Here is a 57,671-nt window from a genome sequence, read left to right on the forward strand (position 1 = left end):
TTTTTAGTTCTTTTTTTAATCTATCGCTTTTCTATTGAGTCGCTGCTCTGCCATTTCGTTTAACTTCTCATCAGCACCATATTCTTCGTCTAGCGTTTCTTTAAGTTTGGATGCAATGTTCTTATGACCCAGTTCTTTGGCATATCTAATGGCGGTACCATAACCTGAAATTTCATAGTGTTCCACGCGTTGTGCCTCTGCTATCAAACCAGCATTAGTAACATCATCGCCTTTTTTTTCTTTTATAAAACCTTCAGCCTCTTTGATCAAACCTTCCATCGCTTTGCAGGTTTCGCCCTCCGGATCAATGCCTAGCTCATCGCACACCTCTTCCAGACGCTTTTTCTGTTTTTTCGTTTCCTCCAAATGCCCTTCAAAAGCTTTCTTCAACTTAGCATCTGTAGCATGTTCTGCCATTTTCGGTAAGGCTTTAATAAGTTGCTTTTCAGCACTATATAAATCCTTTAATTGGTGTTCAAATAAATCTTCTAATGTTTTCATTTTCTTTAAATTTTGAATTAAAATAAGAGTTCGAATTTGTGATGGTGTTAAATTAGAAGTTTGTTGCCATAAGGGTTATTCCTAAACGCTCTAAAATTGACTTAAAAAAAATATTTAAGGAAAGCTATAAAAATTAGGATCCTCTTTAGACATTGAGCATTGTTTTGAGGGGCAATTGTTAAGTGCCAAAACAACAATTTACCGCATTTAAGTCAAAATCTGTGCGTATCAAGATAAGTGTGCTCAAAATTTGTTGATACATTACAATAAGAAAATATTAAAACAACAGATCATGAGCGACAAACAAAAAGATCAGGAAACTGATAGGAAGGATTCAAGTACTAAACATGCTAGAGGCAGTAAAAAAGTACACAGTGAAAGAGACGATTCAACAGAAGACGGCTTCAAACCAAATAAAACTAAAAAATAAAAATTATGAGTTTAGATAAAGATAATAACAAACATCGTGGGTATACTGAAGATAGCAAACTTAATAGTGCCGATGACAGTTTAGAAGGTAAATGGAGCAATATTCAAGCAGATTATCGTAAAAAAAATCCCACCATCACTGATGAAGACATAGACTTTAAATCGGGAGATTTTAATCATATGATTGCAAGTATTGCGCGCAGAACCAATAGAAGTGCAGAAGATATAGAAAACGACATCAAAAATTGGAACATGTAATTGGCGTCTTCATAGCTAACGTTATTTAATTTTGATGATATTTAATTGTATAACCATGGACTCTATTTTGGAAGTCCATGGTTTTTTGACGTCATTTGAAGTTGGAAATTACCTTTGAAAGCCAGCCTCGTGAAGTGATACAGGGTATGTTTTTTTTGATCAGTGAAGACAGTAGTTATATTACAACGCAGTTCATCCATATTAATGGTGGCAAAATTATTGGATTGTAAGCCATGGTGTCGAAATGGCATTTTTCAAAGAAGACAGCATGAGTAAAATTCAATTATCAAACTTGAGAAAGGTATGCCCAAAAAAATTTTGTAAATTTCTAAATAGTACTAACTTGCCTCCATGGAAATAAAAGTGCAAAGAAAAAAATTGAAATTCACTCCTGATGCGAAACGGGTGGTCACACGTTTTTTTAACAACGGAGAAGAACGTACAAAACAGCTGATACTAAGAATATTGGAGTTTTCTGGAGAGAAAGTGGAAGAGGAATTAGCAAAAACGCTCCATGAATTTAAGGGAAGGCATCGTAACTTAAAAAAAATATTTAAGTTTCATTGTGGGCAATTTGAAGCCTTGATCAACCATATGGGCGTGGATTACGATCAGCTGTCCGAGAACCAAAAAATGCTGATAGGCTCTTACAGTACTATGGAATATTCTATAGAGTCAGCAGCACTCTTCAATCCATCAATGATAGAAGATTTAGATCAATCTTTTTTGAAAGAAGGAGAGAAACGTGTAATTATCTCTTTTAGGGCAACGGGCGAAGGACATTTGTCATCTATTGTTTTTAGAAGGGCCATCTTAGATAAAGATAACAACTTAAATGTTCTACAAGTTAAAAATCACATCGACCTTCCTGAGGTTGTCTATAAGGTCTCTTATGATAAGCAGCGTTTTGTGGAGAAAATGCAGGAAATAAAAATTCCTGACAATTATATTTCTGAAATTATGGATCCGCTGCCAGATCGTTTTGAATATTATGATCTCAAAAATGCTGTACATAAATTATTGGAAGCAAATAACGTAGACGAACCTAAAAAAATGGCATTACATGAAATGACATGGTTAGTTGACTCTTATTATGATTTGAAGTTCAATGAAGAAAGTGATATTTCTGAACGTGTTATTTTTCCTAATTCTCCTGCTGAAAGTAGAGGTATAGAAGATGCGCGCTTTGTCAGGTTTCAAGATGAGGACCGTGAGGAAACCATTTATGCCACATATACTGCCTTTAATGGTCACACCATTATTCCTAAATTGTTGAGCACACATGATTTTTTGAATTTCAGAATCATGCCCATTCATGGCAATGCCGCACAAAACAAGAATTTTGCCATGTTCCCTCGTAAAATAAATGGAAAATATGCCATGCTTGCTAGAGTGGACGGTTATAACAATTACATTATTTTTTCAGATCGGATTACTTTGTGGAATGACCCTATAAAAATACAAGAACCAAAATTTGCTTGGGATCTTACCCAAATAGGAAATTGTGGATCTCCCATATATACCAAAGATGGGTGGCTAATTTTAACTCATGGCGTGGGCCCGATGAGACGTTATTGTATTGGTGCTTCCTTGTTGGATTTGGAAGATCCTACAAAAGTTATTGGCCGACTAAAAGAACCGTTATTGTCACCAAGCAAAGAGGAACGTGAAGGCTATGTGCCTAACGTGGTCTATTCCTGTGGTGGACTTATCCATAATGATTATCTTATTTTACCTTACGCTGTGTCAGACTATTCATCATCTTACGCCACTATAAAACTGTCTGAACTTTTAAAAGCGCTTAAGGAATCTTTAAAACTTCAATTGACCTCCTAATTTATGGATATTCTTCAAATGCCAAACGGGCCAACAAATAGCTTATGGTAGATTCAGCACCCTGGTTTAAGTTGACATTATTGAGTTCCAATCCGTCATAACATCCGGTTGTGCAAGGGTTATAGATAATTTGGTTGAGATGATTATTGCCCATAAACCAGCTAAAGGCCAGTTCCATTTTGTCTTCATAACCTTTACTGGGGAACATCTCATTGAAATTTTTAAGGGCTAAAATGGTGTAAGCAACATCAATAGGCTGTTGCCCGCCAAGAGAACATTCTTTTAAAGAATCACCTCTCAAAAACCACGTCTGATTTGAAATGACCTTAAACTCGTGGTCCACAAATAGATGTTGAAGCAAAAAGTTAAAAGATTCAATTGCGGTGATTTTATAGTCTTCAATTTGTGTGATTTTATAAACCTCGAGCATAGCTTCTGGCAACACACTATTGCCATAGGTCAAATAAGACTCAAACCATTTCCAGTCTTTACGAGACTCATGCTTGTACATGTTGAGTAGTTTGCTACCTAATTTTAGAATGCTATTGTAATAATTTGAATCTGGTGTTGCAAGTCCTGAGGTCTTGATCCCTTTGATGATAAAGGCCATTGCTCTGGGCGAATTGAACCTGTCTCCATTGGGAAGAAAGTCTCCAAAACAATCTCTAGCTCTGTCAAAAATATAGTCATATGTTTCAGGAAAGAGCTCTTCAACTTCCAATAAATGGCCTACAGCCCAAATGGCGCGTCCATTCGAATCCTCAAGATTTACAAGCTCATTTTGAGATGTAAATTTTTTGTTTTTATCCACATAGTTTAAGAACAGACCATCATGTCGGTGACATTTCACAATAAAATTAAAGTATAATATCATCGATGGAATTAGCGCTTCGTCTCTTGTGAGCTTAAAGGCTTCACAAATCACAATCAAAGCCCTTGCGTTATCGTCCAACGTGTATCCTGATTGAATGTCTGGTTGATTCAATTTCGCAAACTGAATGAGTCCAACGGTTGTTGTCATCCTATAAAGATGTTGCAGCTTTATTTCAGGTTTATTAAAGACAAGTTTAATTTTAGGTGCAAATTTTTGGAACAAATTCCCGTGGGCCAGCGCTGAATTTTGCCATGAGGTGGAAGCCGAGGCATGAAGTCCGTTGAGACCCAAATTTTTCCTGTGCTGCTTGTCATTTAATAGGGTCCGTAAATGTTTGGTCAGCATTTTACTATTTTCAAAGTCAAACAACAGTCCTTTATTTTCAGATAAAACCTCTTTAGCATGAGGAATTGGTGTGGAAATGATAGGGCAGCCACAACTCATGGCATAAGCAAATGTACCACTTACGGCTTGATTGGGGTCTTTAGAGGTAAATAAATAAACGTCTGTCAGTTGAAGATATTCCAGCAAGGTTTCCAACGGAACAAATTCGTTCACAAATGTGACGTGACTGCCTATTTTCAAATCGTTGATTTTTTTAACAAGAAACTCACGGTAGATTTCCCCTTCATTTTTAACAAGGGTAGGATGTGTTTTTCCTAGAATCAAAAACATAACTTTCGGAAATTCCTTGATGATTTCTGGAAGCGCTTCTAAAGTAGTCTCAATACTTTTACCTGGTCCTAAAAGTCCGAAGGTTGATAGTACCGTCTTGTCTTTAAGACCATATTTAGACTTTAATTTTGATTTGTTTTTATGGCGTATCAAATGTGTACCATGATTGATCACCTCAATTTTTGAAGGTGCAATGCCATAGGTTGCTACTAAAATGCTTTTTGAGGTATTCGTCATCACCGTAAGACATTTTGCGCTAGCTGCAATAGCAGTAACATGATGTATAAAATCTTCATCAGGATTTGGAATAACCGTATGGAACGCCACAATTAAAGGTTTCTTTAACGATTTTAAAAACCCAATAAAGGCATCTGAACACCCATTGAACAGTCCAAATTCATGTTGAATCATCACAAGTTTGATGGTGTCATCAGCATTGATTTTAGCAGTTAAGGTCTGATAACTCTCACTGCTGTCTGTATTCAAACTGTATATAAAGTCAGCAGCACTCTCAAGCTGATGTTTGGTATTATAAAGTGCGCATATCTCAATCTTGCAAGAATCTCCAAACGCGTTCTCTACACTCTTTTTCAAATCTTGTGAATAGGTGGCAATACCACATTCGCGAGGCGGAAAGGTTGTTAACATCAAAATTGACGCAACCTCTTTTGGAGTTTCTGTTGACTTGGCAATCTGGTTTTTTAAACGCCGCTTCATTCTTTGACTATTGAAAGACTTTTTGAGGGATATATTTTGCATGATTTTAGTGGTATTATAAAATGAAAAGCGGAAGTTTAAATTTACCTTAGTCAAGTACCTTCAGGGTGCTTTATTGATATAGATTGTAACCTAAAAAATAAGCACTTTCTTTTTAGGGTCTTTTGCGTCAATCAATTTAGGTATAGAGCGCAATTATAGAGGTAGAAGTCATTTTTTTTATTTTGCCTCACTTCTCAAGATAAGAAATATAATTTTGTAATGTGGTATAAATCTACTGCTCATTTCAAAACAAAGCAGTTAAAGTAGTTTTGTCAGAAAGATTGAAGTTAAGTGCGCTTTTATATGCCTCAAATTGAGGAGAAGATTTGGAAACGTATGGTGTGTGATGGATTGATGGTAATAAGTTGGAATGGTAAAAAAAATGTTTTTTCCTTCTTTAAATCCTTTGTATTGCGTTAATTTTGGTAGCTTAAATTAATTATATTCCTTTTTTATTAGTCCCTTAAGTAAAAATTATATATAAAAATAATTCCATGAGCGCTATTGAATACATTGCCTTAATTCTCAATCTTCTAATTTGTTTGCCCAGTGTGGCTTCTATGACCAAATTTGATTATTGGTGGGTGAGGGTTTTTGATTTTCCGAGAATACAAATAGCGGTCCTTATAGTGCTCAATATAATTTTAGGCTTATACGCATATTCTTTTAGTCATTGGTCACAGTATGCAATTTTGATACTGCTCGGTATCGGTTTAGTTTATCAATGTTGGCTAATTCTGCCCTATACCATCTTATGGCCAAAACAGGTTATAAAATACGGAGGTACAGAGAATAAGAATATCATAAGTATTTTAGTAAGCAATGTTTTGACCACAAATAGTGAATACCATCGCTTAATAGATTTAATTAAATTGAAAGACCCTGATGTGTTTTTGACCTTGGAATCTGATCATAAGTGGGAAAAAGCGCTATCGGTTTTAGAGGAGTCGTATACCTATACTGTAAAAATTCCTTTGGATAATCTTTATGGGATGCATCTGTATTCTAAATTGCCATTAGAAGAAACAGAAGTAAAATATCTGATAAAAGATCACATTCCGTCCATCCACGGAAAGATTAAGTTGGCCAATGGAAAAAGTGCTAATTTTCATTGTCTGCATCCGCGACCACCAAGTCCCACAGAAAGTAAAACTTCTACCAATAGAGACGCTGAATTATTATTGGTAGGAAAAAATATTGAAGAAGATGCTAAGTTAGTGTTGGTGTTTGGTGATCTTAATGATGTGGCTTGGTCAAGAACCACCAAAATGTTCCAAAAGATAAGTGGACTGATGGATCCAAGAAGAGGGAGAGGCTTCTTCAACACCTTTACAACAAGAAATATATTGATGCGCTGGCCACTAGATCATGTTTTTCATAGCAATGACTTTACACTCATTGAAATGTCGCGAGAAAGGGATATTGGATCAGACCATTTCCCCATGTATATAAAATTGAATTATACGCCCGAGGCCGAATGGGAACAAGATGAGCTCAATGCCTCACAAAGTGATAGAGAGTGGGCAGATAAAAAGATTGAGAAAGGGGAGAAGAATGAAAAAAATGATTGAGTAATTAATGCTACTTCTAATCATATACATATACTATTAGTATGGACTTCTCTTTTTAATATACACCTATAATAGATCTCTGCCTCGACTCCCTTCAAACAAAACACTATCAGAAATTACAACTACCTTTTCAAAGCAAAATGGCCAACTTTTTCTATTCCTGTTTCTGTTCTAAATATAAACCAGTAATCAGAAGATGGTGGTCCTTCACGAGATTTAGATCGGTCTTTTAGGAAGAAATCTTCTGATCAGTCCTATTTGATTTTCTACAGTTCCTTCATCTTGAAATGTATAAGGTCTTGTAAAATAAGTTTTTACTCAGTGCTCATCAGCAATTTTCTTATGTCCGGCAAACTGTTTTCCGTTGCCAAAAATCATTTTTTTTTATCCAACGGCTCCCCATTCTTGATCCCCTTTGGCAAACTTCTCTTTTAAATTGATTTTTATAATTCACAAGTTATTTATTTGATTTATAATCCAATTACCAATCGTCTCCAAAGCAAGGGGGGCAAATGTTTGCTCAATTTGAGCGTACTCTGAAGTCAGTCCTGTTTTGCTTTCTTGAAATATGTGATTGAGCCCTACTAGTAAAACAACTTCTTGATGCTTTGATTTGCTTGCAGCCAGTGCGTCTTTCACTTGCTGTAAATGATATTTTGGTGGCACTTGGGTATCTTTGCTTCCATAAAGCGCCAAGGCTGGTATTCTGATTTTTTTGATTTCATCTACAGGGTTATAATTGTAAAAATATCTCATCCAAGGGCTTGTTCTTACAGAGACAAGGTTTTGAATAAATTCCTTCTTATTCACCTCAGCGGGGAGCAATGACTTTAACATTTCTGAATTTTGATAGAATATAATTAAGTCCTCTTTAACGCTTTCTGTTTCCTTTTCGGTGGAAGCGATGTCAATCGCCTCCTTTACATAAGCCTCAAATTGTTTTTGGTCAGCGACTGGAAAATTCCTGTTGTCAATTGATTGGGTATAAGAAACAAACTTTCCTGATGTTCCTGTACCTGCAAGCATTACTATAAACCCTACATCTTTTGACTGATTGGCTACCATGGGAGCAATTATTGCCCCTTCACTGTGGCCAATCAATCCAATTTTACTTTTATCGATTTTTGGGTGGCTTTTCAAAAAATCAATGGCACTGAGGACATCTGAGGCAAAATCAGCTGTAGTTCCTTCAGCAAAATTACCAGTCGATTCACCAAATCCTCTATCATCATAGCGCAAGACTGCAATGCCTCTTCTTGTTAAATAATCTGATAATACAAGAAATGGCTTATGTGTCATAAATGATTCATCCCTATCTTGAGGTCCACTACCTGAGATCAAAATGACGACAGGGGGTTTTTTTTGTGACGGATTTGGTAGCGTCAAGGTTCCAGCCAGTGTAACATTGTCTTTTTGGTTGGTGAAAGTAATATCTTCCACCTGATAAGGATATGGCTTTATCGGTTCCTGAGGTCTGTTTGGTTTGACTTCCACGATGGATTCTTTTGTCAGAACCAAAGGCACAATATTTACACCCTCTTGAAAGGAACCTTCTATTGTTCTTGAAGCCGTATTCCATTTTCCATTGAATTTGAATCCTAAGTTGGAAGCATCAACAATCAGAACCCCATCTGCAAAAGTTGTTAAATGTGATTGAAGTCCTTTTGCCCCCTGGCTTGGAATTGCTATTTCGGTAGTCAGTTTACTTTCATTTCCTGAGATTTGAAAAATAAACAACATTTTTCTTCCTGCCTGTACCTCAAGGTTTCCGTGCCAAGTGCCTGTAATATCCTGAGAAATACCTAGAAAGGGAAGTGTTAAAAAGGCTATGATAATAAGTAAATTTTTCATGATTATGTCTTTTTTTTAAGGTATAGTTATCCTATGACTGATAGATTCAGCCAATTAAAAGCTTGTATTAAGTAGATGGAAATTTAGTTGTTGATGTCGGTAAGCATTTTTTCTGTTGCGCTCAATACTTTGTTATAGGACTTTAAGACCCACCATGCAAACACAAGAAAGAATGAAACGAAGATTGGAAATATAAGCGTCCAGAAGTCAGGAATTTGATCTAGACTTTTCCCTTGAATAGCTGCCAGCACAGGAAGAACTATCAGCATAAAAAATAAACCTAGTGCGACATTGAGCTTTTGAAGTTTTTGAAACTTAATTTTTTGCCTTACAAAAAGATTGATGTTCTCCAAATAGGTGTTAGAGGTGATATCTATATTTCTTATTGAGCGCACAGATTTAAGAGAAATAACAGGTAGTGTAAATAGTAATAAAACAGAAAGCCCTGCCAATACCTGAATAAGTACCTCATCTATTTTTGAGAAGTTCATAAGGATATATGAAGCTCCTACATAACATATTATAGTTCCGACATATTCTGAATAATGGATCTTATTCATTTTTGAGTTATAATTTTGTTGGGTTATTTTTTCTATGAGTTGGGTAGTAAGTATTTCTTGTTTTTCTACTCGCTTGCTTAGTTTGCCCCAAGTATTTTTCATTTCTTCCAGTTCCATGATTAGCGTTTTTTAGTTATCTGTGATTTTATTTTTTCTCTGATTCTCGAAATTTTTGTTCCTACATTGCTAGTGGTTATACCGATTATTGAAGCAATTTCTACATGGCTTTTGCCTTCCAGATACAATAGGATAATTCCCTTTTCCAATAGATTTAGCCTTTGTACATGTTCATAAAGCAGTTTTATTCTCTCCTCCTCAGTCTTATCAAGTACGTCAGCAAATTGCATCGTTTCTAATTCGATAGCGGTAGTTTCAATTCTCTTTTTTGATTGCTTTAAATTATAGATAGCTGTGTTAAGGGCTACCCGGTACATCCAAGTGCTCAATTTTGACTGTTCATTGAATGAGTCAAAAGATTTCCAAAGCTGAAAGACAATTTCCTGAGACAGGTCTTCTCTGTCTTGAAGGCTATTGGTATAAAGTATCGCCACCTTAAAAATCAAGCCTTCGTTCTTTTTGATAACTTTAGTAAATAGTTCTTTTTTATCCATTGAAAATTAAACTTCTACTTAGTTAGTGTATGAAGTTCCAATAAAATCACAGGGGAGAGATATTTTTTTTGAAGAATTTGCCAGATGAATACAGAATAAGCCATAGCCTATATACGCCTTAAGTTTTTTTCATTATATGTCAGAGCACAACTCTAAACTTGTTTTTATGATTCCGAGTAAATTACAGCCAACTTGCAGCTACAAACACCAAAAATGCTCATTCTCAATCTTGTTCGGCAAATACCCACTACAAAACTTGATACTGCCGAACAGAAACCGTAGGTGTCAATTGGTATATAGAACAATCGGAAATATGGCTTGCGTAACGTCAACACGATATAACTTTTCTTGCAAATGGATTCGTCCATTAATTTTTAATTTTAATGGTTCCTCCATGCTTGCCATGCACCAGATGACCACAAAGCCCAGGCAATGAGTACAGGTTGAAAAAATAAACGTATCAGTCTAGCACCGTCAGAATCTAAAGCCCCAAATGCATCTCTGCCATCTAAATATTGGGCAACATTTCCGGGAAAAACTAAAACAAAAAACAAGGCCAGGGCCCAACCGAATCTCGTGCGTTCCTTTTTCCAAAAAGCTAAACCTAGCCCTAATAGTATTTCTATGATACCTGATACTATGACCACCAAATCTTTACTCAACGGCACCCAATCCGGCACTTGTGATTGGAATTCGATTCGATTGAACGTCAAGTGACTAAACCCAGCATAGAGCATGAATATGGCCAGTAGAATTCTGAAAATGTTTTGCGTTAATGTGGTTTTTGTTTGATACGTCATTTTTGTATTTTCTCGCTTGTGATGATCTTGTTTATGATATAAATATAGGACAGACTATTTAAAGTGAATGTTTATTTGAAAAAATATCGCAACTATTTTTTAGATGCAACGAATAAGAGATCACTGTTACGTTCATGATCCAAGTCGCAATTCGTCAAGGTAGCAGTGGACGCAAACAACTGATATGGTATTTCCAATCGGCAATGCTTTTTCTAGTGGGAAGAGAGGGATGACAAATAAAAATAAGTGTTTCATTGCAGCCATTGATTCCTTTTGGGTGTACTATTTGTCTTGCCAAAAAAGTTAATATATTAAGATTATGGAGTTAACTTTTGATGCCATTTTTAAAATCAAAGGCAGCCTAATCCGATAGCCTTTATATGCTGGAACACGAGTATTATTCCATTTATCGATTATTTTTGCATGTTAAATCATAAAGCGTTCACTTCTCAATGTTTATTGTAAGTTCGTAGGAATTCTAACACACCAATTCCCCACTATGAACTTGAGGTTGATCTACCTAGTATTATGTCCTGTCCTTATATTTCTCCAAAATGAAAAACCATCCATCGCTCTAGACCACATTTCCTATCATATTTCTGTACACGTTTCCTCTTTTAATCTCACCAAAGCCGTGCCTTCGGCTGATGCTTTATATACAAATTTAGAAACTGAAAATGAGTGTTTAGAATCGGTGATGCTTACAGCAGATATGTTTTACAAGCAGGAAGATCATGATGAGGCCATTCAGCTAAAGTCGAATAAGAATTTAATTCACAACTCACAATAGAAAAGAATCCTTTTCAATCAAACCATAACCAACCAAACCACAACCAACCAAACATCACTTTTACTATTCATTATGAAAAAATTATTACTGTTACTTAGTTTGCTCGCCGGTAATTTTCTTTTTGCACAAGTAGGGATTGGCACAGATATGCCAAATCCTTCTTCGCAATTAGAGATAAAATCTTCCAATAGAGGCATCATGATTCCTCAGGTGCCCTTGACCAGTGTAACCGATCAGAACACAATTAGCGGAGGCAATCTTGAGAGTTTACTACTTTACAACACCAGTACAAATGCTACGCTATCACCTGGGTACTATTATTGGTACCAAGGCAGCTGGAATAGGTTGATGACAGAAGCCGATTTGCCTGATAATAGAGTGTTTTGGGATCTTGCCAACAATCAATTTACTTATATCGATCAGAATGCTGATCGACAAGTTATCAATCCTTCTGATTTTCAGACGCTGACCTTTTTAAGGCTCAATGCTGATGGGCATACCTTAGAGTATGTTGATGAGAATGGTGCTGTGACTCGTATTGATTTTGAGGCCGTCATTCAGAATTTTGAAACATTGACAACCATAATAGCCAACAGCGACGGCACTTTTACCTTTACAGATGAAGATGGAATCAAAAATACAATCGATGTCAGCAATCTAGAAACTTTAACCAGCATTGCGCTTAATCCTGACAACGTAAATATCGATTATACCGATGAAAGCGGTACTGTCACGCAATTGAATTTGACGCAGATAGTTAAAAATTTAGAGACTCTTACGAGCGTAGTTGCTAATAACGACGGCACCTTCACTTTTACAGATGAAGCGGGTAACACGAACAAAATTGATGTTGGTGATTTAGAAACTTTAACAAGTATTGTAGACAATGGCAACGGCACAATAACTTATACCGATGAAAATAATGTTGAGACCGTAATAAATTTGGCAACTGGACCCCAAGGCCCGATGGGACCAATAGGTCCACAAGGCCCAAATGGTGTTGTAACCCCGAAAGATTTAACAGCTGGAGATGCATCTATAACAGTAACCGGTGGGACAGGTGCAGCTTTGGTAGATAGCAGCATTGAGGTAACTGATGGTGGCATTACAAGTGTGAAATTAGCCAGTGCAGCGGTTACAGCAGTCAAGATTAATGCAGATGTTGCCGGTTTAGGCATAGTTCAAAACGGAGCAACCAATGCATTGGATGTTAAAGCCAACAACGGGTTAAATTTAGATGGAGTAGATGATGCGGTGCAGTTAGGTGGTGATTTGACTAAACCAACAACTATTAATACAGATACTACCAATACTTTAGCCTTAACCGGATTAGAATCGGGGAGTAGCAATGACAACCTTGTCCTTATAGATAAAAATACAGGTATTATTAAGCAGTCAAAATCTGCCATGCCTAAATTCTTTTATATGCCTTCCATAGTGTTTGATATTTCTACTTCTGGAAACTTTAGTGTAGATCTTTACAGTATGTATAAGGATCAATTCGTGACGCCTATGGTAAGTAGCAGTGGGGCAACAACGCCTATTCCAACATTAGGATCAACAGAGTTGGAGTATTACGTGACGTATTATGACTCCATTGTATTTAGTAATGTAAGTATATCTGCAAATGGCGTTCTAAGTTACACTGTTTCAGGAGCAGGTGCAACGGCGTCTTCTTTTATGAATATTGTATTTGTAGTTAAAGACTAGTTCACCTTACTTCATACAAAAATTAACACGACATGAAAGTACTTACTAAAAAAATGAGGAAAGGGAATACAAGAATAGTTAATATTTGGGTTTTAGGGCTTTTAGTGTTAACGACTACGGTATCTACCCATGCTCAAAATATAACTAATATTTATACAGATTATGGTGGTTTTTGGACATCAGGAAGTGGAAATATTAATCCTGTTTACCCCGATTTTTCTCATAACTTGATAGCCTTTACTTATGATGGTAAAATATATAGTACTGGCGTTAATAACCAGTTGCTGAATCAATTTGGTGTTACTTTCGAAGCCAAATCATATCAGGCACTTCCAGTTTTGAATATACCTATTTCTCCTGGTGGATCACGATTTATTCAATTAGGGCAAATGCAGGATGGGTTGAACAATGCTATTAGTATTTTACCAGCTCCTTATACAGCGCCTACTAGATTATCCAAAGTGTTAACAGACGGAATTCAGGGTTTAGATATTTCAAGTGGGGTTACCAATATCAAATATGCAGACGGAACTTTAGTGGAAATGGAATTTCCTTTTACCACTATTGAAAGTGTTTCGGAAATTGGTGATAATATTCCAGATATTTTAGTTTCTCAAATAGCGCAGCCAAGTTCTCAGGCTATCGATGAAGTATGGTTTGAAGATGCTTTAGGAAATGTGGTAGGAAATAAGATTTTTATTAATCAAACCAATTTACCTGTGCTAGGTAGATCTATGAATGATTTTTTTAATCCTGATACTGGGGCTTCAGGTGGTTCAGGATTTGTTAATTCACAAAGAGAAATACGAATTTCAGCTTTTGATGCAGTAGATTTTGGATTAAATGCGAGTAATTTTGACGAGGCTAAAAAATTAATTTACAAATTAGGAGGCAGTTCAGATCCCGCCTTTTTAGCTTTTAGTAATAATTTCATTTCGGTTTTGGCGGCTAATGATGATTTGGTTACCATAGGGATAGATACTCCAGTAATTATTGATGTTTTAGATAACGATTTAATTCCAGGGGGTATTGTAATTTCTTCTACTGAAATAGTAGCTGGAGGAGAACCAAGTCACGGAACAGTAGTCGTAAATCCCGATCAAACAATAAGCTATACTCCTGATCTTGGCTTTATAGGTTTAGACTCCTTTTTATATAAAATTTGTACCGAATCTGGTAGTTGCGCCGAAGCTGTTGTTACCGTTACTGTTGGTGCTTCAGATATTGAAGTAACTAAAGTGATACTGGAATCGAATGCTGGCGTGGGTGATCAAATAACCTTTGTGGTTACAGTTACCAACAATGGGCCTTACGATGCTGTGGGAGTGAGGGTTTCGGATTTGTTACCGAGTGGCTATACTCTAAACTCTGCAACAACTAGTGTTGGTAGTTATAGTAACGGTTCAGGGAACTGGTCTGTTGGAAATTTAGCATTAAATGCATCTGAAATTTTAACAATTCAGGCTACTATTGAAGATACTGGGCCCTACACAAATACGGCCAAAGCTTCAAGTTCTACTTATGATCCTGATGTAACTAATAACACGGCAAGTGCCACGCCCAATACGGTGCCTTCAGCTACTGCAAAAGCGGCCTGCCAATCAGGTTTGCACTTTCAAAGCATAACTGTTGATTTAACCGGAGAACCAGGTTGGGAAATTGCCTATACATTTAACGGAATTGCTTATACTGAAAGTAATATCATGTCAGGTTCTTTTATTTTCAATCCAAGTGAACGAGGTGTTTTTTATATTAATACAGTAACTGATGGCAGTGGAAATAAAGTAACCTATTCTTCAATACCTCCTTTATATTCAGGAATTCGAGCATTTTCATACCCTTGCTTTATAATAACAAACCCTATGATACCTTCAAAAGTAAAAGATAATTAAGATTATGAAGACACTATATAGATATATCATAGGAATTTTTATCGTTGTTTGGAGCGGTTATAAAACACATGCACAAACCTCTAATGAAGGAATGCTCTATGTTTCTGAAAACACGCAATTTTCAACAGTAGAACGTTTCGATAATCTTACTACAGGATCGTTCTATAACGATGGTGATACTTATATGTATAGCCATTTTAATAACGACGGGACTTTAGATTTTTATCAAAACACCGGATTAACACGATTTATAGGAAGCTCATATCAAGCTATTAGCGGGTCTAAAATCAGCTATTTATATGATGTGTATTTTAACAATACCAGTAACACCGTTCCATTTCAATTATCTGGAAATGTAAACATCAGTGGTGAATCTGATTTTTACATTGGCATTATTGATAGTGACAATTTCGGTGGGGAAATAACTTTCAATACCAATGGGTATCATATCAACACCTCCGATAATAGTTATGTGGACGGACCTGTAAATAAAATGGGGGAGGGCGAATTTGTATTTCCTATTGGTGATGCTGGCTATTATCGTTTTGCCAATATGTCAGACCCAGAAAATGCAGCTGCTTTTTTCAAGGGAAAGTTTTATTTTGAAAATTCAAACAATTTATATCCTCATGATTTAAAAGCCGGAGTGATTGAAGAAATTGACACTCAGGAATATTGGACTATTGAGAAGAATAGTAGCACTCCTGACAACGGTTTGATCACTTTGTCTTGGAGAGATGTGACCACGCCGTCTGTGATGATGGAAGCAGCGAAACAAAATGCGTTGACCATAGTGCGTTGGGATAAAACAACAACCATGTGGGTAGATGAAGGTGGTGTTATTGATATGGATGCCAAAACCGTTACCACAGCTGTTAATGATTATGGTGTCTTTACTTTTGGGCGAGTAAAAGCTGATCTTATTTTACCTTGTGGCTTGGTCATCTATAATTCGATAACGCCTAATAGTGATGGGGTTAATGACTATTTCTTAATAGACCAATCCAACAACCAATGTGCCAGAAATTTAAAAGTGCAGGTCTTTAACCGCTGGGGCGTTAAGGTGTTTGAAACTAATAAGTATGGGTTGAATGGCGATATTTTTGATGGCTTTTCCTCAGGCCGATTAACTCGAAAAAACTCTGAACAGCTGCCTTTCGGTACGTATTATTACATACTTCAATATCAATATGGTAATGAAGAAACTGATAACGTTCATAAACAAGCTGGGTTTTTATATTTAAGTGCCAACTAACATGAATCAACTTCTAATGACGTTTAAAAAATCAAATGTATTTGTAGGTGTCCTAGTGATGGGTGTGTTTTTTATGCCCTCTGCACGGGCACAACAAGACTCCCAATTCACCCAATACATGTACAATACAATAGTTGTAAATCCGGCTTACGCAGGTTCCCGAGGGTCTCTTAGTATGATTGGGCTTTATAGAAATCAATGGGTAGGGCTAGATGGCGCTCCTGAAACGCTTAATTTTTCTGCACACTCACCTATAGGCGTTAAAGGTGTTGGTTTGGGACTTGGTTTTACCAGCGATAAATTGGGACCAACATCTGAAAGTGTGATTACTGCCGATTTTTCATACACACTCAATCTTGAAAAAGACTTGAAACTGTCTTTTGGTTTAAAAGGTGGCGTATCCATATGGAATCTGGATCCTAATAAGCTGACTATTTATGATCCTAATGATTATAATTTGAGGCAGCAAGATCAAAGTTCACCAATAATTGGCGCCGGATTTTATTTACATACAGAACAGTGGTATGTAGGATTATCGTCTCCTAGTATTTTGGAGACCCAGCATTATGACGATATTCAAGTGTCGACCGCAGCCGAAAAAACGCATCTTTATTTGATAGGGGGTTATGTCTTTACGCTCAATCCGAATTTAAAATTAAAACCTGCAATGTTGGTTAAGACTGTGGTGGGTGCCCCGTTGGCAATTGATATTTCGGCCAATGCGCTTTTATATGATAGCGTTACGTTTGGTCTCGCTTACCGATTTGATGCTGCAGTGAGTGCCTTGGCGGGATTCCAAGTCTCTGACCATATTATGGTAGGATACTCTTATGATTATGATACTACCGAATTAGGGAATTATAATAATGGATCTCACGAAATATTCCTCCGTTTCGAACTGGGAACGCGGCTGAAAGCAAAAGTGAATCCAAGATTCTTTTAATTTTATTTAAAAAAGATGTATGAAAAATAGTATCACGATATATAGTTTCTGTTTGTTTTTTATCGGCTTAATAAGTCTGACTTCAGTGCAAGCGCAAGAAAGTAAACTAAAAAACGCTACAGAAAAGTATGAGAACCTAAATTATGTCAACGCCCAAAAAATCTACTTGGAAGTTGCGGAAAAAGGTTATGCATCTGAAGAGGTGTTTACAAAATTGGCCAACAGTTATTATTTTAATGCGCAATACAATCAAGCCGTAAAATGGTATGATAGCTTGTTTAATCTCAATGCAAATCCTGATAATCCTCTTGTTTATCTTCGTTTTTCACAAGCTTTGAAGGCTACCGGAAAGCTGGCGAAAGCTTCAGAATATTACGATGCTTTTGCACAAAAAAGCGGGAATGAAGCCAATATGATGTCTGCACAAGATTACGAGGCGCTTATTCAGGAGAACTCAGGCAGGTATGACATAGCGGCCATTGAAAAAATTTATGATGATAACAGCATCTCGTTCGGGTATTTTAAATTAGAAAACACGCTGTATTACGCGTCTACAAACGATTCCAAATCGCTTTTGAACACTCGGAGTGCTTGGGATGGCCTAAGTTTTTTATCACTTTATGCTGTTGAACTCGATTCCTTAAATCAAGCTATCGCCAAACCCGATGCGCTTAAGGGCAACTTAAATAGTAAATTTCATGAGTCGTCTCCCGTATTTACCTCAGATCAGAACACGATGTATTTCACCAGAAGCAACACCACGACTAAAAATAGAAAACAAGATCAAAAATTAAAGATTTATAGGTCAGAAAGAATAAAGGACACCTGGCAGGAAGCAGAAGAACTGTCTATTAACAGTGACTATTTTTCTACGGCGCATCCCGCTTTAAGTCCAGATGGGACGCTGCTCTTTTTTGCTTCTGATCGCCCTGGAGGCTTTGGCGAGTCAGATATTTATAGATCAGTTATCAATGCCGATGGAAGTTTGGAAGCCGCTGTTAATTTAGGATCTGAAATTAATACCAGTGGTAAGGAGACATTCCCTTTTGTGTCAAATGAAAACGAATTGTATTTCTCTTCAGATGGCCATTTTGGTCTTGGTGGATTGGACGTCTTCTATGTAAAAATTAAAGATGACGGTTACGGAAACCTATTGAATATAGGCGCCCCAGTCAATTCAAATGCTGACGATTTTGCCTTCGGAATTGATAAGCGTACTGGCAGAGGTTTTATAAGTTCCAATCGCTCAACTCAAGAAGGGGAATTTGTATACGATAATATCTATACATTCTTAGAAACATCACCTATTATAGATGTGTATTTTGCACAACTTGCAGGGCTTGTTACCGACAAACAAACAGGCTTGCCCATTGAAGGAGCCTTAGTGGTTTTAACAGATGCTGACCAGAAAGTTTACAAACAAACGCAGACCGATGAAGATGGAAATTATATCATTGAAACCAACAAATTTCAACAGTATTATGTCAATGTGAGCAGTGAAAAGTATGATACTGATGAAGTCCTCTCAAAGCCCAATTTGGAGCTTCAGCAGATAGACTTTGAATTGCAATCAAATGAAGTCGCCCTGGTTCCTGGAACAGATTTGGCAAAGGTTTTAAATATTCCAATCATTTATTTTGATTTTGATAAATCTGATATCCGACAAGATGCCGCAGTAGAATTGGAAAAAGTATTGGCAGTTCTCAATCAGTATCCCAACCTGAAGCTCGAAATACGCTCGCATACAGATAGCCGAGGCAACGATGTTTACAACATGGCACTTTCTCAGCGTCGCGCAACATCTACCTTAGATTATCTAGTAGAAAACGGCATTACAGAGGCACGATTAAAAGCAAATGGGATGGGAGAGACCAACTTGATCAATACCTGCAGCAATGGAGTGTCGTGCTCTGAAGCAGACCATCAAAAAAATAGACGTTCAGAATTTATAGTGATCGAATAAAAACAGGCATTCAATAAAATGTGCTGATTTCTTAAGGAGTATTAAAAAAAATACAAAAAGGATCTTGAGTTGCTACTTAAACACTTTTTAATTGACGAGAGTTATAAAAAGCCTTTACTATAACATTAATTTTAAGTGGTTTTTCAGCCAAGAAAAAAGGTTGTTTTTATTGGTCGTTATCCCCCGAAGATTATCCTCAACGAGCAAACATAGAAATACATTAACTCCCTTTGTGTATGGTTTTTGATCCTCCTATACTTGTAAAACCCTGTGCTCGGGATCTCTTACATCACCTTTTAGACCTGTTGGTCCATTGGACCTTGGGGTCCACAATGTCATCAAAATCCCCTTTAATTATAGCATTAAAATAATAGTCCATGGTTATTCTTTATTTAATTCAATGTTGAGTTTTGCCAAGAGTATCAGTTCTGATTTGTTTTTACCTGAGAAGCTTTCGGCGATCGCATTGGCTGTTTTTAGTATTAATTGTTTCACTTGTTTTGTAAAGAGATGTTTTTGATCATTTTTATAAGTTACAAAATCATCATAACATGTTTTGACATTGAGTTTACCATCACTATATAATTGGTCAAAAACAACTTCTATTTGATAAGCGGCATCAGTGCCAAATTGATCCTGAAGATCGTCAATGGCAAGCCATTCTTTTTTTACAACTTCCTTTAGTTTGCTTATTTCTGCTTCAAGAACTTTATGGTCTGCAGCTGCAATTGCATAGAATAGCTTGCCAAGATTTTGGTAAAATTTTAAAGTCATTTGCTTTTTTGTTTTCATGATTGTGGTATTATAAGAATCAAATTTAACGGATATTAAAATTATTATAAATGATATAGGTCATTGTTTCAATGTAATAGACCATTTAATTTTATCAATGAATTATAAAATGGACCATTATGTTATCAATACTTCTTCCCACAGACTTTTCTGAAAATTCAATGAATGCCATAAAATATGCATTGGAATTTTTCAAATACCAAAAAACCGAATTCTTTTTTATGCATGCGTACCAAAATGAATTCTACGATCATGATGAACTCGTTTCTCGTGAGGTTTTTGATGATATTCTGGATGGCGTAAGGAACCAATCCCAAAGCAATCTTAGAAAACCTACTGAAAACAGTTAACGAAATAGCACCAAATCCCAGATTTTCATATCATATCATTTCGTCTGACAATACGCTTGTGGAAGAAGCCAATCTCATTGCCGATGCCAAAAATATAGATTTGATTGTCATGGGAACAAAGGGCAAATCAGCTGAACGCCATATTGTATTTGGTAGTCAAACCTTTCAAGTATTAAAGTATGTACAATGCCCCGTATTGGCAATCCCATCCAATTATACAAATGGACAACCCAAACACATTCTATTTCCAACTGATTACCTTATTCCCTACAAACGTCGCGAATTGAAGTTGTTGTGTGATTTGGCTTCATCCTACCGAAGTATTGTTGACGTATTATATGTTTCAAAAAGTGATAAGTTATCAATTAGACAAGAAGATAATCAGGCTTTTATAAAAGAAACTATCTGTAAAAACGAAATTAATTTTTATACGGCACAAAGTAAAAAAGTAGCTGAAGCCATTCAGAATTATATAAATAATAATGCCATAGACATGTTGGTTATGGTCAATACCCAACATTCGTTCCTGGAAGATATGTTGTTTCCATCAACTATAGATAAAGTGAGCCTTGATCTTAAGATACCACTTTTGGCAATGCAAAATTCAACGCGCTCTATATAAACACACTAAAAATTATAGACTATGAAAAATATTCTTTTACCTTACCGATTTTTCCGATAATGCTTGGAATGCCATCAAATATGCCATCCAGCTCTATAAGGATGAAGAATGTACCTTTCATTTGTTCAATGCTTATACACCAATTATTTACCACGTAGAATATGTGCTGATCAATCCTGCGCAATTTGGTTTGGGCGATGCCATTAGGAATACCGCACAAGAGAGTTTAAGCAAGTTGAAAGCAAAAATTTTAAATGAATTTAAAAATAATCCCAATCACAAATTTGAAACGAGACTCTGCGATTATAAATTGGCTGATTTTTATGATGACCGTCTGAATTGATAGTTAGTATGTTCAACAACTTCCCAAATTAACGGGAAGCCAACAAGAAGGGAAAACCCATAGTTCAGAATAATAATAATAATAATAATAATAATAATGTGACTATTATCACATTTCTTCTTATCTGCCTATCGTACATTTAGAAGAAATACATATAAAAGATGCCAGAATCTGAAGATGATTATTTAGACAATCATTACATCCACCGGAGTAATTGGTTAAGAGCGGCCGTTCTTGGAGCGAATGACGGCATTCTATCTACAGCAAGTCTTGCTATAGGTGTTGCTGCTGCAAGTGATTTTAGAGAGCCAGTAATATTGGCAACCGTTGCCGGACTGGTTGCGGGTGCATTGTCAATGGCAGCAGGAGAATATGTTTCTGTAAGCTCTCAAACAGATGTAGAAAAGGCAGACATTGAAAGAGAACGTCTGGAATTGGAGGAAATGCCAGAAATTGAACTGTTACGCTTAGCTGAAATTTACGAAAATAGAGGCCTCAAAAAAGAAACCGCTTTAATAGTAGCCAAAGAACTAACAGAAAAGGATGCCTTGGCTGCTCACGTTAGAGATGAGTTGGGAATTAATGAAATGAGTCAAGCCAAACCAATCCAAGCCGCCTTTGCCTCTGGGGCAGCCTTTACGGTTGGAGGCATAATGCCGCTTCTGGTAGTATTATTTTTACCATTGATAAACATGGAATATTATCTCTATGGTTCTGCTATTCTATTCTTAATAGGTTTAGGAAGTTTATCCGCGAAAACTGGAGGCTCTAATGTTTTGAAAGCAATTATTAGAGTTACATTTTGGGGCACGATTGCCATGGGATTAACCGCATTGGTCGGATATCTTTTTGGCATTAGTTTAGCTTAAAAAATAAATGATGATATAGTTTTGGACAAGGTAATAGCTGCCAATATCATATACTCAATAAACATATTAAAGCGATGATTATCGATAGGACTAACTATTCTAAACTATACCACAGGCTGCACTGGAAATGGAACTTCCGGCATTGTTGATAAGGATGTTCTGGTAAGGCGCATCGAGTATGATCTAAAGAAGCGTATGATGAGGTCATCACCATAATATGTGATGTTGAAAAAACCCAAACGAAACCGACCGTGGCAATGGTGAAACACCCTTTCCAACCGCAGATCTTAAGAATAAAGATTGATTGTGAAGATAAGTTTTCAGCGGAAGTTCTGGTTGGTAAGATCTAAGAAAACCTTGCTAAATTCGAAAAATGGAACCGAAATTTTATGCGACAAGTTCTGCCAAGTCGAATATATTTGCTGATGCTGGCACCCCGATACTGCCAGTATGCAATTAGAGCAAGCTCAGTTGACAATGAAAACACCTAAGGGGTTTGTGATGTGGAGGAGGCCATCAAATCGAGTCCCATTGAATATATTTTTAGTTCTACGCATCTGGTCATGCTGTTGACCTTGTTTTTTTGGCACCAGTTCTCCCATTAGGTTCTAGTCCATAACATATAGTAAAGGTTTGCTCATAGATTATCCACGCCCTATTTATTTGGCCTCCATCACTATAGGAGACCCACCGAAAAATGCAGTTTAATTTTTTGTTTTGAGATGCGTGGTTCTATTTGTATTCATTCTAAATTGTTATCTTTGTCCTTCAAAATAAATAACAAATGAAGAACTTAATATTAGCCGTAGCTGCTTTTTTCATATTGTCTGCGTGTAAAAACGAGAGCGAAAAAAAGGACAATGCTGCAGTAGATGAAATGGCGAAGGATCAGGTTGTAAATGTATATACCCACCGTCATTATGAGCCAGACCAAAATATTTTCAAAATGTTTGAAGAAAAGACGGGCATCAAAGTGAAGGTCATCAATGCCAGTGCTGACGAATTGATTCAGAAAATGCAAATGGAAGGAAAACAATCGCCTGCCGATGTTTTGATCACGGTAGACGCCGGAAGATTGAGTCGGGCCAAAGATCAAGGCTTATTGCAGAGTATAGACTCTGAACTTTTAGAAAAGTCAATTCCTGCACATTTGCAAGATGTGGACAACCAGTGGTTTGGATTGACCAAAAGAGCTCGAATTATAGCGTACGCAAAAGATAGAGTGACTCCAGAAGAACTTTCAACGTATGAAGATTTGGTAGACAAAAAGTGGAGAGGAAAAATTTTGGTACGGTCTTCTTCCAACATTTACAACCAGTCATTAATGGCTTCCATCATTGCCAACGATGGCGAGGAGGCTGCCAAGAATTGGGCTGAAGGCATTGTCGCAAATATGGCTCGTTCTCCAAAGGGCTCGGACAGAGATCAGGTAAAAGCGGTAGTAGCTGGAGAAGGCGATCTTGCGATCGTAAACTCCTATTACATTGGTAAAATGTTGAATTCCCCAGACGCTGAAGAAGTGAAAACAGCCCAGCAAATTGGATTGTTTTTCCCCAATCAAGAAGGCAGAGGCACCCACATCAACGTGAGTGGCGCAGGTGTTGCCAAGTATGCACCAAACAAAGAAAATGCCATTCGGTTTATTGAGTTTTTGATCAGCGAAGAAGCGCAGCAAATATTTACCGATGCCAATTACGAGTATCCTATTATTGACAGTGTTGAACCCGTTAAAGACATCAAGGACTGGGGCGCTTTCAAGGAAGATACTTTAGAATTGAACAAATTAGGAGCAAACAATAAAAAAGCCGTTTTGATTTTTGATGAGGCAGGGTGGAAATAAAAACAAAGCGTTCTCCTTAAAAACGAGACTCACAAGATTAAAGAGAGACAGCAACAGATGGTCAGTATTTACGCTGGCCATTGTTCTTTTCTTGGCTTTGCCCATTGTTTTTATTGGGGTAGAGCTGTTTTCTGGGCCTGGGGAAACTTGGGGGCATATTGTTGAATACTTATTGCCAGACTACATTTGGAATTCCCTGTATCTGGTTTTTTTCTGTAGTATTCTCGTTTTAGTTTTAGGCGTGTCTTCTGCTTGGTTTGTGTCGCGTTTCGACTTTCTTTTTCGGAAGCAAATGGAATGGCTGTTAATCCTTCCGCTGGCCATTCCTTCCTATATTGTGGGTTATGCCTATGCAGGGATTTTCGACTACGGCGGAAGCATGGATCTTATATTCCGACAACTCAACCTCGATTTTGTTCGCATTGATATCATGAACAGAGCGGGACTCGCATTCGTATTAAGTATTTCGCTGTTTCCCTATGTGTATGTGAGTGCTAGGGCATTCTTCCTCAATCAAGCCAATAATCTTTTAGAAGCTTCTAAAATGTTGGGCGTTGGGGAAGCAAAAACCTTTTTCAAACTCATGTTGCCACTGGCGAGACCAGCCATTGTTGCGGGATTGGTTTTGGTGTTGATGGAAGTGCTTAATGATTACGGTGCTGCCAAATATTATGGCGTCAATACGTTTACTACAGGAATTTTCAGATCTTGGTTCTCATTGGAAGAGCCTCAAACAGCGGTCTATTTATCGGCTTTATTGATCCTCATTATTTTTGCATTGATCCTTTTCGAAAAATGGCAAGTGCGTAAAGTGAAGTTTACATCTGCAAAAAGCAACAGTACTCAAATTCAGAGAAAAGAACCGAAAGGCGCTATCAAGTGGGGCATCTTTTCAGTCGTGTTGCTACCTATTCTTTTAGGCTTTATTTTGCCAGTTGCACAGTTAATTTATTGGGCTATACTAACGGCATCCACTGTTTTTGACTTTAGGTTTATCGTTTTGTCCTTTCAGAGTTTTGGAATCGCCATTACTTCTGCTATTATTACAGTATTCTTCGCGCTTTTATTGATTTACTTTTCCAAATGGAGTGCGCTTCGGTTTATTAAAAATGTTGCACGTGTTGGTGTTTTGGGCTATGCCATTCCCGGTGCTGTGATTGCCATAGGGATTATGATACCCACTTTAGCCTTAGACAAATGGCTCATTAAAATGCTTGGCAATTTTGGGATCGATTCGGGCTTAATCATCAATGGCACATTAATCGCCCTGTTTTATGCCTATGCTGTTCGCTTCTTGGCTGTGGCTTATAATCCGATAGATTCCACAGCCTTGAAAGTAGACAATTCCATTCCAGATTCATCTAAGGTTTTGGGCGTAGGAAATTTGAAAACCTTTTTTAAGATTGAATTTCCACTGATTAAAACTGGTGTATTCAGCGCCGTGATTTTGGTGTTTATTGATGTCATGAAAGAATTGCCATTAACCCTCATTTTAAAACCTTATCACGTTGATACTTTAGCAGTGAAAGCCTTTGAATATGCCAGCGATGAGATGGTCATGGAAGCATCGATTCCCTCACTTTTCATTATCTTTACTGCCATGATTCCCGTGATATTTTTAAATAAATTATTGATTAAAAGATAACCATGTTAACAATTGATTCGCTTTCCAAAAGTTTCGACAAAGGCAAAAATTACGCCATAGAAGATGTGACCTTCAACTTGAAGGCCGGCCATGTGTGTGCCATTGTAGGGGAAAGTGGAAGTGGGAAAACAACTTTGGTGCGCTTGATTGCCGGACTCGAAAGACCAGATCACGGAAGCATTGCAATGGAGGGAAAAGTGATTGCCTCCCTAAATAAATTTGTGCAACCTGAGAAAAGAAAGATTGGATTGGTGTTTCAGGAATATGCACTTTTTCCGCACTTAACCATTTTGGATAATATTTTATACGGAATTTCAAAAGTAAAGCACAAGAAACAGAGAGCGCAAGACATGCTTGATTTGGTGGGTTTAGATGACATGGGCAGCCGCTACCCACATCAACTTTCAGGTGGGCAGCAGCAGCGCGTGGCCTTAGCAAGAGCCCTAGCGCCCGAGCCCTCTTTATTGATTTTGGATGAGCCTTTCAGCAATCTCGATACCATGTTGCGTACACAGTTGCGAAACGAGGTGTTTGATATTATTAAAAAGACGGAAGTCACCGTGTTGTTTGTTACCCACGACACCCAAGACGCACTTTCTGTAGCCGATGAAATTTTGATATTACAAAATGGTAAAGTCATTCAAAAAGATGTGGCTTCAAACCTATACGTAAAACCCAGTACCTTATATGTGGCTTCATTATTTGGAAGCACCGTTCACATCAACAAGAACTTGCAGAATGCCTTTCGTTGCCCTTTAAAGGAAACCTGTTGCCATGCCATCCGGAACGAAAAGATTAAAGTGAATCCGTCCCCGGACGATTTTGATTGTGAATACCTAACAACAGCACAAGTCATTAAAAAAATTGAACTTGGCGATTCCATCCAATTGCTATTAAAGCTTGAGTCTGGAGAGCAATTAACCGTAATAACCCAAGATAAAAACATTGCCGATACCATTAATATTGGCTTCAATTCGAAGGATATCTTAGAATTTGATCAGGAACAATAATCTTAGAAGCTTAAAACCAAGACCTAGGTTTTTTCTTATTAGACCATTTTAAATGTGTTTCCATAAGTGCTTTTAATTTTTTTCTGAAGGAAATTTAAATGTTTTTTTAATTGAAGACCTTGACTGGATATTGAAAAATGGACTGACATAGCGCTCTCTTTTCAGCCAACCCAATGTTAAAAAATGAGCCATCCGGACATATCTTATACAGATAAAATAGCCAATTACAATCATGTTGCTTGTTAAGCTCTTCATTCCAATTTTAGTGATATCTTCAACTGCATGTTATTGCCCAAGTATCAATTAAAAACAATTTAGTTTTCAAAGTTTTAATAAAGTGTCTAATACTTAATTCATAGCATGACCAAATTGAGAAATAAATCACTAACGCATAATTGGTAAATTTTAAGCCAATCTTAAGAAAAACTAAATCTCAACTTAATTAATAAGTGTAACTTTTGCCCAATGAGAATTTTAATAGTAGAAGATGAACCAGGTATCTCTAACTTCCTCAAACAAGGTTTGGAAGAAGAGTCTTATGCGGTAGATATTGCCGAGGAAGGTAAAAGAGGCCTCCAATTAGCGCTATCTGGAGACTATGATTTGTTGCTTTTAGATTGGATGGTGCCAGGTTTGAGTGGTATTGAAATCTGTCGGCAATTCAGAACAGCGTTTAGAGATACCCCTATCATTTTTTTAACAGCAAAAGACACGGTTGATGAAACGATCTTCGGACTCCAATCTGGTGCCAATGATTATATCAAGAAGCCTTTTAATTTTGAAGAACTTTTAGAGCGCATCAAAGTGCAACTACGCCCAAAATCTGGGGAGCATTCCGTTTTTAAACTCGGCAACATTACACTAAACACCGCTACACATCAAGTCTTTAAATCTGACGAAGAAATAAGCCTTACTCAAAAAGAATTTGCCTTGTTGGAATATTTAATACGTAACAAAGGCATCGTCTGCCGGAGAACCCGCATCATCGAAAGTGTTTGGGATATCCATTTTGAATATAACACAGGAGTTATTGACGTATATATTAATGCGCTTCGGAAAAAATTAAAACTTGGAGAAGATGAAAATTATATACAAACCGTGCGTGGAATTGGCTACGTGGCAAAAGAAATATGAACCTAACTTTTAGAAATAGAATTGCATTACATTATATGATAGCCACTGCCTTAATTATGGGCGTGGCTTTTGCCGTTGTTTATTTTGTGGTGCAAGGCACCGTATATCAAAACCTAGATAATGACCTTTCTTTTGAAGCTGAAAAGCATACTACTGAAATTATAGTTGTTGGCGATAGCGTAAAAATAATAAATAAACGAGAGTGGGAAGAAAGGGAGCATGGAGAAGTTCAGGTAAACCCAGTTTTTATTCAAATACTGAACAAAGAAGGCAAGTTCATGGACAAATCGCCAAACCTAAAGGAAGATGTTCTTGTCTTTAACGCAGAACAGAATTACGGCGGCCACTTCAACGAAGTATTGAATAGCAGAGCCATTAGACAAGTACAGCTGCCTATTGAAGAAAACGGTAAAATCAAAGGGTTTATTTTGGCGGCCATGTCATTGGAAGCCTCCAGAATGGTGTTACTTAATCTGCGGAATGTGTTGATTATTTCATATTTATTTCTATTGTCAGGACTTTATTTTATCTCCAGATATTTGGCAGGTCGTGGCATCATCCCAGTAAAAATTATTACTGAAACAACAAAAAGAATTACAAAAAGTAACTTGAATGAAAGGGTCGTTTTACCCCAAAACAAAGACGAACTCTACGAATTATCTTCGGGGATCAACCAATTATTACAGCGTATTGAAAGCGCGATTGAACGAGAGCGTCAATTTACGTCTGACGCTTCACACGAATTGCGGACACCGCTATCAACCTTAAAGGGAACTTTGGAGGTATTGATTCGAAAACCAAGGGAGCGGTCAGAATATGAAGATAAAATCAAATTCAGCCTTACAGAAATAGACCGAATGACCGCCATTATAGAACAGCTGTTACTGTTGGCAAGGTTAGATGTCAAATCAATATCGGTGGATAAACAGCTAGTTGCTTTACCAACCATCATTGACGACATTCTTTCAAGGCATAAGAAACACATATCAGAAAAAAACCTCGCCATAGACTTTCATAATGGCGCTACTTTAGAAGCACTCGTGCCGCAATATTATTCAAATTTGATCTTGGAGAACATCATTGGCAATGCCATAAAATATTCTAACGACGCTACCAAGATACATATAGACATCGCGCTTCTAGACTCAAAAGTTGTTTGTAAAATTCGAGATGAAGGCATAGGCATCAAAAAAGCGGATTTGGATAATTTGTTCAACCACTTTTTTAGGTCAGATGCGCTAAACCATAAAAGCATTTTAGGAAACGGTCTAGGACTTTCCATAGCCAAAAAGGCTGCTGATGCTATACAGGCAGAAATTCGGGTAGAAAGCGAATTTAACCTAGGGACCACTTTCACCATTCAATTTTAAGCCAATCTTAAGAATCACTTTAGAAAATCTTTAAATTCTGAAACTACTTTTGTCAGGTTAATAGCTCTAAATTAACCTGAAATACTATGAAAAACATACTCATTGTCTTCACCTTGATGATTTCTTCAATGGTCTCTGCCCAGAATTGGGAAACTAATTGGATCATTGCATCGGCAAAAGCAGAAAAGAACAAACAAAACGTAGTCTTGGTGTTTTCAGGATCAGACTGGTGTGCACCGTGTATTAAATTGGACAAAGAAATTTGGAGTACGCCTAAATTTCAAGAACTTTCAAAAGACTCCTTTGTAATGTTGAGAGCAGATTTTCCTCGCAGAGGCAAAAATGCATTAACCAAAGACCAACAGGACCATAATAATAGTCTGGCTGAAAAATATAACCAAAATGGATACTTTCCATACGTGGTTGTTTTAAATTCAAAAGGTAAGGTTTTAGGAAGTTTAGGGTACCAAAAAACAACCCCAGAATTGTATTTCAAAAAACTCAAAGCACTTGAAAAATAGTCTTTTTATAATCGCATTTATCATAACATCTTTGGCTACTGCTCAAGAAGTCGTTGTCAAAACGGTTAAACTTATGGGAAGTCGTTTTGACCTCACTGTTGTGGCAAAAGATTCTACCCAATGTTATGAATATATTGATCTCGCCATAAACGAAATTTCTAGAATTGAAAAACTTATTTCCTCTTGGGACAAAAACTCACAGACCTCCGAAATCAATAGAAATGCAGGAATAAAGCCTGTGGTCGTTGATGATGAGTTGTTTCGGCTTATAGAACGCGCCATAAAAATTTCAAAACTAACCAACGGCGCCTTTGACATCAGTTATGCCTCAATGGATAAAGTTTGGTTTTTTGATGGCAGTATGACAGAGATGCCAGCTGAAGAAGACATCAAGAAATCAGTAGAAAAAGTAGGTTATCAAAATATCATTCTAGATGAATCCACACATTCCGTATTTCTAAAATTAGAAGGAATGAAAATAGGGTTTGGAGCTATTGGCAAAGGGTATGCAGCAGATAAAGCCAAAGCATTATTGCAAAGCAAAGGCGCAACCGCTGGGATTATAAATGCTTCTGGCGATTTAAACACCTGGGGCAAACAGCCTAACGGAAAAGATTGGATGGTGGCCATTACCAATCCTTTAAATAAAGAAAAAGTCTTTTCATGGATGCCTGTCTATAATAGCGCCGTAGTGACTTCTGGGAACTATGAAAAATATGTACGGTTCAATAACACCTTATACACGCATATTATTGACCCAAGAACCGGATATCCAGCCACTGGAATTTTAAGCGTCACCATTTTCACAAAGACCGCTGAACTTGCTGATGCTTTGGCAACGTCCATTTTTGTAATGGGTGTTGACACTGGCTTGGATTTTATCAACCAATTAAAGGGCGTTGAATGCATCATCGTTGATAAGGACAATAACATTATTACCTCAAAACATATAGAATTAAATCCAATTAAAAATGATTAAAAAAACAGTAGTACTAATAGGTATCGTAACAACAATGACGTCTTGTGTTGCCGTTAAAGAATACGAGAAAGTAAATATCAGTGACCCTGATATGGCATTGTCACAAAGAAAAATAGACAGGTTTGAAACCAACTTTCAAGTCTATAGGGAAGCTGCGGCTGGCGCCAACGGCGGAAAATCTGGTGGTGGATGCGGGTGTAATTAATTAACAACAAAGAAATTGAAAAAAATAGTCAGTATTGCTGTTCTTCTTATAATTTTTGGAAAAATAACGGCGCAACAAGATTCTACAAAAGTCTATAAAAAACGGGTATTAGAAACTACTGAAGTAGATTTTCTAACAAGTTACTATGTGCAAGATGGAACTAATGCGTCTGTAACCGGAGGGATCGGAAACGAACATTTAACCGATTTTACGCCTACCATCATCGTGAGTATTCCTTTGAATGCAGATGATGTTGTTACCGTAGATGCCGGAATTTCAACCTACACCTCTGCATCATCCAGTAACGGGAATCCTTTTGATGGTGCAGCGACTGCTAATGGACCTACAGGGACTCCGTGGGTAGCGTCTTCAGGTGCTTCGAGACAAGATACTTGGGCAAGTGTGGGTGTTGATTACTCGCATAGTTCTGATAGCAGAAATACCGTTTGGAACGTTGATGCGTCCTTTGCCACCGAATATGATTATTCCTCCATAGGCTTTGGTGGTGGTGTAACCCAACTTTTTAATGAAAAAACACAACGGTTGGTGTGAGCGCCAAAGTGTATCTAGATGCTTGGAGACCAATTTATCCTACTGAATTAAAAGCCTATGCCGATACCAACGGAAATTTGAACGATGGCTTTTTTCAGGGGGTCACTATTTTAGACCAAAATGGAAATGCAAGCGGCAATTGGCGTCCCGCAAACGGATTTGGTTTGATTCAAGATAAATCTCGAAATTCATATTCCGCCTCCTTCAGTTTTTCACAAATATTAAGTAAGAATGCTCAACTATCAGTGTTTGTAGATGTGGTAAAACAACAAGGTTGGTTGGCAAACCCTTTGCAGCGGGTTTATTTTGGCGATGTTCCCAATTATTATATTGGCAACTCGGCAAGCATCCCTAATTACACATCGCCAACCAATACAGACGTGTTTCAATTGGCAGATGATATTGAACGACTTCCTGATAGCAGATTTAAAGTTCCAATTGGATTGCGTTTAAATTATTTTATCAATGAAACCTTTGCATTGCGAACCTATTACCGCTATTATTTTGATGATTGGGGCGTATCTGCCCATACCGCAAATATAGAACTGCCTATTAAAATCTCTGATAAATTCACCCTGTACCCATCCTTTAGGTATTACAGTCAAACACAAGCAGATTATTTTGCACCCTTCGATGAGAACTTATCTACAAGTGCCTATTACACTTCAGATTATGATTTATCGAAATTCAGTGCCAACCAATATGGCTTCGGAATAAGCTATACCGATATTTTTACAAAATTTCACATTTCAAAATTTGGATTGAAAAGTATCGATTTAAAATATGCCAATTATAAACGGAACACGGGTTTAAAAGCCAACATTGTGTCTCTCGGGCTAAAATTTTTGATGGATTAAGTTATATTTTTTTTACCTAAAATGACGGCAATTTGTAATAGTCAAAAGCTTGATTTTACTTTAAATATTTAAGCCAATCTTAATACGGTCTTTAGACAATTATTAAAATTCACATCTACTTTTATATTTGAATTAGCAATACCACATTTGAAAAGGAATTTATATCGTCTCTTAACCTTTAATTTTTTGTTAGTGTCAATTGGTTAATAGCTGCAAAGGCCCTGAATACTTTTTCGGGGCTTTTGTTTTTAATGGGATAGCCTAAAAAAATCTTTTTTAAGCCAATCTTAAGAAACCGTTTAGATGGGTTTTAGATACGCCAGATACTTTTGCGGTATTAGATTCAATAAACCACCCAAAAATGTTAGAACGTATTATCCAGTACAGTATCCATCACAAACTAATCGTGCTGTTATTTACCGCAGGAATCGTTGGCTTTGGTTTGTATTCCCTCTTAAATATCCCAATTGGTGCAGTGCCTGACGTGACCAATAATCAGGTGCAGGTCATAACAACCTCAAGAAATTTAGCAACTGAAGATGTTGAGAAATTTTTGACCTATCCGGTGGAGCTAGAGATGGCAAATTTGCCAGGGGTTAAAGAAATTCGTTCGATATCAAAGTTCGGTTTATCTGTAGTTACAGTGGTTTTCGATGATAATTTAGGCACCTACCTACCGCGTCAGCTTATCGCAGAGAAAATAAAAAATGCCGAAGAAAAAATTCCTGCAGGCTTTGGTAAACCTTTTATGGGACCTGTTTCCACTGGTCTGGGCGAGATATATCAATATGTAATTGATGTTGATGCCGAACACAAAGCACAGTATTCATTATCTGATGTGCGTACCATTCAGGATTGGGTGGTAAAACGTCAACTTTCTGGCATTCCTGGAGTGGTAGAAGTGAATACTTGGGGAGGCCATCTAAAAACCTATGAAGTCGCAATTAATCCTGAACGGCTTCGTGCTATGGACGTTTCCATCTTTGAAGTGTTCAGTGCCCTTGAAAAAAACAATAGCGTTGCTGGAGGCGGTTATATCGAGAAAGCAAATGAAAGTTACTTTATCAGGGGCGAAGGCCTCGTTAGTTCGATTCAAGATATCGAAGATATTGTAGTGACAAGTAAAGCAAACGTACCCGTTTATGTTAGAGATATTGCCACAGTAGGTTTTGGTCATGCCAACCGTTTTGGTGCAATCACAGGAAACGGCGAAGGCGAAAAAGTATTGGGGCAGGTCATGATGCTAAAAGATGCCAACTCTAATGCGGTTATTGAAGCTGTAAAAGAGCGTGTGGCGGAAATACAATCCTCATTGCCTCCCGGCATTTCTATCAACCCTTTTCTTGAGCGAAGCGAACTGATTGCTAAAACCACGTTTACCATTGCTGAAAATCTGATTTTAGGTTGTTTAATTGTGATTTTCGTGGTCGTGCTACTTTTAGGCAATCTGCGTTCTGGATTGGTAGTTGCTTCCGTGATTCCTTTATGTCTGCTATTTGCCCTTTCATTGATGTACATCTTCGGTGTAGATGCCAACTTGATGAGTTTAGGGGCGATTGACTTTGGGATCATCATCGATGGCGCGGTCATTATTGTTGAATTTATAGCCTTCAAAATTACCAGTCAGCGTGCTAAATTATTGGCACTTCCAAAAAACGAAAGACAAGGTTTAATCGATCAAATCACATATCAAGGGGCGACAAAAATGATGAACTCTGCCGTATTTGGACAATTGATCATCATCATCGTTTTTATCCCTATCCTTTCCTTGGTAAATGTTGAAGGCAAGATGTTCCGCCCAATGGCTTTGGTATTCTGTTTTGCCCTTATCGGTGCAATGGTTTTGTGCTTTACTTACATACCCGTAATGGCTTCTATGTTCATCAAACCGACCAATACCGAAAAGAAAACTATTTCATCCAGATTAATGGGCTTTCTAGAAAGTAAATACGAGCCTACCATTTCTTGGGCATTACGCCAAAAGAAATTGGTTTTGGGCTTGGCAGTAGCGCTCTTGGTGTTTACCGCATTTCTATTTACAAGGATGGGAGGCGAATTCGTACCCACTTTGGACGAGGGCGACTTTGTGATCCAGCCAGTTTTAAAGACGGGAACCTCGTTAAGCAAAACTATTGAAGCCACCACCCGAATGGAGAACATATTATTAAGATTTCCAGAAGTGGAACAAGTGGTCAGCAGGATTGGTGCTGCTGAAGTACCTACCGATCCAATGTCTATGGAAGAAAGTGATGTGATCATCAAATTAAAACCGAAAGGCGAATGGGAATCTGCCAAGACCAAAGACGAACTGGCCGATAAATTTAAAGAAGCCTTATCGGAAATCGCTGGCGTAGATTTTGAATTTACCCAACCCATTGAAATGCGATTCAACGAGTTGATTACAGGCGTGCGTGCAGATTTGGCCATCAAGGTTTTTGGCGAAGATTTAGATATCCTTTATAATAAGGCTTTGGAAATTGAAAAAGCGATCCAAAATGTGGAAGGAGCTGCTGATATTTCTGTAGAAAAAACTGCCGGACTGCCCCAAATGACGGTAAAATATGACCGTCAAAAAATTGCAAAATACGGGTTGAACATTGAGGATTTAAACAAGGTCATCACCATAGGTTTTGCGGGAATGACCGCAGGAACCGTTTTTGAAGGAGAAAAGCAATTTGATTTGGTGCTTCGTTATGATAAAGCGCATAGAAAGAATATTGAAAATATAGAAACAGCGTCGGTACCTCTTTCTGATGGCACAAAATTACCATTGAGCGAATTCGCTAAAATAAGCTATACCAAAGGGCCAGCAAAAATTTCGCGTGACGATACCAAACGACGTATCGTAGTTGGTGTGAATGTGCGTAACCGAGATTTAGAATCGGTAGTTAAGGATGTTCAAACCATTATTGAAAGGGATATTAAGTTGCCAACTGGTTATTCTGTAAGCTATGGCGGCCAATTTGAAAATCTTCGCACAGCAACGGCAAGATTAAAAATAGCAGTGCCTATTGCACTCGTCTTGATTTTTGTGTTACTCTACTTTGCTTTCGATTCTGTAAAGGAAGCTTTAATGATTTATAGTGCAATTCCGCTATCTGCTATTGGAGGTGTGATGTTACTCTATATACGAGACCTGCCTTTTAGTATTTCAGCTGGTGTTGGTTTTATTGCGCTTTTTGGAATTGCTGTTTTAAACGGTATTGTATTGATTGAAGAATTTAAGGAACTCAAAGCACACGGGGTTAGCAATATTAACAAGCGAATTTTAATGGGAACAAAAAACAGATTACGTCCTGTATTATTGACAGCAGCAGCGGCAGCTTTAGGATTTTTACCTATGGCAATTTCAACATCTGCTGGAGCAGAAGTACAAAGACCATTAGCAACCGTTGTTGTAGGTGGATTAATAACCGCAACGGCACTTACGCTAGTGGTATTGCCAATTTTATATGCCATGTTTGATAGAAAAGGACACCATCCTAAAGTTAAAACGAAAGTGAATCTCAAGTCGCTTGGTATGATTGTCATTTTGCTCTTGCCTGTTTTGGTTAGTGCACAAGATCAACCTATTTCAGCAGAACAAGCAGTGCAAATTGCAATTGAAAATAATAACGCACTTAAGGCTTCTGCCAAAAGGATAGACCAATCCCAACAGTTGGTTGGTAGTGCCCTCAATTTGGACAAAACCATGGTATATTATAACACTGACGAAAATAATATTGCTCAAAATGGGGTACCATTGAACGTCTATGGAATTAGCCAATCGCTGCAATTCCCGACAATTTATGGTGCGCAACGCAAAGTGGAAAAACAAAAAGTAGAATTATCCACCCAACAGTACCGATTAAACGAAAGAGCCCTGACCAAAGAGGTTTATAAAGCCTACTATAATGTGGTGTATTATAAGAGTCTTGTAGAGCAATACACTTTTTTGGACAGTCTTTATGGCCAATTTTCAAGGGCTGCAAACAAACGCTATGATGTGGGCGAAACTAACTTATTGGAAAAACTTACGGCAGAGGCCAAACAGAAGGAAATAGCCATTGCGCTTGCACAAACAAAAGAAGGTGTAAAAAAAGCATTTACGATGTTGCATCAATGGATGCAAACAGATTCGTTGGTTATTATTGAGGATGACAATTTACCCAGATTGGAATTACAAGCACCGAATTTCAGCAATAATCCTGGAATTCTATACTATGATTCCGCTCAAAAATTGAGTAAATCGTCTCTCGCTTTGGAACGGCAACGATTGCTTCCCGATTTACATATCTCCGTCTTTCAAGGGACTAATAATGGTGCGAATGCGAAACGATACAATGGTTTTCAAGCGGGCGTATCCATCCCATTGTGGTTTGGTGCGAATAAATCGAAAATCAATGCGGCAAAAACACAAACCATGATCATGGCCGATGAATCTGAAAACTACAAGATTCAACTCCAATCAAAGTATCAAGGCTTGTTATCCGATTTAAAGAAATTTCAGGAAGGGATCGATTATTATGAAAATTCAGGAACCAGACTCGCGAGTGAACTTACCTCAAGTGCTTCAAAAGCATTTCAGAATGGAGAAATTGACTTTCTTCAATATGTTCAACTGTTAGAAAGTGCCAAAAACATTAAAATCAGCTATTTGCAAAATCTTAATGAGTATAACGCTACAGTTTTAGAATTAAATTATTTAACCAATTAATGATGAAAAATAGAGTCCACAATAGTACCAAAGTTAGAGTTTTAACGAGCACTCTTTTACTGCTAATGCTAACGCTGGCGTCCTGTAATTCAAAAGAAAAATCAGAAGCAGGCACTGCAGAAGCAGCAATAGAAAATGAAGATCGGGATGTCATTACCATAACCGAAAATCAATTCACATCGGGCGGAATGGAATTGGGCACAATAGCCATGCAAGAGTTTAACACCGTGGTCAAAGCCAACGGTATGTTTGCCGTGCCTCCACAAAACCAAGCAGATGTTAGCGCCTTCTTTGCAGGTTATGTAAAAGACATCACTTTATTGCCAGGGCATGCAATCAAAAAAGGCCAAGTGCTGTTCACAATAGAAAATCCAGAATATGTTCAGGCACAACAAGACTTCCTGGAAGCGCAGGGGCGTTTGAGCTATTTGAAATCTGATTATGAACGCCAAAAGGAATTGATGGCCGACAATGTGACTTCAAAAAAGAACTTTTTAAAGGCTGAATCGGAATACACCGTGACCTTGGCACAATACCAATCGCTTAAAAAGATGTTGAGCCTTATGAACATCAACCCCAATACCCTTACGGGCGATAACATTCGGTCGGTCATTAGTGTACTTTCCCCATTGTCAGGGTATGCAACGACCATAAATGCAACTAAAGGCATGTATTTAAACCCATCAGATATTGCGGTAACGGTCACAAATACGGACGACCTTCACATAGAACTGAAGATTTTTGAAAAAGACCTTCCTATGGTCAAAACAGGTCAGCAAATCAATGTGAGATTACAAAACGACATGGACAATATCTACATGGGCGAGGTTCATTTAGTCAACAAGTCTATAAACGCCCAAAATAGAACGGTAGATGTTCACGGCGATTTAGTAAATGAAGAAGAAGTAAAACTCTTTGCTCCCGGAATGTACATTGAAGCTGAAATTTTGACCACATCGGCAGAGCACCCAGCCTTGCCTTCTGAAGCAGTGGCAAACATTGATAACGACTATTTTGTTCTTGTAAAGGAAAATACCACAACCTTCAAAAGAGTACTGGTTAAAATAGGTGCTACCAACAACGGATTTACCCAAATCCTTAATGCAGCTGATTTTAAACCCAATATGGAATTTTTAACCAAGGGGGCATTCAACTTGATCACAGAGTAAATTAGGAACTTCAAAAAAAGTATATCATGAACGACGCACATTTTCATTTAGTAGCAACCCATCTTCCCATTGTGGGAGTATTGATAGGGTTTCTGGTATTACTGTCAGGCTATATCATAAAAAATCCACAAGTAAAGATAACGGCATTGGCAATTTTTATTTTTAGTGCCTTAACAGCTATTGCCGCTTTTTATACTGGCGAAGGTGCTGAAGATCTGGTAGAAAATTTACCTGGCATCAGTGAAACCCTTATCCATAATCACGAAGAAGTGGCAGAACTCTTTTTTACGATGATGTTGGTTTTGGGCGGAGCTTCGCTGCTGACCCTATTTTTCGAATTAAAAAAACTGCCGTTTGTCAACTACGGTTTTGTGTTGGTGCTGCTCATATCCATCGGCTGTATTGTGATTTCTAAAAATGTTGGCACAAGTGGCGGCGAAATAAGCCATCTTGAAATTAGAAATGATAACAATGTCATTCAATTAAATTCCAACCATGACAGCGATGACGATTAATAGCATTACCCGGTATTGTTCAGACATACTTCAGAATGATAAATGCAAGCATCTGCCTTTTCACAACTTTACGCATACGCAAGAAGTTATTGATAACGTTTTTTTGATTGCTGATGCTATAGGAATCCCACCAAAAGAAGCCGACGTTATAGCTATTGCCGCCTGTTTTCACGATACTGGCTACTCTGAAACCTATAATGGCCACGAAGAAGTTAGCAAAAGGCTTGCAACAGAATATCTGGAGAAAGGAGATTTTTCCGAAGTAGAAATTGAAAGGATATGCGCCTGCATAGAAGCTACAAAAATGCCTCAAAATCCTCATGATATGTATGCCGAAGTGCTTTGTGATGCCGATTTGTTCCATTTGGGCACATCAAATTTTCTGTATCGGAATCTACTCTTGCGAAAGGAATGGGAGCTCTTTTGTAACATCGCCATGACCGATGAAGAATGGCAACTGTTCAACATAAAATTTCTGGAAGGGCAGCAATTCAAAACCGCTTATGGTAAAGATGTTTTGGAAAAAGGAAAGCAAGAAAATTTAAATAAACTAAAAGAATTAATTCGAATAAAATGAAGCTATCAGTTCCAAAACGGTTTACATTGTTGAAAGGTTTTGTCCTTTTGTTCCTCGCAATTTCCCTTCTATTAAGGGTTATTTTTCTGATCTGGAATTTTTCAGAAACAGACCATGCCCTTGTTGCCTTGGCCACCATATTTTTGACAGGACTTTTTTACGATATTGGTACCGTTTCATTTTTTGCCCTCGTTGGAGCCTTGTATTTCTTGGCAATGCCTAAAAAGTTTATAGGTTCGTTGGCAGATAGGATGTTGTGCTATACGGGCTTTACTTTGGGCGTGCTCATCATCTTCTTTTCGTTTTTTGCGGAAATCACTTTTTGGGATGAATTCCAAAGACGGTTCAACTTTATAGCGGTTGATTATTTAATATATACCTACGAGGTAGTTAAGAATATCAACGAATCCTATCCTTTACCCATTTTGATTGGAGGTATGGGAATTCTTGTCGTGGTTACAGTGTTACTGTTTAAGAAATTTGGACTATTCAAGAGCACTTTTGAAAGTAAGGCGGTTTTTAAAATTCGATTGGTTCCAAGCGTAATCGTATTGGGCGTTGCCGTGATTTTTGCTTTGTTCATCAAAAACGAAAGCGCCGAACTTTCGGAAAACCGCTATAACAATGAAATTTCCAAAGCCGGAATCTATTCCTTCTTTGCAGCATTTCGGAATAATGAATTGAGCTATCCGGAGTTCTATAAAACCGAGCCTATTGAAGAAGCGTTTTTAAAAGTAAATGATAATATAAAGACACTTCAAGATAGTATGTATGCCCCAGCTTCAAGTATAAATAGATATGTTACGAATGATGGCGAAGAAAAGAAACCCAACGTTATTTTCATTTGTATTGAGAGTTTAAGTGCAAAATATTTGGGCGCTTTTGGCAACCCGGAACCGTTGACGCCTACCTTGGATTCCTTAACCCAAGTTGGACTTTCGTTCGATAATTTGTTCGCCACTGGAACCAGAACAGTACGTGGAATGGAGGCCATAACACTTTCAATTCCCCCAACACCAGGGCGGAGTATCGTGAAACGAGAAAAAAACAACAACCTTTTTACCATTGGCGAAGTGTTTGAAACCAAAGGCTACACACGAACGTTCTTTTATGGAGGCGATGGCTATTTTGATAACATGGATAAGTATTTCAGTAGCAATGGTTTTGATATTGTTGACCGAGGCAGAGGGTTTTTGCCAACAGGCGATATTGTGACCACTCGTAAAAATATTGAAGATGATGAAGTGACTTTTGAAAATGCTTGGGGCGTTTGTGATGGAGATATTTACCGGAAGGTTTTGAAAGAAGCCGATTTGGCATTTGAAACAGGGAAACCCTTTTTCGATTTTATCATGACCACGTCCAACCATAAGCCATACACATATCCTGATCATAAAATCGATATTCCGTCAGGCACTGGAAGAAACGGAGCCGTTAGATATACAGACTATGCCATTCAGGAATTTTTGAAAAGTGCGAAGCAAAAGCCTTGGTTTAAAAATACGGTTTTCGTGATCATGGCCGACCATTGTGCCAGCAGTGCAGGCCGTTGGGAACTTGATGTGGCCAATTACCATATTCCGACAATAATAGTGAATCTTGAAAACGGAGCACAAGAGCATATTAAAAAATTGTGCTCGCAAATTGATGTTTTTCCCACACTGTTCGCACAGCTGGGATGGCGTTATGAAAGCAACCTTTTTGGTAAGGATGTTATGAAAATGGGTAAAACCGATGAACGTGCTTTTATTGGTAACTACAGAAAATTAGGGCTATTGAAAGGTTCGGAACTTATGGTATTGGGAGACCAAAAACAGGCTAATTTTTATCAATGGAACAGTGTGGATAACAGTTTGCAATCCATGCCTATGAATGATGGGTTTCTAAAAGAAACGATTTCCTATTTTCAAGTGGCTGATTATTTATACAGTAATAATGGGTTAACCTTAAAAGCCAGCAAATGAAAACCATCCACTTCATTGTAAACCCCATAGCTGGAAAAGGAAAACCGATGGTTACGAAGCAATACCTTTACAAATAGTAATAGAGCATAAAAACTTTCATCAGCTCTTTGTCAATACGATATTTTTAATAATCTGGTGTTGAGGTCTTGAGCAATCTAGGATCTCAACGTTCAAATACTGTGATTTTTTAATGTCGCGAGGTAATGACGCTATAAATTAAATCATTTGCATTAGGATAGTTTACAATATAGCAATATATTATTCAACAGATTTTTTTGTAGAAAACGCACTAATTCGCTCCTTTTGAGAATTCTTGATCGTTCAATTTGGACTAATACCTAAAACCTTCCGTAGGGTAATCTCACCAAAAAGTGTGGCACTACAAGATGAGGAATTAATAGGTTCATTTTTTTTCATAGTCCTTCGAAGCAACAGAAAAACTGTAGCGTCAGTAGTCATAATTCTTAAAAAATAGATCGTTTGAAAACAATAATTGGATTCTCAAAATATGACAAGCAAGTGTCCATAAAAACTATGGTAAACGCTTTTCTAGTTATTCTTTTGAGCAATATGGTCGGAATAGGAGTTTACACTGCAAAAGCTCAAGACTCAACCGGCACCAATGTTCCTTCAAAAGATAGTACCATAGTAGAGGCTAATATTAATACAATTTCAATTCAGGGGTATGAAGAGAATTATTATGTTGTTCAGCATAGAAATCAATTTTTTGATCGCTCGGAAATAAGTGTGAACAGAGAAACGCCCCAAGCTTCTCTTGAAAATTTTATTTTGAGCGCAAGAAATGCTGATTATCTCAAGGCTGCCCATTCCTTCAATTTAAATTTAATTTCTGATGATGTTTCTAATGAGCAAATAGAGCAATTAGCCCAAAAACTCTACATTATCATCAATAAAAATGTCACTATTGATTGGGACAAATTGTCTGAGAGACCTGATGGGCAGAGCGATGAAATATTCACTAATAATAAAGCGGTTTCCAGAGAACCACGAAAGAGCATTGCTTTTGGGAAATTAAATCTCAAGGAACGAGATGTAACCCTGAGACTCCAAAGAGTAAAATATAAAAACGAGCCGCCATACTGGGTCATCTCTGCCAATACAGTAGAACATATTGACGCGCTTTATATAGCCTACGGACCGACTAAAATAGTTCAACTCATCCCAGATGGTTGGGGATTGAAAGGAGAATTTTTAAAAATCCCTATTTGGAAAATTATTGGATTATTTATTTCAGTGGGTATAGCCTATGGCTTAGGCTGGCTCACGATGTTTCTTTTAAAACGCATATTTGGTAGATCAAAGTGGGAATGGATATCTTCTTTCTCGTCGCGCCTAGCCCTGCCTGCTGGGTATTTTGTGGGGATGCTTGCGCTATTTTTGCTTTTAAACAACTTAATAGTATTTAGCGGCGATTTAGCAAATTGGTTTTATACAATGCTTTTGATTGCTACCGTAGTTTGTGGTACTTGGTTTATTATGCGTATTTTAAATGCCTTTATCTTTTATGTGGCAGAAAATAAAACAGATGATATCTATGCTGAAGAAAACTTAAAAAGTCGTCAAGTTCTAACCCAACTATCGGTAGCTAGAAGGGTGGTGTCATTCATCATTTTTTTGATAGGAACTGGCATCATTCTTTCTCAATTTGAAAGTTTCAAAAACTTGGGGACATCACTCTTTGCGTCTGCCGGAGTTGCTACCATAATTATTGGTATTGCTGCCCAAGGTACTTTGGGTAACATCATTGCCGGAATTCAAATAGCAATCACTAAGCCAGCTCAAATTGGCGATTTGGTATTATTTGATGGTCAATGGGGCCATGTGGAAGACATTGGCTTTGTATATATGATCGTTAAAACTTGGGATGAAAGAAGAATCGTTACGCCTCTTAAAAGTGTCATTTCAAATTCATTTGAAAATTGGTCAATGCGAGGCTCAAAGCAAATTCGTTCCATTGATATTTACACCGATTATAGAATTAATATCCAAAAAGTTCGGGAAAAATATGAAGAACTTCTTACAGAATCATCAGCTTGGGATAAACAGGTTTCACCGTCCGTTCAAGTGGTTGAGTCTACTGAAAAAGCCATTAAGATTAGAGCCTTATGCAGTGCTAAAGATCCTTTTACCGCTTGGGATTTACAGTGCGAGCTTAGGGAAAAACTCATAGCGTATATCTGTGAGTTGGAAGAAGGTTTGGGATTGCCAAAAGACAGAATTGCCTTGGAGTCCAGAGATGAACCTGATCAATAGCAGATATGCTGCTGAAATATCCAGATGGTATTCGAAGGCTATTCTATAAATATCCTTTCAAAGATTTTTCTCAGTATTTCTAAATGTATTTTCAGGGATGTTGGCCATTGCTCTTTCGGCAATTGCTGTTATGGTCAAGGATGGGTTGACCCCGGGATTTGCTGAAATCATCGCACCATCTATCACCAACATATTCTTATATCCAAAAACCTTATTGTCCTTATCTATGACGCCTGTGGTGTTGTCTTTTCCCATAACGGCACCGCCTAAAATGTGCGCTGTAGAAGGTATTCCCGCCAATGTTTCAAGAGCAAAAGAGGTGCTGACGCCATGTATGGCTTTGCTGTAGGCTTTTACCAGTTTTATAGATTCAGGGATAAATGGGGAAGGGGCCTTGCCTTTACTTACACTTGAAGTCATTTGTCCGAGAGCGTTCCGTTTAAATTTCAAAGTACTGTCCAGAGTTTGCATAAAAAGCAACACGACCGTATTTTTTGCCCAGCCGTTCACAAAATAGATCTTGAAATAATCCACGGGATTTTTCAGGAGTTTAACTAAGGTCTTAAAAAGGCGCGATACAACATTAGATCCTGTTACATAAGGTAAGTGTGCCAGTTTCCAGGCATTGGAGCCTTCACCATATCTGCAAATTTCCAGATGGCTGTTTTCATCGGTGTCAAGTATGCTGCCTATTGCAATACCTTTTGAATAGTTTTTATCTTTATCGAGCCCAGAAATACTAATCAAGGTCTCATTATTACTACGAATATCTTCACCTACTTTATCAGATAAATTGGGGAGTGATTGCTTTTTAAGCTTCAGTAGTAATTTGACAGTGCCCAAAACACCTCCAGAGAAAATCACAGCTTTGGTTTTGATTTTTTTATGGTTCTTAAAAAATGTCGTGCTATTTTTTAAGGAGACTTCATAACCCTGAGATCCATCAGCGGAGCCAATGGGTTGCACATCAAAGACTTCATTCTCGGCCAGTATTTCTGCGCCATTCTTTTGAGCGAGGTAGAGGTAGTTTTTATCGAGCGTATTTTTTGCATTGTAACGGCACCCCGTCATGCAGGCGCCGCAAAAATTACAACCCGAACGGTCTGGTCCCTTACCACCAAAATAGGGGTCTTTTACAGTTTGATTTGGTTTTCCGAAAAAAACAGCAACACGGGTTGTGTCAAATTTCTCCTTGATACCTAAATCTTCTGCCACTTTTTTAAGACCTAAATCGCCATCAAATAACATCGGATTTTTTGCGGCGCCCAGCATTCTTAGTGCTTCATCGTAATAGGGTTTGAGTTCGTTTTCCCAATCGTTTAGCTCCCGCCAACTTCCAGAATTGAAAAAGGCAGATTTAGGTGTAGGTAAGGTGTTGGCATACACTAAAGATCCACCACCAACTCCAGTACCTGAAATAATGGCGATGTGTTTAAAAATTGAGAGTTTCATAATTCCAAAAAATCGTAAATACGGCATCCACAGCCATTTTCTAAAATTCCAATTGGTTTTAGGGAAATCTTTGGCCTTGAACCATTTTCCTTTTTCGACTACTAAAACCTTATATCCTTTCTCTGATAACCTTAAGGCACTGACCGAACCTCCAAAAACACTTCCAACTATAATATAATCGTACTCCATTTTTATTTTTTACAACGCGTTTGTGCTTAAGACACTGTGAGTCTCGACTCCTAATGTAGTAAAAATAAATAAGGCTCTATTGCTTATGAACTACATTATCGAACGAGTAAATTATCCGAAGTTTTATGCTACAAAAATAGTGCAAGAGTTTTGATTCAGGGGAGTATCAGAGAAAAGAGGAATTCACGTAAGCATTATGGTATTATAAGTAAATCGGGAGACGACATTATTTTTTGAGAACGAGCGAGACGCTCGCGCTAGCGGAGGAGCTCTCTCGTTTTGGAAGTCATAACCCTCAATAGACACAGGCCTTACAACAACTTTAGATCAGATTTTCACAGTTTTGCCGCATTGTAACAGTGCAACTACGGGAATATTTATAGCAATTGATCAAAATGAATCGGAAACTTATTTATTCGTTTTCCAGTAGCATGATAAATCGCGTTGGCAATGGCAGGTGCCATGGAAGCCAATCCAATTTCGCCAACACCTTTGCTGCCCAATTCGTTTATAATATCATCTTTTTCATCGACAAATATCACATCCAATTCATGAATGTCTGCGTGAACAGGAATATGATATTCGCCTAAATCGGTGTTCATATATTTACCTAAATTGTGATCCATTAAGGTTTCCTCCCGTAAAGCTTTACTGATTCCCCAAATCATTCCGCCTAAAATCTGACTGCGTGCTGTTTTCGGATTAATAATTTTTCCAGCAGCTACAGCAGTGACTGCACGGGTTACGTTTACGATCCCCAATTGTTCATCTACCTCAACTTCTACAAAAGCTGCACTATGCGCTGCACGTGTATACTGTTTCAATTTTAACACATTCGGAATATTGTTTTTTGAAGCCTTGATTTTTTTTCCATCATTATCGGCTATAATCTCTTTAAATGTTACAAAATTGCTTTTGTCTTGTTTTAAGTATATGGAACCATCTTCAAAAACGACATCTTCCAGAGCTACTGAATTAAAAGTGGAGTTGTTCATCTTTTTGGCTTTCTTAAAGATTTTCTTTTTGAGGGATTCGCAAGCAGCTTTTACCGCCGACCCTACAACGCCGGTTGTATATGAACCACCCTGGATTGGTGACAATGGCATGTTGCTGTCGCCATATTCAAAAGTAACATCATCAATGTGAATGCCTAATGAATCTGCAGCAATCTGTGTCATTACAGTCAATGTTCCAGTGCCAATATCGGTCACAGCACTTTTCACTTTTAATTTTCCTTTTTTGTTGATGCTGGCTTTTGCTTTTGCAGGAAGCGCGATAACATCCCAGATTCCAGAACTCATGCCAGTTCCTACCAAACGGTTGCCTCGTCTTGTGGTTCGAGGTTCAGATTTTCTGTTTGCCCAACCAAATTTCTCGGCAGCTTGGAGATAACATTGTTTTAATTCTTTGCTCGAAAACGGTTTGTCTGCACTCACATCTCGTTCAGCATAATTGAGCAAACGCAATTCCATTGGGTCGACTTTCAATATATAAGACAGTGCATCCATTGTGGCTTCGATGGCATGCAATCCTGTGCTTCCGCCTGGTGCGCGCATATCCATTGGTGAAAAAACATCTAATGGCACTAATTTGTAATCCAATAAGGTGTTTTTGGCAGGATAGAGCATATTGGCCCAATTCACGACCACTTCGGTGTAATCCTCATGTTGTGATGTTTCGGCGATTGCAGTGTGGTTAATTGCTGTAAGAGTTCCGTCAGCAGTAGCACCAAATCTTGTTTTCTGAATGGTTTGTGGTCGATGTCCGAACGTGAACATCTGCGCTCTATCCATCGTAACACGTACATTCCTTTTGAGTTCCAACGATGCCATGACGCAAAGAAACAGTTGGTATTGAGGTCTTAAGCCAGAACCAAATGCGCCACCAACAAAAGGTGATAGAATGCGCACGTCTTTATAATGAAGTCCGAAAACATTGGCTATATAAATTTGGCAATTACTCGTTCCCTGGGTTTTGTCGTAAACCGTTAATTTGCCATCACCCTCGTAAACGGTGGTTGTAGTGAAAAGCTCTAAGGGATTATGGTGCTCAGTGCCATGGATAAACTCACCGGCGTATTGTGCATCAGCATCGTTATAGGCTTTCTCAAAATCGCCATTCGCACTTGGTGGCAAAGGTTTTATTAAGGTTGCTATTCCCTTTTTGGGGTCACGAGCGTCGTCTAAATGCGCTGCCAATTCTGTTTCAAACGGTTCTTCATCATAGGTAACATTAATTAGAGTTGCAGCGTAACGTGCAGTTTCGAAAGTTTCTGCAACAACTAGTGCAATGGGCTGGCCATTGTACAAAATTTGGTCATTATAGAAAGGTTTAAAGGGCGTTCCTGGAGGTGCATCCATATCGGCATACATGATGTCGAACCAAGGAAGTTTTGTACGATTGTTATGAGAAAATATAGCGACGACTCCAGATAAAGCATGGGCTGCACTTTCATCTATTTCTAAAATCTTTCCTTTGGTAATTGTGCTATTTACAATATAGCCTTGCAGCAAATCTGGCACGTCATATTCGCCTGCATATTTTGCCGCTCCAGTGACCTTGAGATAACCTTCGAGCCTGTTTACAGATTTACCTATTTGTTTTGATGTTTTCATAAGCTGATTATAATGAAGGTTGCGCTCCTGGTCTTTGTGATTCTGGATGTAAGGCCATTATGCAGTTACGTACAATTGCTCGTTTTGAAAGTTCGATTTTGAAATCATTTTTGCCAAAACCTTTGGCGCCTTTCAAAATCATGTTGGCTGCTGAGGCAAAATTTTCTTCGGTCGGTGATTTGTCAACTAAAAATTCTTCTGCTGCTACTACTCGCCATGGTTTGTGAGCGATTCCGCCTAAAGCAATTCGGATTTTAGTGATTTTATTATTTTCTAATACCATCCCTGTTGCCACACTTACGAGTGCAAATGCATAGGAATTTCTATCACGAAGTTTTAGGTAAGAATAATTTTCAGCAAAACCTTCTGAAGGTAAACTTATACCGGTAATCAATTCGTTTACTTTTAAATTATTGTCCAATTCTGGTGTATCGCCAGGGAGTCGGTGGAAATTTGAAAACTCAATTTCACGTTCTCCATCAGGACTTTTTACATGTACAACCGCTTCAAGTGCAGCCAAGGCGATGCACATATCTGAAGGAAATACGGCAATACAGTCTTCGCTTGTTCCAAGGATGGCGTGTATTCGGTTGAGACCGTTTTTTGCCGGACAACCGGAACCAGGATTTCGCTTATTGCAAGGCGAAGAGGCATCATAAAAATAATAACAGCGTGTGCGTTGTAAAAGATTTCCACCATTGCTTGCACTATTTCGAATTTGAGCTGAAGCGCCCGCCAATATTGCTTTGGATAATAATGGATAACGCTCTTCAACCAGTTTATGATAAGCTGTGTCTGAATTTGTCGCCAGTGCTCCCAAAAACAGCCCGCCATGCTCATCTTCCTTGATAATTTTGTAGTCATTGAGGCCATTGATATCCACCAATGTTTTTGGATGCGCTAGATTGTACTTCCATAAATCGATAAGATTTGTGCCGCCTGCAATAAAGTTTGCTGCATTGTTTTTCGAGATTTTATTTAAGGCATCGTTGGGATTTGAAACTTTTTGATATGTAAAATTATTCATTGCGCTTGTCTTTAAATTCCATTATTGCATCAATTATATTGGTGTTCGCGCCACATCTGCAAAGATTACCGCTCATTTGTTCTTTAACTTCATCACGTGTATCGGCCTTGCCTTCTTCAAGCATTGCGATGGCACTACAAATTTGTCCGGGTGTGCAATATCCGCATTGAAAAGCGTCGTGCTCAATAAAGGCTGTTTGCAGTGGATGCAACACTTCGCCATTTGCGATGCCTTCGATGGTTGTGATTTCTGAACAATCCTTCATGACTGCTAGAGTCAGACAGCTCAAAATTCTTTTGCCATCACAGATAACAGTACAAGCTCCGCATTGTCCATGGTCACAACCTTTTTTAGTGCCGGTCAGTTTTCCGTGGTCACGAATGGCATCCAACAGACTTACCCAAGGCATGACGTGTAGGTGTAATGTGGTTTTGTTGATGTGCAGTTGAACTTTTGTAGCGTTGGAATTGCTGCTGAAATTTGTTGTATTAGAGCTGTTTTTATCTTGCATGGTTTAGTTCATATTTCTAGTTGGACACTATTGATTAATCATGAATACCAATTTAATTTTGTATGTACTCATTAATAAGATTCTTGAAAATAGAATATTATTCTCAATTTCCTTTCGTAAATGGTAATATGAGTTAAAAAAATTTCTGTTAAAGTTAAAATAGTGACACTTATATGAATAGAGACGATTTTGTATTTCAATTCTTATGAAGAAAGCACTAATCAGTTGTTGGATGCCATGAGTAAAATTAACCGTTGAAACCATTTTGAAGCTACAGCTATCGGCAAATGAATCGGGAGCATTCGAGAATTTCTTCGGAAGCTATGTTTGATAAATTGTAAATGTCAGTCAGATTTGGATTGTATGGCATTCCATAACTTATTTTTTTGCTTTTTTCGAGATTCGTAGTAAGATTAAACTTATCAAGCATTACTTCTGAATGATCTGTAATATATTTCGAACAATAGATAGCAGTTGCACCAAAACGGATGAATGTCAAACCTTGATTTTTCATTCACTTACAATTCGAAAATGCAATAAAGACAAGCATTCATCATGTAAGTTTTTGAAAATCAGAAAACTAAAATCATGGCGCTCATATTTTAATAAGGGCCCTCATTTGGCAGTAGAATTTACACTTTTGAAATTCTCAATATTAAAATTTGTTCGGTTTTGAGTTAAAATATTCTTTTTTCAAGTTAATAAAATAAATTGTTAAGTATAAACTTGCTTTAGGTTCGAAAGCAAGCAGGATAAAGCCTTCCGGTTGATTGTATAATACTCTTAAAGTTCACAGTTGTTGATATATTGATATGAACCAAATACGATGCCTCAATAGAAATTGAAGTAGCCTCTTTTTGGACATTATGTATTAGGTCAAGAGCTGTTTGAAATAACTAACATTATTTATATGAAAGAAGACGACAAATTTAAAGAAGAGGTCAATTTGGACAAGTTGAGTGATGACGAAAATATCATCCTCGATGCGATGGGGCTGAACGGAAGTTCAAGAAGGAAATTCTTAAAACAAGTTTCTACAGCAAGCTTGGGTATTTATGCGTCTTCTTTTTTTACTTCAGAATTATTTGCCAGCACTATGAAAGATTTACCAGAAAATACAACCGCACTTTTAAATGAGATCAAAGTAAATCTCAGGGTGAATGAAATGGTTAAACCATTAACATTAGATTCAAGAACTTCTTTGCTTGATGCGCTTAGAGAAAGACTTGGTTTAACTGGAACTAAAAAAGGATGTGATCATGGGCAATGTGGTGCATGTACTGTAATAATAGACGGAAAACGCAACCTTTCTTGCCTTACTTTGGCAGCTACCTGTGAAGGAAAAGAGATCACAACGGTAGAAGGATTAGCGAAAAATAGCGAAATGCACCCAATGCAGCAGGCATTTTTAAAACACGATGGTTTTCAATGTGGTTATTGTACGCCTGGACAGATTTGTTCTGCTATAGCCCTTTTAGAGGAAGCTAAAAATGGAGAAGCCAGTTATGTGACTGAAGATTTAAAGACCATTAAATCTGGTTTAACCCTTTCCGAAGAAGAAATAAGAGAAAGAATGTCTGGAAATATTTGTCGGTGTGGTGCCTACAATAATATTGTACAGGCCTTTAAAGAAGTGCATTCCGGAGATAACGAAATGCCAACTTGGGAATTTGCAACTCAAGAGCAAATGAATAAGGCTAAAAATGCCTAGAGGAGCTTATGCTCCAATTTGAAATACTATTAAAGATTTTAAAATTCAACCAAAATGAGACCATTCAAATATACAGGTGCACAAAATAAAGATCAAGCGCTTCAGGCTTTTACAGCAACTTCTCATTATCTCGGGGGTGGGACAAACCTGGTGGATTTGATGAAGGAAGATGTAGAGCGCCCAGATCAACTTATCGATATTAACAACCTCGATTATAAAAAAATAACTTCTAATGATAAAGGCGGATTAACCCTTGGCGCAATGCTTAGCAATTCTGAAACCGCCAATCATCCAGAAGTAAGAACCAATTATCCCTTACTATCCATGGCCATGCTATCTGCTGCCACAGCACAGATTAGGAATATGGCGAGTAATGGAGGAAACTTACTGCAGCGCACCCGTTGTCCGTATTTCTTCGAGGTTTCGATGCCTTGTAATAAAAGAGAGCCAGGTTCCGGATGTGGAGCGCTGAATGGGATGAATGCTTTACATGCCATTTTTGGATATAGCGATAGTTGTATTGCTACAAATCCTTCAGACATGTGCGTGGCCCTTGCTGCCATTGGAGCAACGGTGGAAGTTCAGCAAACAGATGGTTCTTCACGCATGATAGTATTCACAGATCTTCATCGTTTGCCGGGCGATCGGCCTGAAAAGGATACGACCCTTATGCAAGGTGAATTGATCACGGCGATTCATTTGCCAAAACCAGAATTTTCAGATCATTATTACTACTTAAAAATTCGCGAACGTTCCAGTTATGCGTTTGCATTGGTATCGGTTGCTGCAGGATTGCAGGTAAAAAGTGGTGTGATCACAAAGGTTGGATTAGCTATGGGCGGAGTTGCGCATATCCCTTGGAAACTTACAAAAGCTGAAGGATTCCTTGCTGGAAAGAAACCAACTTCGGAAAATTTTAAAGCAGCCGCAGCACTGGAGATGAAGGATGCAAAACCATTTGAAGCGAACACATATAAAGTAGAAATGGGTAAAAACGCAATTGTTAGAGCGCTTACCCAAGCATATGAAAGAGAAGTATAAGCCAATCTCAAAAATTAAAATTATGACAAAGACAACAAATGCATCCGGCGTTGGAACTGCTATCAATAGAGTGGAAGGCCATCTTAAGGTGATGGGAAAGGCTAAATATGCTTCTGAATTTCCGGTAGAAAACAAAGTCTATGGTCAGGGTATAAACTCTACGATCGCCAAGGGGGAGATCATCTCCATAGATACTTCTAAAGCTGAAAAATTAGATGGGGTTCTAAAGATCATTACTTATAAAAATGCAGAAAAACTAAAAGATTTCGATAAGGAAATGACCCCAATTGCTACAGACACTATTGCTCCGGTCTTGCAAAGTAATAAAGTACATTATTATGGAGAATATGTTGGTCTTGTGGTGGCAGAAACTTTCGAGCAGGCACAATATGCAGCGAGTTTAGTGAAATTTGAATATAAAAAGGATCCTTCCGCAGTCATCGACTTTGAGAAGTCGAAATCCAAAGCCTACACTCCGGATAATGGCACCAATTATTCAAGGGGAAATATGGAACAAGGACTTTCTGAAGCGGATGTGGTAGTGGAACAAACCTACAATACGCCAATCGAACACCACCATCCAATGGAGTTGCATGCCGTTATCGCTTCTTGGGATAATGGAAAAGTAACGGCCTATTCGAGTCAGCAAATTGTGGAAGATGCTAAAATAGCCATCTCAAGCACATTCCAGATTCCGAAGAAAGATGTGCGCGTCATATCTGCTTTTGTGGGGGGCGGATTTGGTTCAAAACTAAACCTCGATCGACATGTGATTATGGGCGTAATGGCATCAAAAATGGTGGGAAGACCAGTTCAGGTAACCGTTACCAGAACGCAGATGTTTACCAATACGAACATGCGGCAACAGAACGAACAAAAAATGCGGGTAGGCGCTAAAAAAGATGGTACGCTCACAGCGCTTTCTCATGAAACGCTTTCTCATACCGCTACAAACCAAGAATATCAGGAGCCCTGCGGAATGGTTTCTAAAATGTTATATAAAGTGCCTAATAACGAGGTAACTTATAAGTTGATCCCGATGAATATCCAAGTGCCCTTCGCTATGAGAGCTCCCGGAGAAGCCACTGGTAGTTTTGCATTGGAATCTGCAATGGATGAAATGGCCTGGAAACTGAAAATGGATCCTCTAGAGTTCCGCATAAAAAACGATACACAAACCGATCTTCATGAGAACCGACCGTTTTCTTCCAGATTACTGGTAGAGTGTTTGAGAATTGGAGCCGATAAATTTGGTTGGAAAGACCGAAAATCAGAACCACGTACTAACAAAAAAGGCAATTGGCTTATTGGCTATGGTGTAAGTGCCGCTTCCAGAAATTCTCCATACCAGAAAACGTATTCAAAAGTAATTCTGAAATTGGATGAAGATAAGGTATTTGCTACCATCCAAATGGATGCCACTGATATTGGTACTGGTAGTTATACGATTATTGCCCAAACCGCTTCAGAATATCTAAAGATCCCGGTAGAACAAGTAAGTGTAGAATTAGGGGACTCCGATTTTCCCATAACACCTGGTTCCGGAGGTTCTTGGGGAGCAGCTTCCTATTGTAATGGCGCGCGTGCTGCTTGTGAAAATGCGATTAAAACACTTAAGAATAATCGGAATATCAAGGAAGAAGAAGATATTACTGTTTCTGAACTTCTAAAAAAGAATCAACTTACCAAATTCGAAGCTGAAGGAATGGCGGAGCCATCTGCAGAATTCGAAAAATACTCGGTTTTCTCATTCGGCGCTAATTTTTGTGAAGTTTGGGTAGATAAGGATACAGGTATGTATCGCATTGAGAAGATGGTCAATGTAGCTTCAGCTGGAAAAATATTAAATCCGAAGACTGCTTACGGGCAGATCATAGGAGGTTTAACGATGGGTGTAGGCATGGTCATGGCTGAACAAACTCATGTGGAACCTAATTTTGGAAATTTTATTACCCGTTCTTTTGCAGATTATCACGTACCGGTAAATCTGGATATGGCCAATATTGATGTGATCTTCCTTCCCGAAGAAGATAAGGTCGCCAATAAAATGGGTATTAAAGGAATTGGCGAATTGGGGATCACCAGTGTTGCTGCTTCCATCGCAAATGCCATATTTAACGCAACCGGTAAGCGGATGCGAAGTCTACCTATCACTCCAGAAAAGTTGATAGTTGCAGGTCTGGAGCCCGGCATAACAGCTTAAAAATTAAAGTAAAAACGCCTAGCTATAGAGTTGGGCGTTTTCTTTTTAAAAGGTTTTGAATAATAAGTCCTCTAATATGTATCGATAAAAGGAAATTATTTCTTAATTTTTAGGAAAATTTAAGATCATGGCAGAATTCAGTATTAACATTAATGGCGAGAAACACAACGTAAACGTCGATCCTAGTACGCCCTTGCTATGGGTGTTGAGAGACCATCTGAAAATGGTGGGAACCAAATATGGTTGCGGTATAGCCCAATGTGGCGCCTGTACAGTACATTTTAATGGAACTGCCGTGAGATCTTGCCAGCTTCCTATTTCAGCAGCAATAGATAATAAGATCACCACAATAGAAGGACTTTCAGAACATGGAGACCATCCAGTTCAAAAAGCTTGGTTGGAGCATGATGTGCCACAGTGTGGTTATTGTCAGGCAGGGCAGATCATGACTGCTTCGGCATTGTTAAAACAAAATCCCAACCCAAGTGATAAGGATATTGACAATGCCATGAGCGGGAATATTTGCCGTTGTGGTACCTACATCAGAATTAAGGCTGCCATCAAAACGGCTTCAGATTCACAACTCTAAATAGTTATCAGTTTAATTCATACATAAAAATGACTAAAATAAAAACATCAATGGGCCGAAGATCCTTTATTAAAAGTGTTTCTTTAGCTGGAGGCGGACTGATAATAGGATTTAATTGGTTAGCGTGTCAAGGCCCTACGGAAGAAGGTGGAAAGGAATTGGCGATGCAAATGCCAGAGGAGTGGTTCGAACTGAATGGCTATCTCAAAATTGGAGATAACGGCATTGTAACTATTTATTCTCCAAATCCGGAAATTGGTCAGAACGTGAAGACGTCTATGCCAATGATCGTTGCTGAAGAACTCGATGTAGACTGGAATAATGTAGTGGTAGAACAGGCGCCTCTAAATACTGAAGTCTTTACCCGTCAGCTGGCAGGTGGAAGTCAGTCTATTCGTCAAGGCTGGCAATCCTTAAGAACAGCCGGAGCAACAGCAAGACAAATGTTGCTAACCGCTGCTGCAAAACAATGGGAAGTTCCGGTATCAGAACTTTCAGTTGAAAACGGAATAATAAGTCATAAAAATAGCGACCGTACCATTGGATACGGCGAGATCGCAAAAGCTGCCGTAAATGTTGAAATTCCCGAAGTAGTGGAATTAAAAAATATAGACAGCTTTAAAATCATTGGCACCTCCCGTAAAAATGTGGATGCCAAGAAAATAGTTACAGGTCAACCTTTATTTGGGATAGACACTTTTAAAGAGGGAATGTTGATTGCGATGATTGTGCAACCGCCAGCTTTCGGAATGGAGTTCAAAACGATGGATGCGGCGAAAGCGAAAGGAATGCCAGGCATAAAAGATGTGTTCACCATAGACACCTATCCTGATGATATGGAGAAGGAATGGAGCGATGTCGCAGCATTTTCTAAACTTGTCGTCGTAGTTGGCGAAAGTACCTGGCAGGTCATGCAGGCTAAAAAAGAAGTAAAGGTGGAATGGGATTTAAATCCGAAACTCGTTAAACAAATTGAAATCCTCGAGAAATCTGCAGGAATGGATGGTGTCAGCGGATTGGAAAGCACTTCGATCTATATGACACTAATGTCAGATGTAGGCTCTAAAAAATCTGAAATTGTGAGACGAGATGGGAATCCTGAAAAGGCATTTGAAAATGCAGCTCGGGTTATTGAACGTTCTTATACCTGTCCGTTCCTGTCTCACAACTGTATGGAACCAATGAACTTTTTCGCAGACGTTAGCGGAGGGAAGGCAGAATTATTAGGCCCAATCCAAACTCCTGAATTTGCAGAGAAAAGTGTAAACAAACGTCTGGGATTAGACTTGGAAAATATAGACATTCAAATGACCCGAATGGGTGGTGGTTTCGGTCGCAGACTGTATGGACATTTCCTTGTGGAAGCAGCTGTGATTTCTGAAAAAATGGGAACACCCATCAAACTTGTGTATTCAAGAGAGGATGATATGACCAACGGGGTATACCGTCCGGCGTATCACGTCACTTATCGTGCAGCGCTTGATGCCAATAATAAACTAACCGCTTTTCATGTAAATGCGGGAGGAATCCCTGAAAGTCCGCTTTTTGCGAATCGGTTTCCGGCAGGAGCAATAGAGAACTATTTAGCTGAAAGTTGGAGTATGGAATCGAATATTTCAACTGGAGCATTTAGAGCGCCGCGATCTAATTTTATAGCTGGCGCCGAACAGTCTTTCTTGGACGAATTGTCCGAAGAAATGGATCAAGATCCTATTCAATTTCGTTTAGATCTATTGGATCGGGCAGGAAAAAATCCTGTTGGAGAAGAAAATGATTATGATGCAGCCCGTTATGCTGGGGTTTTGAAACTTGCCCGAGATAAATCTGGTTGGAATAACAATACCGGATTGAGCAGAGGTGTTGCTGCCTACTATTGTCACAATTCTTATGTGGCGCAAATTTTAGACCTATCGGTAAAGAATAATCAGCCATCGGTAGATAAAGTGACCTGTGCTGTAGACTGCGGAATCGTGGTAAACCCTGACGCCGCTAAAAATATGGTTGAAGGTGGTACCATCGACGGCATTGGTCATGCACTTTATAGTGAAATGACTTTCAAAGATGGAGTACCGCAGCAAAGTAATTTTGATACTTACAGACTGATTCGTCACAAGGAAGCTCCAAAAACTATAGATGTTCATTTTATAGAGAATGGCATAGATCCTACAGGCTTGGGAGAACCGCCATTTCCGCCAATTCAGGGCGCTTTAGCGAATGCTCTTTACAAAGCGACTGGCAAGCGATTTTATGATCAGCCATTTATTTCACACATGCAGGATGATTTAAAGACTTAAAGATGTCACTTGAATGAAGCAATTAAAGATCAAATGCTGGATAGAAGCGGATGGAGAAAAGTATTACGGACCGGGACCTCATGAACTTCTTAAACAGATTCAAAAAGAAGGTTCCCTTTCCAAAGCTGCCGAGAAAATGCACATGTCGTATAAAAAAGCTTGGGCAATGGTTCAAAGACTGAATCAATTTTCAGAAGAGGCATTGGTAATTTTGAAAAAAGGAGGCCAACATGGAGGCGGCGCTGAAGTAAGTCCTTATGCATTAGAAATAATGAAAGAATATGATACGCTTCAATTGAAGGTAAAGCAATTGATAGATCAAGAAGGAAAATTACTAAAGTTCTTAAAATAACATTAAATCACAAGAGAAGTCCGTATCCTTTCTTAAATTTATAAACCGATATGTTTACAAATACATAACGCTTTTAATGAACACTAAAAATAAAATATATCTGGATTACAATGCGACCACACCGG

46 protein-coding genes and 2 pseudogenes (1 of these 48 running past the window's edge) are annotated in these 57,671 nt (G+C 38.1%); 36 read left to right on the forward strand and 12 right to left on the reverse strand.

All coding sequences use genetic code 11. From position 1 onward, the window contains the following. Nucleotides 1–15: 15 nt before the first annotated feature. The gene (locus A9996_RS10000) at nt 16–501 is read right to left on the reverse strand and encodes a YciE/YciF ferroxidase family protein (RefSeq protein WP_066434037.1); all 486 of its coding nucleotides are present in this window, start codon (nt 499–501) and stop codon (nt 16–18) included. Between the two features lie 292 nt (nt 502–793). Between A9996_RS10000 and A9996_RS19895 the strand changes: the two genes are divergently transcribed. The 3 genes from A9996_RS19895 to A9996_RS10010 all read left to right on the forward strand — a co-directional run bounded on the left by A9996_RS19895 (nt 794) and on the right by A9996_RS10010 (nt 3,024). Further along, complete coding sequence (locus A9996_RS19895) at nt 794–931, forward strand: hypothetical protein (protein ID WP_157487206.1); 138 nt, start codon at nt 794–796, stop codon at nt 929–931. A 5-nt stretch (nt 932–936) separates the two neighbouring features. Continuing rightward, a complete protein-coding gene (locus A9996_RS10005; protein ID WP_066434040.1) occupies nt 937–1,188 on the forward strand; it encodes a hypothetical protein in 252 nt (83 codons plus the stop codon). Nucleotides 1,189–1,539: 351 nt separating this feature from the next. Then, on the forward strand, nt 1,540–3,024 hold the full coding sequence (locus tag A9996_RS10010) for a glycoside hydrolase family 130 protein (RefSeq protein ID WP_066434042.1): 1,485 nt from the start codon (nt 1,540–1,542) through the stop codon (nt 3,022–3,024). A 1-nt stretch (nt 3,025) separates the two neighbouring features. On the opposite strand, the gene A9996_RS10015 is transcribed toward A9996_RS10010, so the two are convergent. Further along, nucleotides 3,026–5,290: a glycosyltransferase gene (locus A9996_RS10015; protein WP_169817249.1), complete on the reverse strand. Its 2,265-nt coding sequence runs from the start codon at nt 5,288–5,290 to the stop codon at nt 3,026–3,028. Nucleotides 5,291–5,826: 536 nt separating this feature from the next. Here A9996_RS10015 and A9996_RS10020 point away from each other — a divergent pair. Further along, entirely contained in the window at nt 5,827–6,903 is a 1,077-nt protein-coding gene (locus A9996_RS10020) for an endonuclease/exonuclease/phosphatase family protein (RefSeq protein WP_066434047.1), read from the forward strand. Nucleotides 6,904–7,128: 225 nt separating this feature from the next. On the opposite strand, the pseudogene A9996_RS21050 reads toward A9996_RS10020, so the two are convergent. The 5 genes and pseudogenes from A9996_RS21050 to A9996_RS10040 form a co-directional block, all read right to left on the reverse strand. Beyond that, nucleotides 7,129–7,287, reverse strand: a pseudogene (locus tag A9996_RS21050) (IS30 family transposase); the annotation flags it as partial. Nucleotides 7,288–7,353: 66 nt separating this feature from the next. Then, the gene (locus A9996_RS10025; RefSeq protein ID WP_066434048.1) at nt 7,354–8,754 is read right to left on the reverse strand and encodes an alpha/beta hydrolase family protein; all 1,401 of its coding nucleotides are present in this window, start codon (nt 8,752–8,754) and stop codon (nt 7,354–7,356) included. 83 nt (nt 8,755–8,837) lie between these two features. Then, the gene (locus tag A9996_RS10030) at nt 8,838–9,431 is read right to left on the reverse strand and encodes a hypothetical protein (RefSeq protein ID WP_066434049.1); all 594 of its coding nucleotides are present in this window, start codon (nt 9,429–9,431) and stop codon (nt 8,838–8,840) included. Between the two features lie 2 nt (nt 9,432–9,433). After that, the gene (locus A9996_RS10035; RefSeq protein WP_066434050.1) at nt 9,434–9,925 is read right to left on the reverse strand and encodes an RNA polymerase sigma factor; all 492 of its coding nucleotides are present in this window, start codon (nt 9,923–9,925) and stop codon (nt 9,434–9,436) included. A 380-nt stretch (nt 9,926–10,305) separates the two neighbouring features. Next, on the reverse strand, nt 10,306–10,725 hold the full coding sequence (locus A9996_RS10040; protein ID WP_066434052.1) for a DoxX family protein: 420 nt from the start codon (nt 10,723–10,725) through the stop codon (nt 10,306–10,308). Between the two features lie 511 nt (nt 10,726–11,236). Between A9996_RS10040 and A9996_RS10045 the strand changes: the two genes are divergently transcribed. The 6 genes from A9996_RS10045 to A9996_RS10070 all read left to right on the forward strand — a co-directional run bounded on the left by A9996_RS10045 (nt 11,237) and on the right by A9996_RS10070 (nt 19,278). Continuing rightward, nucleotides 11,237–11,515, forward strand: coding sequence for a hypothetical protein (locus tag A9996_RS10045; RefSeq protein ID WP_146608933.1), 279 nt, complete (start codon nt 11,237–11,239; stop codon nt 11,513–11,515). 72 nt (nt 11,516–11,587) lie between these two features. Next, nucleotides 11,588–13,225: a hypothetical protein gene (locus tag A9996_RS10050; RefSeq protein ID WP_066434058.1), complete on the forward strand. Its 1,638-nt coding sequence runs from the start codon at nt 11,588–11,590 to the stop codon at nt 13,223–13,225. A gap of 32 nt (nt 13,226–13,257) precedes the next feature. Then, complete coding sequence (locus tag A9996_RS10055; RefSeq protein ID WP_066434062.1) at nt 13,258–15,117, forward strand: Ig-like domain-containing protein; 1,860 nt, start codon at nt 13,258–13,260, stop codon at nt 15,115–15,117. A gap of 4 nt (nt 15,118–15,121) precedes the next feature. Further along, entirely contained in the window at nt 15,122–16,372 is a 1,251-nt protein-coding gene (locus A9996_RS10060) for a T9SS type B sorting domain-containing protein (RefSeq protein ID WP_066434068.1), read from the forward strand. A gap of 16 nt (nt 16,373–16,388) precedes the next feature. Further along, on the forward strand, nt 16,389–17,315 hold the full coding sequence (locus A9996_RS10065) for a PorP/SprF family type IX secretion system membrane protein (protein WP_066434217.1): 927 nt from the start codon (nt 16,389–16,391) through the stop codon (nt 17,313–17,315). 19 nt (nt 17,316–17,334) lie between these two features. Next, complete coding sequence (locus A9996_RS10070) at nt 17,335–19,278, forward strand: OmpA family protein (RefSeq protein ID WP_066434071.1); 1,944 nt, start codon at nt 17,335–17,337, stop codon at nt 19,276–19,278. Nucleotides 19,279–19,659: 381 nt separating this feature from the next. On the opposite strand, the gene A9996_RS10075 is transcribed toward A9996_RS10070, so the two are convergent. Next, entirely contained in the window at nt 19,660–20,070 is a 411-nt protein-coding gene (locus A9996_RS10075; protein WP_066434072.1) for a hypothetical protein, read from the reverse strand. Between the two features lie 119 nt (nt 20,071–20,189). Between A9996_RS10075 and A9996_RS20565 the strand changes: the two genes are divergently transcribed. The 19 genes and pseudogenes from A9996_RS20565 to A9996_RS10165 all read left to right on the forward strand — a co-directional run bounded on the left by A9996_RS20565 (nt 20,190) and on the right by A9996_RS10165 (nt 43,562). Beyond that, the gene (locus A9996_RS20565; protein WP_248912340.1) at nt 20,190–20,420 is read left to right on the forward strand and encodes a universal stress protein; all 231 of its coding nucleotides are present in this window, start codon (nt 20,190–20,192) and stop codon (nt 20,418–20,420) included. Nucleotides 20,421–20,478: 58 nt separating this feature from the next. Then, nucleotides 20,479–21,042 (forward strand): universal stress protein, encoded by a 564-nt coding sequence (locus A9996_RS10080; RefSeq protein WP_248912341.1) that lies wholly within the window; start codon nt 20,479–20,481, stop codon nt 21,040–21,042. A 121-nt stretch (nt 21,043–21,163) separates the two neighbouring features. Next, nucleotides 21,164–21,385, forward strand: a complete 222-nt coding sequence (locus tag A9996_RS10085) for a hypothetical protein (protein WP_066434075.1) — start codon at nt 21,164–21,166, stop codon at nt 21,383–21,385. Nucleotides 21,386–21,546: 161 nt separating this feature from the next. Continuing rightward, on the forward strand, nt 21,547–22,254 hold the full coding sequence (locus A9996_RS10090; protein ID WP_066434078.1) for a VIT1/CCC1 transporter family protein: 708 nt from the start codon (nt 21,547–21,549) through the stop codon (nt 22,252–22,254). 784 nt (nt 22,255–23,038) lie between these two features. Then, entirely contained in the window at nt 23,039–24,094 is a 1,056-nt protein-coding gene (locus tag A9996_RS10095) for a Fe(3+) ABC transporter substrate-binding protein (protein ID WP_066434087.1), read from the forward strand. After that, nucleotides 24,075–25,739 carry an ABC transporter permease gene (locus A9996_RS10100; protein ID WP_066434095.1) on the forward strand — a complete coding sequence of 555 codons (1,665 nt, stop codon included), beginning with the start codon at nt 24,075–24,077 and terminating at the stop codon, nt 25,737–25,739. Before A9996_RS10095 ends, A9996_RS10100 begins: the two co-directional genes overlap by 20 nt. A 2-nt stretch (nt 25,740–25,741) precedes the next feature. Beyond that, a complete protein-coding gene (locus A9996_RS10105) occupies nt 25,742–26,749 on the forward strand; it encodes an ABC transporter ATP-binding protein (protein ID WP_066434097.1) in 1,008 nt (335 codons plus the stop codon). Between the two features lie 465 nt (nt 26,750–27,214). After that, a complete protein-coding gene (locus A9996_RS10110) occupies nt 27,215–27,883 on the forward strand; it encodes a response regulator transcription factor (RefSeq protein WP_066434101.1) in 669 nt (222 codons plus the stop codon). Continuing rightward, nucleotides 27,880–29,253: a sensor histidine kinase gene (locus tag A9996_RS10115; RefSeq protein WP_066434105.1), complete on the forward strand. Its 1,374-nt coding sequence runs from the start codon at nt 27,880–27,882 to the stop codon at nt 29,251–29,253. The genes A9996_RS10110 and A9996_RS10115 overlap by 4 nt, the downstream gene beginning before the upstream one ends. An 86-nt stretch (nt 29,254–29,339) precedes the next feature. Then, a complete protein-coding gene (locus A9996_RS10120; RefSeq protein ID WP_066434109.1) occupies nt 29,340–29,774 on the forward strand; it encodes a thioredoxin family protein in 435 nt (144 codons plus the stop codon). Further along, nucleotides 29,764–30,753: an FAD:protein FMN transferase gene (locus A9996_RS10125; protein WP_066434116.1), complete on the forward strand. Its 990-nt coding sequence runs from the start codon at nt 29,764–29,766 to the stop codon at nt 30,751–30,753. Before A9996_RS10120 ends, A9996_RS10125 begins: the two co-directional genes overlap by 11 nt. Beyond that, nucleotides 30,746–30,958, forward strand: coding sequence for a DUF4266 domain-containing protein (locus A9996_RS10130; protein ID WP_066434124.1), 213 nt, complete (start codon nt 30,746–30,748; stop codon nt 30,956–30,958). The genes A9996_RS10125 and A9996_RS10130 overlap by 8 nt, the downstream gene beginning before the upstream one ends. A 15-nt stretch (nt 30,959–30,973) precedes the next feature. Next, nucleotides 30,974–32,367: pseudogene (locus tag A9996_RS10135) on the forward strand (DUF3570 domain-containing protein). A gap of 361 nt (nt 32,368–32,728) precedes the next feature. Continuing rightward, nucleotides 32,729–37,063: a CusA/CzcA family heavy metal efflux RND transporter gene (locus tag A9996_RS10140; RefSeq protein WP_066434126.1), complete on the forward strand. Its 4,335-nt coding sequence runs from the start codon at nt 32,729–32,731 to the stop codon at nt 37,061–37,063. Beyond that, nucleotides 37,063–38,232 (forward strand): efflux RND transporter periplasmic adaptor subunit, encoded by a 1,170-nt coding sequence (locus A9996_RS10145; RefSeq protein ID WP_245905286.1) that lies wholly within the window; start codon nt 37,063–37,065, stop codon nt 38,230–38,232. Before A9996_RS10140 ends, A9996_RS10145 begins: the two co-directional genes overlap by 1 nt. Nucleotides 38,233–38,258: 26 nt before the next feature. After that, entirely contained in the window at nt 38,259–38,747 is a 489-nt protein-coding gene (locus tag A9996_RS10150; protein WP_066434129.1) for a hypothetical protein, read from the forward strand. Then, nucleotides 38,728–39,324: an HD domain-containing protein gene (locus A9996_RS10155; protein ID WP_066434130.1), complete on the forward strand. Its 597-nt coding sequence runs from the start codon at nt 38,728–38,730 to the stop codon at nt 39,322–39,324. The genes A9996_RS10150 and A9996_RS10155 overlap by 20 nt, the downstream gene beginning before the upstream one ends. Then, entirely contained in the window at nt 39,321–41,288 is a 1,968-nt protein-coding gene (locus tag A9996_RS10160) for an LTA synthase family protein (protein WP_066434132.1), read from the forward strand. The genes A9996_RS10155 and A9996_RS10160 overlap by 4 nt, the downstream gene beginning before the upstream one ends. Nucleotides 41,289–41,768: 480 nt before the next feature. Further along, the gene (locus tag A9996_RS10165; protein ID WP_245905285.1) at nt 41,769–43,562 is read left to right on the forward strand and encodes a mechanosensitive ion channel family protein; all 1,794 of its coding nucleotides are present in this window, start codon (nt 41,769–41,771) and stop codon (nt 43,560–43,562) included. A gap of 57 nt (nt 43,563–43,619) precedes the next feature. Here the strand turns inward: A9996_RS10165 and A9996_RS10170 are convergent, their stop codons facing one another. The 4 genes from A9996_RS10170 to A9996_RS10185 form a co-directional block, all read right to left on the reverse strand. Next, on the reverse strand, nt 43,620–45,203 hold the full coding sequence (locus A9996_RS10170) for a GMC oxidoreductase (protein WP_066434143.1): 1,584 nt from the start codon (nt 45,201–45,203) through the stop codon (nt 43,620–43,622). Between the two features lie 377 nt (nt 45,204–45,580). Next, a complete protein-coding gene (locus A9996_RS10175; RefSeq protein ID WP_066434145.1) occupies nt 45,581–47,818 on the reverse strand; it encodes a xanthine dehydrogenase family protein molybdopterin-binding subunit in 2,238 nt (745 codons plus the stop codon). A 7-nt stretch (nt 47,819–47,825) separates the two neighbouring features. Beyond that, nucleotides 47,826–48,845 carry an FAD binding domain-containing protein gene (locus tag A9996_RS10180; protein WP_066434146.1) on the reverse strand — a complete coding sequence of 340 codons (1,020 nt, stop codon included), beginning with the start codon at nt 48,843–48,845 and terminating at the stop codon, nt 47,826–47,828. Continuing rightward, a complete protein-coding gene (locus A9996_RS10185) occupies nt 48,838–49,356 on the reverse strand; it encodes a (2Fe-2S)-binding protein (protein WP_066434148.1) in 519 nt (172 codons plus the stop codon). The genes A9996_RS10180 and A9996_RS10185 overlap by 8 nt, the downstream gene beginning before the upstream one ends. Nucleotides 49,357–50,266: 910 nt before the next feature. Here A9996_RS10185 and A9996_RS10190 point away from each other — a divergent pair. The 7 genes from A9996_RS10190 to A9996_RS10220 form a co-directional block, all read left to right on the forward strand. After that, nucleotides 50,267–51,067 carry a 2Fe-2S iron-sulfur cluster-binding protein gene (locus A9996_RS10190; protein WP_066434150.1) on the forward strand — a complete coding sequence of 267 codons (801 nt, stop codon included), beginning with the start codon at nt 50,267–50,269 and terminating at the stop codon, nt 51,065–51,067. Nucleotides 51,068–51,121: 54 nt separating this feature from the next. Beyond that, entirely contained in the window at nt 51,122–52,108 is a 987-nt protein-coding gene (locus A9996_RS10195; protein WP_066434153.1) for an FAD binding domain-containing protein, read from the forward strand. Nucleotides 52,109–52,130: 22 nt separating this feature from the next. After that, entirely contained in the window at nt 52,131–54,311 is a 2,181-nt protein-coding gene (locus A9996_RS10200) for a xanthine dehydrogenase family protein molybdopterin-binding subunit (protein WP_066434220.1), read from the forward strand. Between the two features lie 127 nt (nt 54,312–54,438). Beyond that, on the forward strand, nt 54,439–54,900 hold the full coding sequence (locus tag A9996_RS10205; protein ID WP_066434160.1) for a (2Fe-2S)-binding protein: 462 nt from the start codon (nt 54,439–54,441) through the stop codon (nt 54,898–54,900). Nucleotides 54,901–54,929: 29 nt separating this feature from the next. Then, nucleotides 54,930–57,194: a xanthine dehydrogenase family protein molybdopterin-binding subunit gene (locus A9996_RS10210; RefSeq protein ID WP_066434162.1), complete on the forward strand. Its 2,265-nt coding sequence runs from the start codon at nt 54,930–54,932 to the stop codon at nt 57,192–57,194. 13 nt (nt 57,195–57,207) lie between these two features. Continuing rightward, nucleotides 57,208–57,546 carry a winged helix-turn-helix domain-containing protein gene (locus A9996_RS10215; protein ID WP_066434165.1) on the forward strand — a complete coding sequence of 113 codons (339 nt, stop codon included), beginning with the start codon at nt 57,208–57,210 and terminating at the stop codon, nt 57,544–57,546. A gap of 76 nt (nt 57,547–57,622) precedes the next feature. Then, nucleotides 57,623–57,671 carry the 5' end (the start) of a cysteine desulfurase family protein gene (locus A9996_RS10220; RefSeq protein ID WP_066434168.1) on the forward strand. The gene runs 1,106 nt beyond the window's last position, so the window shows 49 of its 1,155 coding nt (coding positions 1–49); its start codon is at nt 57,623–57,625; its stop codon lies off the right edge, out of view.

Origin of the sequence: Gelidibacter algens (genome assembly GCF_001678675.1) — a bacterium.
GTDB classification, from domain to species: domain Bacteria; phylum Bacteroidota; class Bacteroidia; order Flavobacteriales; family Flavobacteriaceae; genus Gelidibacter; species Gelidibacter algens.

Coding starts and splice junctions, on each gene's coding strand:
- A9996_RS10000 (WP_066434037.1), bottom strand. CDS start 501: ATGAAAACATTAGAAGATTTATTTGAACACCAATTAAAGGATTTATAT.
- A9996_RS19895 (WP_157487206.1), top strand. CDS start 794: ATGAGCGACAAACAAAAAGATCAGGAAACTGATAGGAAGGATTCAAGT.
- A9996_RS10005 (WP_066434040.1), top strand. CDS start 937: ATGAGTTTAGATAAAGATAATAACAAACATCGTGGGTATACTGAAGAT.
- A9996_RS10010 (WP_066434042.1), top strand. CDS start 1,540: ATGGAAATAAAAGTGCAAAGAAAAAAATTGAAATTCACTCCTGATGCG.
- A9996_RS10015 (WP_169817249.1), bottom strand. CDS start 5,290: ATGAAGCGGCGTTTAAAAAACCAGATTGCCAAGTCAACAGAAACTCCA.
- A9996_RS10020 (WP_066434047.1), top strand. CDS start 5,827: ATGAGCGCTATTGAATACATTGCCTTAATTCTCAATCTTCTAATTTGT.
- A9996_RS10025 (WP_066434048.1), bottom strand. CDS start 8,754: ATGAAAAATTTACTTATTATCATAGCCTTTTTAACACTTCCCTTTCTA.
- A9996_RS10030 (WP_066434049.1), bottom strand. CDS start 9,431: ATGGAACTGGAAGAAATGAAAAATACTTGGGGCAAACTAAGCAAGCGA.
- A9996_RS10035 (WP_066434050.1), bottom strand. CDS start 9,925: ATGGATAAAAAAGAACTATTTACTAAAGTTATCAAAAAGAACGAAGGC.
- A9996_RS10040 (WP_066434052.1), bottom strand. CDS start 10,725: ATGACGTATCAAACAAAAACCACATTAACGCAAAACATTTTCAGAATT.
- A9996_RS10050 (WP_066434058.1), top strand. CDS start 11,588: ATGAAAAAATTATTACTGTTACTTAGTTTGCTCGCCGGTAATTTTCTT.
- A9996_RS10055 (WP_066434062.1), top strand. CDS start 13,258: ATGAAAGTACTTACTAAAAAAATGAGGAAAGGGAATACAAGAATAGTT.
- A9996_RS10060 (WP_066434068.1), top strand. CDS start 15,122: ATGAAGACACTATATAGATATATCATAGGAATTTTTATCGTTGTTTGG.
- A9996_RS10065 (WP_066434217.1), top strand. CDS start 16,389: ATGACGTTTAAAAAATCAAATGTATTTGTAGGTGTCCTAGTGATGGGT.
- A9996_RS10070 (WP_066434071.1), top strand. CDS start 17,335: ATGAAAAATAGTATCACGATATATAGTTTCTGTTTGTTTTTTATCGGC.
- A9996_RS10075 (WP_066434072.1), bottom strand. CDS start 20,070: ATGAAAACAAAAAAGCAAATGACTTTAAAATTTTACCAAAATCTTGGC.
- A9996_RS20565 (WP_248912340.1), top strand. CDS start 20,190: ATGTTATCAATACTTCTTCCCACAGACTTTTCTGAAAATTCAATGAAT.
- A9996_RS10090 (WP_066434078.1), top strand. CDS start 21,547: ATGCCAGAATCTGAAGATGATTATTTAGACAATCATTACATCCACCGG.
- A9996_RS10095 (WP_066434087.1), top strand. CDS start 23,039: ATGAAGAACTTAATATTAGCCGTAGCTGCTTTTTTCATATTGTCTGCG.
- A9996_RS10100 (WP_066434095.1), top strand. CDS start 24,075: ATGAGGCAGGGTGGAAATAAAAACAAAGCGTTCTCCTTAAAAACGAGA.
- A9996_RS10105 (WP_066434097.1), top strand. CDS start 25,742: ATGTTAACAATTGATTCGCTTTCCAAAAGTTTCGACAAAGGCAAAAAT.
- A9996_RS10110 (WP_066434101.1), top strand. CDS start 27,215: ATGAGAATTTTAATAGTAGAAGATGAACCAGGTATCTCTAACTTCCTC.
- A9996_RS10115 (WP_066434105.1), top strand. CDS start 27,880: ATGAACCTAACTTTTAGAAATAGAATTGCATTACATTATATGATAGCC.
- A9996_RS10120 (WP_066434109.1), top strand. CDS start 29,340: ATGAAAAACATACTCATTGTCTTCACCTTGATGATTTCTTCAATGGTC.
- A9996_RS10130 (WP_066434124.1), top strand. CDS start 30,746: ATGATTAAAAAAACAGTAGTACTAATAGGTATCGTAACAACAATGACG.
- A9996_RS10140 (WP_066434126.1), top strand. CDS start 32,729: ATGTTAGAACGTATTATCCAGTACAGTATCCATCACAAACTAATCGTG.
- A9996_RS10145 (WP_245905286.1), top strand. CDS start 37,063: ATGATGAAAAATAGAGTCCACAATAGTACCAAAGTTAGAGTTTTAACG.
- A9996_RS10150 (WP_066434129.1), top strand. CDS start 38,259: ATGAACGACGCACATTTTCATTTAGTAGCAACCCATCTTCCCATTGTG.
- A9996_RS10155 (WP_066434130.1), top strand. CDS start 38,728: ATGACAGCGATGACGATTAATAGCATTACCCGGTATTGTTCAGACATA.
- A9996_RS10160 (WP_066434132.1), top strand. CDS start 39,321: ATGAAGCTATCAGTTCCAAAACGGTTTACATTGTTGAAAGGTTTTGTC.
- A9996_RS10170 (WP_066434143.1), bottom strand. CDS start 45,203: ATGGAGTACGATTATATTATAGTTGGAAGTGTTTTTGGAGGTTCGGTC.
- A9996_RS10175 (WP_066434145.1), bottom strand. CDS start 47,818: ATGAAAACATCAAAACAAATAGGTAAATCTGTAAACAGGCTCGAAGGT.
- A9996_RS10180 (WP_066434146.1), bottom strand. CDS start 48,845: ATGAATAATTTTACATATCAAAAAGTTTCAAATCCCAACGATGCCTTA.
- A9996_RS10185 (WP_066434148.1), bottom strand. CDS start 49,356: ATGCAAGATAAAAACAGCTCTAATACAACAAATTTCAGCAGCAATTCC.
- A9996_RS10190 (WP_066434150.1), top strand. CDS start 50,267: ATGAAAGAAGACGACAAATTTAAAGAAGAGGTCAATTTGGACAAGTTG.
- A9996_RS10195 (WP_066434153.1), top strand. CDS start 51,122: ATGAGACCATTCAAATATACAGGTGCACAAAATAAAGATCAAGCGCTT.
- A9996_RS10200 (WP_066434220.1), top strand. CDS start 52,131: ATGACAAAGACAACAAATGCATCCGGCGTTGGAACTGCTATCAATAGA.
- A9996_RS10205 (WP_066434160.1), top strand. CDS start 54,439: ATGGCAGAATTCAGTATTAACATTAATGGCGAGAAACACAACGTAAAC.
- A9996_RS10210 (WP_066434162.1), top strand. CDS start 54,930: ATGACTAAAATAAAAACATCAATGGGCCGAAGATCCTTTATTAAAAGT.
- A9996_RS10215 (WP_066434165.1), top strand. CDS start 57,208: ATGAAGCAATTAAAGATCAAATGCTGGATAGAAGCGGATGGAGAAAAG.